This is a genomic window from Paenibacillus sp. ISL-20 (genome assembly GCF_018613005.1).
In the GTDB taxonomy this organism is placed as follows: domain Bacteria; phylum Bacillota; class Bacilli; order Paenibacillales; family Paenibacillaceae; genus Paenibacillus_AQ.
The window spans coordinates 1-57671 of the sequence record NZ_JAGGRD010000003.1 but is presented as its reverse complement, the minus strand read 5'-3'; the positions used below and the strand labels follow the sequence as shown (position 1 = coordinate 57671).

56 protein-coding genes and 1 pseudogene (1 of these 57 running past the window's edge) are annotated in these 57671 nt (G+C 47.2%); 36 read left to right on the top strand and 21 right to left on the bottom strand.

Features of this window, described 5'->3' with window-relative positions:
* The 6 genes from J7E85_RS03120 to J7E85_RS03095 all read left to right on the top strand — a co-directional run.
* Positions 1-123, top strand: the final stretch of a protein-coding gene (locus J7E85_RS03120) for an ABC transporter permease (RefSeq protein WP_215154900.1). The gene continues 837 nt to the left of window position 1, outside the view; the window shows 123 of its 960 coding nt (coding positions 838-960); the start codon falls outside the window, past its left edge; the stop codon is at positions 121-123.
* 14 nt (positions 124-137) lie between these two features.
* Positions 138-1019, top strand: a complete 882-nt coding sequence (locus J7E85_RS03115) for a carbohydrate ABC transporter permease (RefSeq protein WP_215154898.1) — start codon at positions 138-140, stop codon at positions 1017-1019.
* A 15-nt stretch (positions 1020-1034) separates the two neighbouring features.
* A complete protein-coding gene (locus tag J7E85_RS03110; protein ID WP_215154896.1) occupies positions 1035-2162 on the top strand; it encodes a glycoside hydrolase family 88 protein in 1128 nt (375 codons plus the stop codon).
* Between the two features lie 173 nt (positions 2163-2335).
* Complete coding sequence (locus tag J7E85_RS03105) at positions 2336-2977, top strand: copper resistance CopC family protein (protein ID WP_215154889.1); 642 nt, start codon at positions 2336-2338, stop codon at positions 2975-2977.
* A complete protein-coding gene (locus J7E85_RS03100; RefSeq protein ID WP_215154886.1) occupies positions 2978-4066 on the top strand; it encodes a copper resistance D family protein in 1089 nt (362 codons plus the stop codon).
* A 42-nt stretch (positions 4067-4108) separates the two neighbouring features.
* Entirely contained in the window at positions 4109-4381 is a 273-nt protein-coding gene (locus tag J7E85_RS03095) for a GNAT family N-acetyltransferase (protein WP_215155084.1), read from the top strand.
* Positions 4382-4490: 109 nt separating this feature from the next.
* Here the strand turns inward: J7E85_RS03095 and J7E85_RS03090 are convergent, their stop codons facing one another.
* Positions 4491-5363: an AraC family transcriptional regulator gene (locus J7E85_RS03090; protein WP_215154884.1), complete on the bottom strand. Its 873-nt coding sequence runs from the start codon at positions 5361-5363 to the stop codon at positions 4491-4493.
* 204 nt (positions 5364-5567) lie between these two features.
* On the opposite strand from J7E85_RS03090, the gene J7E85_RS03085 reads away from it, so the two are divergent.
* The 5 genes from J7E85_RS03085 (at position 5568) to J7E85_RS03065 (ending at position 11723) form a co-directional block, all read left to right on the top strand.
* Positions 5568-8252: a family 78 glycoside hydrolase catalytic domain gene (locus J7E85_RS03085; RefSeq protein ID WP_215154882.1), complete on the top strand. Its 2685-nt coding sequence runs from the start codon at positions 5568-5570 to the stop codon at positions 8250-8252.
* A gap of 134 nt (positions 8253-8386) precedes the next feature.
* A complete protein-coding gene (locus tag J7E85_RS03080; RefSeq protein WP_215154880.1) occupies positions 8387-8809 on the top strand; it encodes a cell wall hydrolase in 423 nt (140 codons plus the stop codon).
* A gap of 88 nt (positions 8810-8897) precedes the next feature.
* The gene (gene gerQ, locus J7E85_RS03075; RefSeq protein WP_483311295.1) at positions 8898-9296 is read left to right on the top strand and encodes a spore coat protein GerQ; all 399 of its coding nucleotides are present in this window, start codon (positions 8898-8900) and stop codon (positions 9294-9296) included.
* A 447-nt stretch (positions 9297-9743) separates the two neighbouring features.
* The gene (locus tag J7E85_RS03070; protein ID WP_215154877.1) at positions 9744-11063 is read left to right on the top strand and encodes a hemolysin family protein; all 1320 of its coding nucleotides are present in this window, start codon (positions 9744-9746) and stop codon (positions 11061-11063) included.
* Positions 11064-11222: 159 nt separating this feature from the next.
* Positions 11223-11723 (top strand): hypothetical protein, encoded by a 501-nt coding sequence (locus tag J7E85_RS03065; protein WP_251035420.1) that lies wholly within the window; start codon positions 11223-11225, stop codon positions 11721-11723.
* Positions 11724-12003: 280 nt separating this feature from the next.
* Here J7E85_RS03065 and J7E85_RS03060 read toward each other — a convergent pair whose 3' ends face one another.
* The 4 genes from J7E85_RS03060 to J7E85_RS03045 all read right to left on the bottom strand — a co-directional run bounded on the left by J7E85_RS03060 (position 12004) and on the right by J7E85_RS03045 (position 16437).
* A complete protein-coding gene (locus tag J7E85_RS03060) occupies positions 12004-12816 on the bottom strand; it encodes a DUF4367 domain-containing protein (RefSeq protein ID WP_215154875.1) in 813 nt (270 codons plus the stop codon).
* Positions 12794-13384, bottom strand: a complete 591-nt coding sequence (locus J7E85_RS03055) for an RNA polymerase sigma factor (protein WP_098743387.1) — start codon at positions 13382-13384, stop codon at positions 12794-12796. The genes J7E85_RS03060 and J7E85_RS03055 overlap by 23 nt, the downstream gene beginning before the upstream one ends.
* A gap of 383 nt (positions 13385-13767) precedes the next feature.
* A complete protein-coding gene (locus J7E85_RS03050; RefSeq protein WP_215154866.1) occupies positions 13768-14997 on the bottom strand; it encodes an aminopeptidase in 1230 nt (409 codons plus the stop codon).
* A gap of 207 nt (positions 14998-15204) precedes the next feature.
* Positions 15205-16437 (bottom strand): aminopeptidase, encoded by a 1233-nt coding sequence (locus J7E85_RS03045; protein ID WP_215154864.1) that lies wholly within the window; start codon positions 16435-16437, stop codon positions 15205-15207.
* 143 nt (positions 16438-16580) lie between these two features.
* On the opposite strand from J7E85_RS03045, the gene J7E85_RS03040 reads away from it, so the two are divergent.
* Entirely contained in the window at positions 16581-16856 is a 276-nt protein-coding gene (locus J7E85_RS03040) for a hypothetical protein (RefSeq protein WP_215154862.1), read from the top strand.
* Positions 16857-16971: 115 nt separating this feature from the next.
* Here J7E85_RS03040 and J7E85_RS03035 read toward each other — a convergent pair whose 3' ends face one another.
* Positions 16972-18324: a TrkH family potassium uptake protein gene (locus J7E85_RS03035; RefSeq protein WP_215154860.1), complete on the bottom strand. Its 1353-nt coding sequence runs from the start codon at positions 18322-18324 to the stop codon at positions 16972-16974.
* Between the two features lie 78 nt (positions 18325-18402).
* On the opposite strand from J7E85_RS03035, the gene J7E85_RS03030 reads away from it, so the two are divergent.
* The 4 genes from J7E85_RS03030 (at position 18403) to J7E85_RS03015 (ending at position 21785) form a co-directional block, all read left to right on the top strand.
* Positions 18403-19320: a DMT family transporter gene (locus J7E85_RS03030; RefSeq protein ID WP_215154858.1), complete on the top strand. Its 918-nt coding sequence runs from the start codon at positions 18403-18405 to the stop codon at positions 19318-19320.
* Positions 19321-19434: 114 nt separating this feature from the next.
* Entirely contained in the window at positions 19435-20571 is a 1137-nt protein-coding gene (locus J7E85_RS03025) for an alcohol dehydrogenase catalytic domain-containing protein (protein ID WP_215154856.1), read from the top strand.
* A 162-nt stretch (positions 20572-20733) separates the two neighbouring features.
* Positions 20734-21468, top strand: coding sequence for an AzlC family ABC transporter permease (locus tag J7E85_RS03020; RefSeq protein ID WP_215154854.1), 735 nt, complete (start codon positions 20734-20736; stop codon positions 21466-21468).
* A complete protein-coding gene (locus J7E85_RS03015) occupies positions 21459-21785 on the top strand; it encodes an AzlD domain-containing protein (protein ID WP_215154846.1) in 327 nt (108 codons plus the stop codon). The genes J7E85_RS03020 and J7E85_RS03015 overlap by 10 nt, the downstream gene beginning before the upstream one ends.
* A 129-nt stretch (positions 21786-21914) precedes the next feature.
* Here J7E85_RS03015 and J7E85_RS03010 read toward each other — a convergent pair whose 3' ends face one another.
* The gene (locus J7E85_RS03010; RefSeq protein WP_215154844.1) at positions 21915-22832 is read right to left on the bottom strand and encodes an NAD-dependent epimerase/dehydratase family protein; all 918 of its coding nucleotides are present in this window, start codon (positions 22830-22832) and stop codon (positions 21915-21917) included.
* 178 nt (positions 22833-23010) lie between these two features.
* On the opposite strand from J7E85_RS03010, the gene J7E85_RS03005 reads away from it, so the two are divergent.
* From J7E85_RS03005 to J7E85_RS02980, 6 genes are all read left to right on the top strand, one after another.
* Positions 23011-24936 carry an LTA synthase family protein gene (locus J7E85_RS03005; RefSeq protein WP_215154842.1) on the top strand — a complete coding sequence of 642 codons (1926 nt, stop codon included), beginning with the start codon at positions 23011-23013 and terminating at the stop codon, positions 24934-24936.
* 199 nt (positions 24937-25135) lie between these two features.
* Positions 25136-26134 carry a biotin synthase BioB gene (bioB, locus tag J7E85_RS03000; RefSeq protein ID WP_215154840.1) on the top strand — a complete coding sequence of 333 codons (999 nt, stop codon included), beginning with the start codon at positions 25136-25138 and terminating at the stop codon, positions 26132-26134.
* A 96-nt stretch (positions 26135-26230) separates the two neighbouring features.
* Positions 26231-26650 (top strand): rhodanese-like domain-containing protein, encoded by a 420-nt coding sequence (locus J7E85_RS02995; RefSeq protein ID WP_215154838.1) that lies wholly within the window; start codon positions 26231-26233, stop codon positions 26648-26650.
* A 150-nt stretch (positions 26651-26800) separates the two neighbouring features.
* Positions 26801-27139 carry an antibiotic biosynthesis monooxygenase gene (locus J7E85_RS02990; RefSeq protein WP_213644932.1) on the top strand — a complete coding sequence of 113 codons (339 nt, stop codon included), beginning with the start codon at positions 26801-26803 and terminating at the stop codon, positions 27137-27139.
* Positions 27140-27308: 169 nt separating this feature from the next.
* The gene (locus J7E85_RS02985; protein WP_215154836.1) at positions 27309-28559 is read left to right on the top strand and encodes a DHH family phosphoesterase; all 1251 of its coding nucleotides are present in this window, start codon (positions 27309-27311) and stop codon (positions 28557-28559) included.
* Positions 28560-28638: 79 nt separating this feature from the next.
* On the top strand, positions 28639-29808 hold the full coding sequence (locus J7E85_RS02980) for a cell wall-binding repeat-containing protein (protein WP_251035437.1): 1170 nt from the start codon (positions 28639-28641) through the stop codon (positions 29806-29808).
* A gap of 290 nt (positions 29809-30098) precedes the next feature.
* On the opposite strand, the gene qoxD is transcribed toward J7E85_RS02980, so the two are convergent.
* The 4 genes from qoxD to qoxA form a co-directional block, all read right to left on the bottom strand.
* A complete protein-coding gene (qoxD, locus tag J7E85_RS02975; protein ID WP_215154832.1) occupies positions 30099-30386 on the bottom strand; it encodes a cytochrome aa3 quinol oxidase subunit IV in 288 nt (95 codons plus the stop codon).
* Position 30387: 1 nt separating this feature from the next.
* Entirely contained in the window at positions 30388-30984 is a 597-nt protein-coding gene (qoxC, locus tag J7E85_RS02970) for a cytochrome aa3 quinol oxidase subunit III (protein WP_076321252.1), read from the bottom strand.
* Positions 30981-32924 (bottom strand): cytochrome aa3 quinol oxidase subunit I, encoded by a 1944-nt coding sequence (qoxB, locus tag J7E85_RS02965; protein ID WP_215154830.1) that lies wholly within the window; start codon positions 32922-32924, stop codon positions 30981-30983. Before qoxB ends, qoxC begins: the two co-directional genes overlap by 4 nt.
* A 63-nt stretch (positions 32925-32987) precedes the next feature.
* Complete coding sequence (gene qoxA, locus J7E85_RS02960) at positions 32988-33992, bottom strand: cytochrome aa3 quinol oxidase subunit II (RefSeq protein WP_215154828.1); 1005 nt, start codon at positions 33990-33992, stop codon at positions 32988-32990.
* An 821-nt stretch (positions 33993-34813) separates the two neighbouring features.
* Between qoxA and J7E85_RS02955 the strand changes: the two genes are divergently transcribed.
* Positions 34814-35476 (top strand): ABC transporter permease, encoded by a 663-nt coding sequence (locus J7E85_RS02955; RefSeq protein WP_215154826.1) that lies wholly within the window; start codon positions 34814-34816, stop codon positions 35474-35476.
* Positions 35477-35618: 142 nt separating this feature from the next.
* Here the strand turns inward: J7E85_RS02955 and J7E85_RS02950 are convergent, their stop codons facing one another.
* Complete coding sequence (locus J7E85_RS02950) at positions 35619-37070, bottom strand: aminotransferase-like domain-containing protein (protein WP_215154824.1); 1452 nt, start codon at positions 37068-37070, stop codon at positions 35619-35621.
* Positions 37071-37212: 142 nt separating this feature from the next.
* Between J7E85_RS02950 and J7E85_RS02945 the strand changes: the two genes are divergently transcribed.
* The 3 genes from J7E85_RS02945 to J7E85_RS02935 all read left to right on the top strand — a co-directional run bounded on the left by J7E85_RS02945 (position 37213) and on the right by J7E85_RS02935 (position 39678).
* The gene (locus tag J7E85_RS02945; RefSeq protein WP_215154822.1) at positions 37213-37830 is read left to right on the top strand and encodes a LysE/ArgO family amino acid transporter; all 618 of its coding nucleotides are present in this window, start codon (positions 37213-37215) and stop codon (positions 37828-37830) included.
* A 109-nt stretch (positions 37831-37939) separates the two neighbouring features.
* The gene (locus J7E85_RS02940) at positions 37940-38788 is read left to right on the top strand and encodes a GNAT family N-acetyltransferase (protein ID WP_215154820.1); all 849 of its coding nucleotides are present in this window, start codon (positions 37940-37942) and stop codon (positions 38786-38788) included.
* Positions 38789-38865: 77 nt separating this feature from the next.
* Complete coding sequence (locus J7E85_RS02935) at positions 38866-39678, top strand: sugar phosphate isomerase/epimerase family protein (protein WP_215154818.1); 813 nt, start codon at positions 38866-38868, stop codon at positions 39676-39678.
* 712 nt (positions 39679-40390) lie between these two features.
* On the opposite strand, the gene J7E85_RS02930 is transcribed toward J7E85_RS02935, so the two are convergent.
* Together J7E85_RS02930 and J7E85_RS02925 are read right to left on the bottom strand one after the other, a co-directional pair.
* Entirely contained in the window at positions 40391-42235 is a 1845-nt protein-coding gene (locus tag J7E85_RS02930; RefSeq protein WP_215154811.1) for an ABC transporter ATP-binding protein, read from the bottom strand.
* Positions 42228-43964 (bottom strand): ABC transporter ATP-binding protein, encoded by a 1737-nt coding sequence (locus tag J7E85_RS02925; protein WP_215154809.1) that lies wholly within the window; start codon positions 43962-43964, stop codon positions 42228-42230. The genes J7E85_RS02930 and J7E85_RS02925 overlap by 8 nt, the downstream gene beginning before the upstream one ends.
* Positions 43965-44150: 186 nt before the next feature.
* On the opposite strand from J7E85_RS02925, the gene J7E85_RS02920 reads away from it, so the two are divergent.
* Positions 44151-45053 carry a M15 family metallopeptidase gene (locus J7E85_RS02920; protein WP_215154802.1) on the top strand — a complete coding sequence of 301 codons (903 nt, stop codon included), beginning with the start codon at positions 44151-44153 and terminating at the stop codon, positions 45051-45053.
* Positions 45050-45592, top strand: a complete 543-nt coding sequence (locus J7E85_RS02915) for a VanZ family protein (RefSeq protein WP_215154801.1) — start codon at positions 45050-45052, stop codon at positions 45590-45592. The genes J7E85_RS02920 and J7E85_RS02915 overlap by 4 nt, the downstream gene beginning before the upstream one ends.
* A 406-nt stretch (positions 45593-45998) precedes the next feature.
* On the opposite strand, the gene J7E85_RS02910 is transcribed toward J7E85_RS02915, so the two are convergent.
* A complete protein-coding gene (locus J7E85_RS02910) occupies positions 45999-47219 on the bottom strand; it encodes an RNA polymerase sigma factor (RefSeq protein ID WP_215154793.1) in 1221 nt (406 codons plus the stop codon).
* A 223-nt stretch (positions 47220-47442) separates the two neighbouring features.
* Between J7E85_RS02910 and J7E85_RS02905 the strand changes: the two genes are divergently transcribed.
* Positions 47443-47844 carry a hypothetical protein gene (locus J7E85_RS02905; protein ID WP_215154791.1) on the top strand — a complete coding sequence of 134 codons (402 nt, stop codon included), beginning with the start codon at positions 47443-47445 and terminating at the stop codon, positions 47842-47844.
* Between the two features lie 103 nt (positions 47845-47947).
* Here the strand turns inward: J7E85_RS02905 and J7E85_RS02900 are convergent, their stop codons facing one another.
* Positions 47948-48859 (bottom strand): aminoglycoside phosphotransferase family protein, encoded by a 912-nt coding sequence (locus J7E85_RS02900; RefSeq protein WP_215155080.1) that lies wholly within the window; start codon positions 48857-48859, stop codon positions 47948-47950.
* Positions 48860-49097: 238 nt separating this feature from the next.
* On the opposite strand from J7E85_RS02900, the gene J7E85_RS02895 reads away from it, so the two are divergent.
* Positions 49098-49412, top strand: coding sequence for a DUF1904 family protein (locus J7E85_RS02895; protein WP_076321271.1), 315 nt, complete (start codon positions 49098-49100; stop codon positions 49410-49412).
* Between the two features lie 256 nt (positions 49413-49668).
* On the opposite strand, the gene J7E85_RS02890 is transcribed toward J7E85_RS02895, so the two are convergent.
* The 3 genes from J7E85_RS02890 to J7E85_RS02880 form a co-directional block, all read right to left on the bottom strand.
* Positions 49669-50007: a DMT family transporter gene (locus J7E85_RS02890; protein ID WP_251035417.1), complete on the bottom strand. Its 339-nt coding sequence runs from the start codon at positions 50005-50007 to the stop codon at positions 49669-49671.
* 11 nt (positions 50008-50018) lie between these two features.
* On the bottom strand, positions 50019-50330 hold the full coding sequence (locus J7E85_RS02885; protein WP_215154789.1) for a DMT family transporter: 312 nt from the start codon (positions 50328-50330) through the stop codon (positions 50019-50021).
* 73 nt (positions 50331-50403) lie between these two features.
* Entirely contained in the window at positions 50404-50940 is a 537-nt protein-coding gene (locus J7E85_RS02880) for a TetR/AcrR family transcriptional regulator (protein ID WP_215154787.1), read from the bottom strand.
* Between the two features lie 49 nt (positions 50941-50989).
* Between J7E85_RS02880 and J7E85_RS33800 the strand changes: the two are divergent.
* A pseudogene (locus J7E85_RS33800) lies at positions 50990-51172 on the top strand (Mu transposase C-terminal domain-containing protein); the annotation flags it as partial.
* A 78-nt stretch (positions 51173-51250) separates the two neighbouring features.
* The gene (locus tag J7E85_RS02875) at positions 51251-52198 is read left to right on the top strand and encodes an aminoglycoside phosphotransferase family protein (protein WP_215154785.1); all 948 of its coding nucleotides are present in this window, start codon (positions 51251-51253) and stop codon (positions 52196-52198) included.
* An 87-nt stretch (positions 52199-52285) separates the two neighbouring features.
* Here the strand turns inward: J7E85_RS02875 and mraY are convergent, their stop codons facing one another.
* Positions 52286-53236 carry a phospho-N-acetylmuramoyl-pentapeptide-transferase gene (gene mraY, locus J7E85_RS02870; RefSeq protein ID WP_215154783.1) on the bottom strand — a complete coding sequence of 317 codons (951 nt, stop codon included), beginning with the start codon at positions 53234-53236 and terminating at the stop codon, positions 52286-52288.
* Between the two features lie 144 nt (positions 53237-53380).
* Complete coding sequence (locus tag J7E85_RS02865; protein ID WP_215154781.1) at positions 53381-53965, bottom strand: TetR/AcrR family transcriptional regulator; 585 nt, start codon at positions 53963-53965, stop codon at positions 53381-53383.
* Positions 53966-54626: 661 nt separating this feature from the next.
* On the opposite strand from J7E85_RS02865, the gene xerA reads away from it, so the two are divergent.
* From xerA to J7E85_RS02845, 4 genes are all read left to right on the top strand, one after another.
* Positions 54627-55538 carry a site-specific tyrosine recombinase/integron integrase gene (gene xerA, locus J7E85_RS02860; RefSeq protein ID WP_251035416.1) on the top strand — a complete coding sequence of 304 codons (912 nt, stop codon included), beginning with the start codon at positions 54627-54629 and terminating at the stop codon, positions 55536-55538.
* A gap of 119 nt (positions 55539-55657) precedes the next feature.
* Positions 55658-56212, top strand: coding sequence for a hypothetical protein (locus J7E85_RS02855; protein WP_098743238.1), 555 nt, complete (start codon positions 55658-55660; stop codon positions 56210-56212).
* A 205-nt stretch (positions 56213-56417) separates the two neighbouring features.
* Positions 56418-56726 carry a hypothetical protein gene (locus tag J7E85_RS02850; RefSeq protein ID WP_215154779.1) on the top strand — a complete coding sequence of 103 codons (309 nt, stop codon included), beginning with the start codon at positions 56418-56420 and terminating at the stop codon, positions 56724-56726.
* Between the two features lie 241 nt (positions 56727-56967).
* On the top strand, positions 56968-57671 hold a 704-nt coding region (locus tag J7E85_RS02845; protein WP_215154777.1), incomplete at its 3' end, for a hypothetical protein.

Here is a 57671-nt window from a genome sequence, read left to right as displayed (position 1 = left end):
ATACTGGAAGCGAGTTACAGCTATAGTGCTGCTGTCGGCATGTTTAATTCCCTGATTAACTTTATGCTGCTCATTGGAGCCAATTATCTCAGCAAGCGGTTTACCGACACGAAGCTGTGGTAGAAAGGGGGCATCTCATGCGAACTTCAAAATCTGTCAGTGAAGTCCTGTTTGATTCTGCGAATGTCATTCTCTTGTGCTTGCTATCGATTGTCACGTTATACCCGTTTCTCTACGTATTGTTTGCTTCAATCAGTACACCGGCCGAATTCGTTCAGCACCGGGGTATCCTGCTGTGGCCCAAGGGCTTCTCGCTGGATTCTTATCGAATGGTATTTGAGAACCCCAATATTATCCGAAGTTACCTGAACACGATATTTTATGTGGTGGTCGGCACGACCTTGAACATTCTGATGACGGCTCTCGGAGCCTATGGCTTATCCAGGAAAAATGTGATGTGGAAGAGCACCATTATGATGCTGATCGTAATGACGATGTTTTTCGACGGTGGGCTCATCCCGAAATACCTGCTCGTGAAAAATATGGGTCTGATTGATACGTACTGGGCTTTGATTATTCCAAGCGCCATGACGACATGGAACTTGATTATTATGCGAACGGCATTTCAAGGCGTACCGGATGCGCTTGAGGAATCCGCACGGATCGACGGGGCCAGCGACTGGACCATTCTGTTCCGGATCATCATCCCGCTATCGCTGCCGGTCATTGCGGTGATGGTGCTCTTTTACGGGGTATGGCACTGGAATAAATGGTTTGATGCCCTCATCTATTTAAGGGATCGGGACTTGTATCCGCTGCAGCTGATCCTGCGCGAGATTCTGATCCAGAACGATACCAGCAGCATGATGACCTCGGTAGGCGGGGGAGACCGGATGCCCGTTGGCGAAACGATTAAGTATGCAACGATTATGGTGGCTACGCTGCCGATCTTGTTTTTGTATCCATTTTTGCAGAAATATTTCGTGAAAGGCGTCATGATCGGAGCCATAAAAGAATAAGGAGGTAGTGGACTCATGTGGGAGCAAGCTATTATGGATGCGGTAGAAAAAACAAAGAGGAATATTGGACAATTCCCGATGAAGTTTCCTCATATCACGGAAGAGAAGCGTTACGAGTGGGGAGAAAGTAATGACTGGATTGAAGGATTCTACACCGGAATGATCTGGCTGTGTTATGAATATACGAAGGACCCGCTGTTTAAGGAAACGGCAATAGCCCAATTGGAGGATTACAAGCTGCGTCTTGAGGAGAAGCGACATCTGGATCATCACGACATCGGATTTCTGTATCTGCCCTCTGCCTTGGCAGCGTGGATTGTGGATGAACATGAAGATGGTAAACAGCTCGCTTTGAAAGCTGCGGATCATCTGATGCTGCGCTGGCGGGAACAGGGACAGTATATTCAGGCCTGGGGCCGGAAGGGCGACGAGAAGAACGGCGGTCGCATTATCATCGATTGCATGATGAACATACCGCTGCTCTACTGGGCCTATGATCAGACGGGGGATGAGCGATACAAGCGCGTGGCCGTGGCGCACGCGGATAAGAGTCTACGCTACTTAATGCGGGGGGATGATTCGTCGTATCATACCTTTTACTTCAATCCAACAGATGGAACGCCCATCCGAGGAGGAACGCATCAAGGATATCATGACGGCTCAACATGGACGCGCGGCCAGGCATGGGCCATCTACGGATTTGCGCTCTCATACCGCTATACCCGTGAACCGAAATATTTGGATACGGCTTTACGTGCTGCCCGTTTCTTTATCGAATACCTGCCGGAGGATCATGTCGCGTATTGGGATTTTGACGTTCCGATTGAAGAGGGTACGCCTCGCGATAGCTCCGCTTCCGCCATTGCGGCGTGCGGCATGCTGGAGATATTGGAGCATCTGCACGGAGAAGATGACAATAAAGGGCTATTGACAGAAGCCGTTGAGAAGTCGATGATATCTCTCGTAAACCGATATTCTACCATTGGTGAGGCGAGTGAGGAAGGCTTGATTAAACATGGTTCCTATTACGTCAGAGGCGGTGCCGGGCCTGATGATTATATGATATGGGGCGATTACTATTACCTCGAAGCCTTGCTGCGACTGACCAAAGGGATACCTGGCTATTGGTATGAGAGAGGTTAGTATAATTGAATCTGTGAAACATATTGGGGATGCCGTGCGCTATGCGGCACTCCCTTTTTTGTGTAAAATATCAGAAGATCATTGTTCACAATATACTCATTAGCATTGTCAGAATGTCTTTGTTATGATGAGGAAGATTCAAATTTGAGATAAATGGTTTGGAGGAGATATGTGTGTTGAAACATGTGAAAGCTTCAGTCTTGCTGACCTTGGGTCTGCTGCTAATACTGGTGTTCCCGACTGCAACGTGGGCCCATTCCAAGCTGGAAACCAGTACGCCCGCGGCAGATGCCAAGCTGACGGAAAGCGTGCAGGAAGTAAGCCTGTCATTTAATGAAAATATCGATGAAAACTTGAGCACGCTCAAGATTAAGAATGCGCAAGGCGAATCGGTTGAAGTAGCGGAGGTCAAGATCAACCAGAATACTATGCTGGGCACACTGGCTGCACCGCTTCCATCCGGCTCCTATACGGTCGAATGGAAAATCGTGGGCGGCGATGGACATCCCGTGGATGGAACATACGCCTTCGAGGTAGATGCCCCGGAAGCGGAAGTTACCCCGGAGACACCAGCAGGTACTGAAGAAACGCCTGCGGATACAGGAAATACACAGGATGAAACAGCACCAGCAGATAACACCGCTGCGGACAACACGGATCAGACGGCTGACCAGAATCAGCAGGCAGACAACACTTCTGCTACCGATACCGAACAATCGGCAGGCAGTGGGTCAACCCTGTGGATCGTCGTCATCGTGATTGTAGCGGTTGTTGCAGGATACTTTGGAATTAGAGCATCACGGAAGAAAAAATAAATGTCTTACTATTGGTTAGGTGAGCCGTTTCTATATCTAGCCTACGCCATGCTGGCAGGCATCACGGTATTGTCCCTCGTACCGAAAGCATATAAGCCGGAAATTTCAGTTCCGGCCTGGCTTGGTCCAGTGGCAGCAGCAGCCATCATCGTATTCGGATTTGTGCCGCTGCTGCAAATCATCATGTTTTTCAAGGATGATATCGGGTTCTGGAAGTCCTTTAACAGCATCATGTTCAAGTTCAGTGAGGGCGAGCGTTACGCCTGGATTCTGGTTCTCTCGATCCTATTGGCGATTCTGACCATGATCGTCCGCCGGAAACCCGGTTCTGTATTACGCTGGCTTATGCCTATTGCCTTGCTGGGCATTGCGGTGGCCATGTCCTCGTTTAACCACGCGGCATCCCTGTTCGATGGCGTTGGACAGCTTGCATTCTTCGGTCATTTCACCGCGATGGCGATATGGACGGGGACGTTGCTGCTTACAGGATGGTTCAGCGCGGATCAGGAGCGCTGGAGCGCGTTTCTCAGATGGTTTCATCCATTAGCGGTCGCCTGCGTCATCGTTGTGATCGGATCGGGTCTGTTCCTGATGACGGCGGTGACGCCGGAGCCCATAAACAGCTGGACGCTGTCTTATGGTCAGGCTCTGTTGGTGAAGCATATTCTCATTCTGCCGCTGTTGGTATTCGCGTTTGTCAACGGTTATCTTGTAAAGCGCAAGCTGCGCCGGGATTCCGGTTATCGTCCAGCGGCATGGGCACGAAGTGAAGGAGTTCTGATCTGGTTGATCTATATCGTCACCGGATATATGAACCAGCAGCCGGCTCCGCATGAGGTGATCGATACATTGGCCTCCTATGGTCCTGCTGCAACCTTTGTTTGGTTTCATCCCGGGTTTACGATTGGTGAACTGGCTTTTACGTGGAGCTGGATAGGAATTCTTAGTCTGTGTCTCGGGCTTGCTCTTCTGTGGAATGTCGTGAACGTATTTCGCAGAAACCGGGCAGCTGCCTTCGGGCTGTTAAGCGGCTTAGGCGCAGTTGTGTTGATCTATTGCGGCCTGATGTTCTCGGTTACCACAGTTTAATATCGTTTGAGTTGACAAGGTCCTTGCTGTTTACGCAGCAGGATCTTTTTTATTGTTGAAAGTGCCCAGTCTTTTCAATCTTTCTGTTATCGGGAGCTGATCGGTGAGATTACGGAAATGTACATTCAGGAGCCGGCGAGAAGGCAGGGGCTGGCGGGCTTGCTGATCGCTTTCCTGGAAGAACAATTGATTGCGCGTGGGGTTAAGGCCGTAAAGGTGCTTACAGGTCATGATAATCATGGGGCCATTGGAGTTTATGAGAAATCAGGTTATAAGCGGGAGGATGAAGTGTTTCTGGAGAAAGAGCTGGAGTAAAATGTTGCACGACTATAAAATTATGGATTTAATCCATCTTAAGCATGTTAACCCTCCGCTTACATCAGGATCATCATGCTTTCTTTATTTACTGGAATATCTGAACACTTTATTGTGGATGCTGAACATCGCTCCGGTATTGACCAGGCGTGAGCCCTGTATTTCGCTTAAACACCGAGTGGAAGGCGTGCATGTCCTTATAACCGACCTTTTCTGCAATCGTACTGATTTTGTCCGGGGTGGTGCGCAGCAGCTCACGGCTCTTTCGAATGCGTACGGTCTGCAAATAGTGATGCCAGCTCTGGCCTGTATACCGGCGGAATAACCGCTGCAGGTGGCGTTCGCTGAATCCGCTGATCTGTGCAAGCTGCGTCAAAGTGAGCTCTTGCATGTACTGCCCCTCCACGTATTGAAGAACATCATGAAAGGAGTGGTGTTGAGGCTCTGATGTCATGGGTTGTGAATGTTCAATGGCCCGGTTGAACTCTATGATCAGCTGTAGCAGCAGCGTGTGCAGATAAATGGTAGAACCGCTGCCTGGCATGGCATTTTGCTCATAAAGGGAGCCAAAGAGCCTCTCAAAGCGATCATGACGGTCCATAATCGCGTGGTACCCAAGGGATCCATCTTCCATACGTTTCAAAAAGGCTGCCGTATCCGAACCTGATGCAAAAGCAATCAGTTTGGGCAGCAGCTGTACGGAGAATATGCAATTGTTCACAATGAGCGGTTTCCCGTTCGCAGCGGTGGGTCTAAATACGTGAGGCATTCCGAGTGGTATATAGAACATTTGACCTTTGCGTACGCGTTGTACCGAGTTCTCCAGGTGATGAAAGCCTTCACCCTCCGCAATATAAGCAATCTCCAGAAAATCATGGTTATGGTAAGAGCCTGTAAAATTCTCCACGTTGCGATTCACATACATCAAGGTGTCGTCCTGGAAAAAGGTATCTCCGTGATAGGTTTCCATCGGTCGTTTCATCGTACATGCTCCTTATCATTAATCGTAGGATTAGATGTCCGTTATGCCACATCGAATTGTCCGTTATCCCCATAATTCCACGTTCAGGTTCACTTATAATAATAGTTGAAATAGGCACGGTTAGGGAACCACATATCCCGATTTGCGGCCTATAAAACTTGTTTGTTGGGCTAACCCTTAATGAACGTGAACGGAGGAATGTCTATGTTCAGCGTAACGGATCTACGATGTGAGTATCAGCATAATCTGATAGGAATCGGCGAGAAGCACCCGCGTTTTTGTTGGAAGTTGGTCTCGGACGAAAGAGCAGTCAGTCAAACGGCCTATGAGATTGAGGTTTCGAATGATGATACCTTTGCCAAGCCCCTTTGGACCTCAGGGAAAGTGGCTTCATCGCAATCGGTGTTTGTGGAATTAAGCGAATGGAGTACGTTGTCTTGTAAGCGCTATACTTATCGAGTCCGCGCATGGAATCAAGCTGGTGAAGTATCGGAATGGTCGGATACGGCCTATTACGAGACGGGGAAACTGCAAGGGGAGAAATGGATAGGAGAATGGATTTCGGCACCTAGGTCTTTGCTGCCTACTGACTCTGCTCATCTACCGCTGCTTCGCCAGAGCTTCAGCATAAAATCGCCCATTGCGAAGGCAAGAATATACGCCTCGGCCTTAGGTCTTTATGAACTGGAACTGAACGGACAGCGGGTGGGAGATGGTTATTTCACGCCCGGCTGGACGAGTTACGATCATACGATTCAGACGCAGACCTATGACGTGACGGAGATGCTGAATTCAGGCCAAAACGCGATCGGCGCTTGGCTCGGAAATGGCTGGTACAAGGGACAATTGGCATGGGAGGATCGGAGCGCGATCTATGGAGAGCGTTTAGCGCTTCTGCTGGAGCTGCATATTACGTATGCAGACGGGAGCGAAGAAGTAATTGCAACCGATTCAAGCTGGCAGTCGGCCAAAGGCCCGATCCAGATGTCGGAACTCTACCATGGTGAAACCTACGATGCGCGGCTGGAGCTGGAAGGGTTCAGTTCAGGAGATTATAACGCAAGTGATTGGCACGGTGTCGAATTGATCGATCACGGTTACGAGAAACTGAAGCCTCAGATTAACGAGCCCGTGAGAGCCGTTCAAACGGTGGGGCCTGTTGAATGTCTGACCACACCAAAAGGTGAAATCGTCATCGACTTCGGTCAGAATTTGGTGGGCTGGGTCCGATTTACCGTGTCCGGTGAGAAGGGCACCATGGTGATGCTGCAGCATGCGGAGATACTGGATTCCGAGGGTAACTTTTATACGGAAAACCTCCGAACCGCTAAACAAACGATTCAGTACACGTTAAAAGGCGGCGGGAAAGAAACCTATGAGCCTCATTTTACGTTCCAAGGCTTCCGATATGTCCGTTTAGACGGTTTCACGGAGGATCAGCTGGACCGGGGGGCTTTCGAAGCGGTTGTGCTTCATTCGGATTTTGAAGAGACCGGGACATTCCAATGCTCGGAACCCATGGTGAATCAATTACAGAGCAACATTCGATGGGGACTCAAGGGGAATTTCCTGGATGTGCCCACGGATTGCCCCCAGCGTGATGAGCGGCTTGGCTGGACCGGTGATGCACAGATGTTTATTGGTACGGCGGCCTATCTTGCCAATGTGGCACCTTTCTTCACAAAATGGTTATCGGATCTGGCTGCAGAACAGCGCGATGACGGAGCCGTTCCATTCGTTGTCCCGCATGTGCTTGGCGATGAAGCATATGCTTCGGCCGCATGGGGAGATGCAGCAGTCATATGCCCGTGGACGATATATGTCAATTATGGCGATCGACGGATTTTGGAGCATCAATATGAGAGCATGAAGAGCTGGGTCTCCTACATTCAGGCTCAGGGAGAGAATGAGTATTTGTGGAATACCGGCTTTCATTTCGGCGATTGGCTGGGGCTGGATGCGAAATCAGGAGACTACGTGGGTGCTACGGAACGGGATTTGATAGCGTCGGCGTTCTATTGTTATTCGGTAGAGCTGCTTAGGAAAACGGCCGTCGTATTGGGACAAGAAAAGGATGCGGCCGCGTATGCCACGCTTAAGGAAAGGGTTGTCGCTGCATTTCGTAACGAATTCGTGACCCCGTCCGGAAGGCTCGCGGCAGCGACACAGACCGCACATGTGCTTGTGCTCATGTTTGGCTTGCTGGATGAAGAGGCAGAAAAACGGGCAGCGAAACGTCTTTATTCCCTGCTGGAGGAGAGTAGATTTCATCTAACGACCGGCTTTGTGGGCACACCCTATATTAACCATGTGTTAAGCCAGCATGGTATGCATGACGCGGCATATAAGCTGCTGCTGCAACGGGACTATCCATCTTGGCTGTATCCGGTTACGAAAGGCGCTACCACGATATGGGAGCATTGGGACGGTATTAAGGAAGACGGCAGCTTCTGGAGCCGGGACATGAATTCGTTTAATCATTATGCATACGGAGCCATTGGCGAGTGGCTGTATCGTACGGTTGCCGGTATACAAACCGTAGAGGAAGCGCCGGGTTATAAACATATTGTGATTGCGCCTGTGCCGGGCGAAGGATTGACGTGGGCTGAAGGCAAGATCGATACGCTGTACGGAACCGTCCGGTCAAGTTGGAGAATGGAAAGTGGAGGAGCGTTTCAACTGGAGGTATCCATCCCGCCAAATACAACGGCGGAAATCCGTCTGCCAGGCGCTTTTGATGCCTCAAGCGTTATCGAAGGAGAGGCGATAGCTCTAGACCAAACGAGCGGGATTCATTCTGTGCGTGATGGGGAAGCAGGAGTTATGATTCAAGTGGGCTCGGGAGAGTATGTATTCAGATATATTTATACCTATCACGCAGTGAAGTGATGAATAAGCAGAGAGCTAAAGTTCCTTACCGTGGTGAATTACGGCAAGGAACTTTTTTTCTCCTCACATAGTCACATTTATGGGCGAATGCACATACAAATACAAAGTGATCTTAAGGAAGCGAGGGGAACTCTGTGGCAGTCATCAAAACGAATTCGAGTGATGTGGATCTTCTGGCAAGATTGATCCGCGCAGAGGCAGAAGGTGAAGGCGAGCAGGGCATGCTCATGGTCGGGAATGTCGGCGTGAATCGGATACTGGGCAACTGCCTGGATTTTCGAAACATTCGCAACATGAACGATATGGTTTTTCAGAGCCCGGGTGGTTTTGAGGCAACACAGAAAGGCTATTTTTATCAACGGGCCAGGGATCGGGATCGTCAGCTTGCCCAAAGAGTGATCAATGGGGAGCGCATATGGCCGGCGAGCAATGCCCTTTGGTTTTTCCGCCCGGCAGGGGATTGCCCGGCTACCTGGTACAATCAGCAGAACACAGGCCGATTCAAAGCACACTGCTTCTTCACCCCGACATATGCCGATTGCCCGACTGTTTTTTGATTCATGTTATACAACCGCTTAGGCGGGAGTTATAAATTAAAGGAGGAAATTACTTATGTACAATCAAGGTGTGCCGCCTGTGAACTTCATGAATGGAGTCCGTTATCCGGGAGTGCCGAGCCGCGGGACGGCTGGTTATACGGCGAACATTCCACCGCAGGTGCCTAGCGGAAGCCCAATGACTCCAGGAGGCACCGTTGTTCCGGCCCCGCAATTCGAACAATCTTACGTTGAGAATATTCTTCGACTGAACCTGGGCAAACAGGGAACCTTCTACATGACATATGAAAACAATTCGCAATGGAATGCCAAGGTGTTCACAGGCGTGGTCGAAGCCGCTGGACGCGATCATATCATTATCAGCGAACGGTCGACAGGACGCCGTATCATCCTGCTGATGGTAAACCTGGATTATGTCGTGTTCGACGAGCCGCTTCATTATCAATATCCGGGTGTTATCGGCAACCCGCCTCCGACTGGAAGATAACTTCTAGCAGCCAGCATATGCATAATAACCTTCGTTTACTTAGGCGTAGACGGGGGTTATTTCATTATGTTTTAGATGGAAAATATTCAATTTTGTGCGTTTTTTTCCACAAAGGTGCGTAAAAACATCGAATTCTATTAACATTTTGAATGTTTATTCATAGAATATATCAATTCATCGAAAAACGAGTGCTAACGGCTGAGAATCAAATTAAAGCTTATAACAACGCTGATTAATGTCATAAGACAACGTTTGACTGTGTATCGTAGTACTATATAATTACTTATATAGCTTGATGAAGTCGGAATAAGATGAGGAGATGAGACCATTGGGAAGTTGATGCGTAGTCCGAATACGTTGTTATGCTTGATGGCACCACACATTTTTAATAACCGAAGGAGGTGTTCCTATTCGTCATAGCATGCTGTATGGCGGGTAGGAGATCGATTGAGTGACCCCTTACCGAGTTTGATAAGTTTAACCTTGGTATTGATTCTTGTCCTGTTAAATGGATTTTTTGTATCGGCTGAATTAGCTTTCGTTAAAGTGAAAAGCAGCCGCATTGACGCTCTGGTCGAAGAAGGACATAGACGTGCAAAATTTGCGCAGAACATACTGAAGAACCTGGACGGATATATATCCGCATGCCAGTTAGGTATTACCATCGTGTCCATTGGACTCGGATGGATCGGCGAAAGAACGATATCCGCCATGATTACGCCTTGGTTTAATGGCATTGGCTGGAGCAATACAGCTGTTCATGCCGTGTCCTTGGTATTAGCCTTCATCTTGATTGCACTCATGCACATTGTATTTGGTGCATTGGCGCCTAAGACGGTGGCTGTTCGTAAAGCGGAACAAATTACGCTGTTATCAGCAGGTCCACTGCGGGTATTTTACACCATCATGTTCCCGTTTATCTGGTTTGCCAATGGGCTCTCCAATAACGTTCTCCGCCTATTCCGGATGCAACCGGTGGTTGAGCGGAATGTGCATACCGAGGAAGAACTACGGGATATGATGAAAGAGAGCAGTGAGAGCGGCCTGATGGATAGCACGGATATGGTATTGGTAGACAACATTTTTGAATTTGCCGATACGACGGCAAGGGAGATTATGATCCCCAGAACAGAAATGATCTGCTTATACAACAATCTCTCATTGGAAGAAAATCTGAAGATCGCAAGCGAGGGGATGCGAACCCGTTATCCAATCTGTGACGAAGACAAGGATCATATCATTGGCTTTATTCACATTAAAGATCTGATGCGCGGATTCGTTCATGACCAGCTTTCCTTGATTCGCCCGATCATTGCTGTTCCTGAGTCGATCAAGATCAGTGATCTGCTGCGAAGAATGCAGCGGAGCAAGACGCAAATTGCCATTCTTATTGATGAATACGGCGGGACTTCAGGACTCGTAACCCTGGAGGACATTATGGAAGAAATCGTCGGTGAAATTCAAGATGAGTTTGACGAAGAGCGCCCGGGCATTGAAAAGGTGGGGGAGGATGAATACTCCATTGATGGATTGATGCTGATCGATGAAATTAATGACCAATTTGGTCTGAACGTGGATACAGAAGACTATGATACTATCGGTGGATGGCTGTCCTCACGTCTTGAGGTGCTGCTCCCACACAAAGGTCAATCTGTCATGTATGAGGATTATCGCTTTGTGATTGAGGAGACCGAGAATAAACGGATCTCGCGAATTCGTCTGATCAGGCAGCAGCAGCAGCTGATTCAGGAAGAAGCAGGCGCGTAAATTGGATATTAGAAGAAGTAGCGACATATTATGCCGCTACTTCTTTTTATTTGCAAAGAGGTTTCAATAATTATATCAAACTGTGAAAAATTAGATACTTTTATGTCGAAACCATGTGTTAAAATATGGATGTTCCTAATATATTGAAAGAAAGGTGATATGATGTCAAAAGTACGCAGTCCTAAACGTATAGCTTCAGCGCTTGCAGTCAGTGTTCTATTAAGTTTATCTCTAGCGGGAGGGGCATACGCGGATTCCGCTGCAGACATTGCACCCGGTGCTTTAACAACTCCGCCTCCGGTGGAAATGAATCTGAACTCTTCTATCAATATTTTAGCCAATAAATATTTGATGAATTATTTTTCTTCAATTGGGAAAGTAAGCAGTACTCAAGTAGGCATAAGCGGTACTACCAGTGCTTCTCAAGCTGTTGATTCTCTGGGAATCAATTATGTTCTTCAACGCTGGACGGGCTCTGCTTGGGTTGATGCGGGAGCTTCATACGATAACGGAACGAATAAGGCCTCGCTGAGCGGAAGCAAAACTTTCAATGTGCAGGCGGGTTATTATTATCGAGCTAAGACGATTCACTGGCTCAATGAGAGCGGTACATATGAAGAAGGGACTTATCACACGAGTTCGGTTTTGGTGGAGCTATAATTCGAATACGGATTTATGAAGGAGTGTCCCAAAAGATCATAGATCTTGCGGGGCATTTTCTTTTTTTTCGTTGAAAGACTCTCCGTGAAGAATCTTCTCACCCATCGATGGCTTAATAATCTGCTCATGTGGACAACCATAAAACAAAAAGGTCGAAGACCAGCCCTCAATTTGAGCCTGTCTTCGACCTTTTTACGGTACATAAATGATTGATCCAGGCTATTTTTCAAAGAAATAATATACTTTGGGACAGCCAGTTCTTTTTTAGATTATCTAAAAATCATTGTATGCTGTTTGCAATTTTTGTGAGTTCTTCTTCAGTAAAGAAGCCGCTAATGGACACAACTACTTGATCATTATCGTATAAGAAGCGAAGGTTATTTTCGGTTAAATAGGCTTTCGCTCCGGATTCAAGCACAATCGTCTTCTTGATATCCCCATTGAGATTGATCATTTTGCCAAGTTGCATCCCGATGAGATCAATATAGAAAAACTTATCATCCGAATTTTTATAATGGAGATGAAGCTCGTCAACATCTGGATTTTCCTCCGTTGTTAATGCGGTAGCCTCATGGAATTTGTAATCTTCCGGAAGATAATTGATTTTTGGTATTTTAAAAACGGCACGTTTTTGCGATTCTGTCAGAGATTCATCGGTATCTGTGAAAGGAACATATTCGGTGTCCACTAATTCAGCTGGCGGTACATACTCTTCTGGCTCTATTCCTTGTTCCGGTGGGGGAGCGGTTAATGCCTTGCCCTCATCAACAGGCTCTCGCATGCCGAATATTTGAGTAACCACACCATTTCCCCAATCCTTGATCTCCTGATAAACCGGTGTTACCGCTTGAGTTACAGAGGATGGAGAGAATATCAACGCACCAAAGGCCATCGATGCGGCGATGACTCCGGCTAACTGAAATCTGTGTCGACGCTGTTTCTTTTTGTTAGCCTGATTGATTTGTTGCTTGACCTGCTGCCAAGATTGTCGTTTGGACTCGTTGTCAGTAGGGAGTGAGGAACGTGATGCTGCACGATCAAAGGCTTCGTCAAAGGCTTCATCAAACCAATCATCGTATTTTTCGTTGCTCATCCAATTCACCCCACTCTCTATACAGCATTTTTTTTACGGATTCTCTGGCACGAAACAAGCGCTGCTTCACGATCTCTTCACGAGTATTCAGCAGCTCCGCGATTTCCCTGTACGTCAGACTATGCTTCCAACGGTACTCAATCAATAGCTTGTATTCAGGCTTCAATTGGTCGAGGTAATGCTCGATGGATTCCTCCAGCATATTCGACTCCACCTGATGTTCCACGTTTGTGGAAGAAACTGCCACGTCCTCTTCATTAATAAAAACACTCTCAACATCCACTTGGTTACGGTATTTTTTATTTTTTCTTAAATAATTCATGGTTGAGTTTTTGGCGACGACTCGGAGCCATCCCCGCATCTTGCTTTCCGTTTCAAAATTCGGCTTACTTGTGATCACTTTTATAAAGGACTCCTGAATGATATCCTCAACAGCAGCATGATCCCGTACGACATACAGTATCTGTCCATAAACGAGGTCATAAAATTCATAATAGATTTCTTCCTGAATAGGTTCGCTCAGATCAGCGAAATCTGCTGCAAGGAGGAGCTGTAATCGGTTGGACACGCGATAATCCCCTCTCTGGTGTAACCATCCTATTTCTCTCATCATTTTACAACATATCGGGTAAAAAAGCCCTATTAATTCTAATAACAGCCAGCTTTGAAGACTGTTTCCGGAAAATGGGTCTATTCTTATGAAGTCATGTGTTTGAAGCGCTTTAGCTTATGAGTTAAAATGGCAAGTCATAGACATGCGTCCATCTCTTCATCATATGCTCGGCAACCTATCGGTATTAATCGAAATGGGGTTGAAGTTGTAACAGGAAGGGCGTAGAAGGTCCATTATGATAAAAAAACAGAGCAGCCTCTGTTTAAAGGGCTGCTCTGTAGTATAGTTCCGATCTCATTACGATGTGCTTGTCGTGCACATAACGGAATTGCAGCGGTTTAAGCCCAATTCCCGTTGATGAATACGGGTTCTTCCGTGCCATCATGAGTGATTCCGGTAATATTAAGCTCTTTGGAGCCCATCATGAAGTCGACGTGGGTAATGCTGGTGTTCAGACCGCTTGCTTGAAGCTGTTCGGACGTCATGGTCTTGCCGCCTTCAAGGTTAAAGGCATACGCGCTGCCGATGGCCAGGTGACAGGAGGCATTTTCGTCAAACAGCGTGTTGTAATACAAGATGCCGCTTTCCGAGATCGGGGAGCGATAAGGCACAAGCGCAACCTCGCCAAGATAATGCGAGCCTTCATCCATGGAGATCAGGCGGGTTAAGGTATCTTCGCCTTGTTCCGCGGAGAAATTGACGATGCGGCCATTCTCAAACGTAATCGAGAAATTGTCGATGATGTTACCGCCGTAGCTCAAAGGCTTCGTGCTGCGTACGGTGCCGTTCACGCCGGTTTTGAGAGGAGCGGTGAATACTTCCTCCGTCGGAATATTGGCAACGAACCGCTCACCTTTCTCGTTGTGGCTGCCCGCTTGGGCCCAAATATGCCCCTCCGGAAGCTCGATCGTAAGATCCGTTCCCGGTGAAGTGAAGCGGAGCTTATGATACTTCTTGGCATTGAGCTCATCCGATTTGTGCTGGAGGGTAGTGATATGCTCTTCCCATGCACCAATGGGATCTTCGAGATCCGCACGAACCGCGTGGAAAATCGCGTCCCACATTTTGTCTACCTGCTGCTCGGCCGGAACGTCAGGGAACACCTTGGCAGCCCAATCAGGGGAAGCGTAGGCAATGCCGGTCCAGCTCATTTTATCGGCTTGCTGATATTGCCGGTATTTCGCCATGGCTGCGCCGTATGTACGCTGGTAATTGGAAATACGTTCCGGATCAACGCCTTTAAGCAGGTCCGGGTTCGAGGAGAGAATCGTCAAGAAGGCAGCTCCTTGCTCGGCAAGCTCGGTTACTTCCTCCGCATAATATGTCGGCGGCACAAGAAAAGCTTCGTCTGGTGCCAGATCATACCGTATCCGGTTCACAATCTCATCACTGTAATTCACCTTAACCTGTTTGGCGCCTGTTTCATAAGCTTTCTTCACGATAAGACGTACTAGCGGCGCAGCATCGATCATTGCGTTAACGACCAGTGTTTGTCCCGGCTGCACATTGGCACCCACCTTGACTGCAAGCTCTGCATAGCGTTCCAATTTTTGTTCAAAGTTGGACATGACAGCCCCTCCATTTCTTTAATGCTACCTTTAAGAGGTTGTTCAAAAAGTTGTCTTTTGAACACGCATTTTAAGTAATTTCATGCGTTTTCTTAATTATCCCACAATTTTTCCGTTTGTAAATCAACCTCAGGTCAATTAAAGGCTGGAAAATTTCAAAGAAAGCAGCTACTTCATAAGAAATAGCTGCTTATGCTGTATCGTTACTTAAAATGCCCAGTTTCCTTTCAGGAATACCGGTTCTTCCTTGCCATCTGCCGTCACTCCGTAAATATCCATTTCGCCGGAGCCGATCATGAAGTCAACATGGGTTACGCTCGTATTGAGACCGTTCTGAATCAATTGCTCCTGATTCATATCTTTTCCGCCTTCTAAGCAGAAAGCATATGCACTTCCGAGGGCAAGGTGGTTAGAAGCATTCTCGTCAAACAACGTGTTGTAATACAGGATGTTTGACTCCGAGATCGGGGATTGATGCGGCACCAGCGCCACTTCTCCAAGATAACGGGCACCTTCATCCATGCTCAGGAGACGCTCAAGGGTCTCATAACCTTGCTCTGCCGTGAAGCTGACCACTTTACCTTTTTCAAAAGTAAGGGAGAAATTGTTCACGATGTTACCGGCATAACTCAATGGCTTCGTACTATGCACGGTTCCGTTGACGCCTGTTTTGAGAGGAGCGGTAAATACTTCTTCTGTTGGCATGTTGGCCACAAAGGAATGTCCTCGCTCGTTAATACTGTCGCCTTGTGCCCAAATATGTCCTTCCGGCAGCTCGATGGTAAGATCGGTTCCCGGTGCGATATAGTGGAGTTTCTTGTATTTCTTAGCGTTCAGCACGGAGGATTTTGCTTCAAGCACTTTGAGGTGCTTGTTCCAGGCTTCCACCGGGTTATCCTGGTCCACGCGTACGGTGTGGAAAATGGCATCCCATAATTTGCCAAACTGCTCGGACTCCGGCGCATTCGGGAATACCTTGGCAGCCCAAGATGCCGAAGGAACTGCGATCAGGCACCAGCTAAACTTGTCGGACTGCTGATAGGCACGGTATTGCTTCAATGCCTCGCCGCGCGCTTTGTAGAAGTTTCCGATACGCTCGGAATCAATGCCGCTGAGCAAATCGGGATTTTCGGCAAGCACATGCAGAATGGCTGCGCCGTTCTCCACCAATTCCGTCATTTCACCGGCATACCATTTTGGGGCTTCGGTAAAGACATCATCCGCAGCCTTTTCGAATTGAAGTCTTGTTATCATTTCGTCGGTCCACAGGATCTTGACCAGGCGGGCACCCGCTTCGTATGCCTTTTTGGCAATCAAGCGAGTGAACTCAGCGGAATCAACAGGAGCATGAACCACTAAAGTTTGTCCTTCCTGTATGTTAACTCCAACCTTTACAGCCAACTCGGCATATTTGTCCAAGTATGTATTGAAATCGGACATTTGGTACCCTCCAATGCAATTTAATTTACCAACCCATATTATACTAGATCAAGCCGCATAAGAAAAACAATAATCAGCTGGCAAGAAAAGTGATATACTGAGTCTTGTGAGTGCTTTACAATGTAATGAAGGAGCGTGGAAATGTGTCAGAAGTCCGAATCGAGCGTGCGGATATGAAGCGGGATGATAGCGATCAGTTCGTAGGATATACCGTATTTTCTATAGATGGACATGCATCAGCCTACGAGATCACATTCCTGAGCAAGAATGGCCGGGACTGGGACTACAGCCTGAACTTCGCTGGCGAGCCGGGAATCGAGGAGCAGTTTCTTCAGATTGACGAGCGGATTGAAGCCGACAACGAGTTGTTTGATGATTTGCTGGATGCAGCCATCAATGCTAGTGAGTTCGGCGAATAAAAGACGAATCAGAAATGGATTCCAATGAAAACAAACCGTACACCTCCCATGGAAGGGAAGGGTACGGTTTGTTTAAGGTTATAGAATTTATAAGCTTTCAGCGGGTATGAACAACTTACCCTATCGTAATTCGGCCTTCCGGATGGCGGTACAGCTCTTTATTATTCTTACGGCTAAGCGCGTAAGCAAGGGTTAGCGGACCTAACCGGCCAAGGAACATGAGCAGGGCAATGGTGACCTTGCCAACCCCGGACAACTCGGTTGTAAGTCCCATGGATAACCCGGCTGTACCGAACGCGGATACGGCTTCGAACAGAATTCTTAAGAATTCGCCAGATTCCGTAACAGACAGAAACATGGAAGCCCCTACCAATAGCAGCAACGATAGAATCGTTAGCGTAATGGAACGGTACACCAGGGCTTGGGAGATTCGATTGCGATAGAGAACCACATCGCGTTTTCCCTGAATCATCGTGACAACGGCACCAATGAGCACGGCGAAGGTGGTCACCTTAATGCCGCCTCCAGTTGATCCGGGCGCTGCCCCGATGAACATCAGGAGAATCATGAAGAACTGGGATGATTGCTCCAGATTCGCAATGTCCAGGGTGCTGACGCCACCTGAACGCGGAGTGATCGATTGGAATAGGGAAGCCATGATTTTTACCGGGTATGAGAGCGGCCCTAATGTTTGGGGATTGCCGCGCTCCAGAATAAAGATCATGACAGCCCCGATTACGATTAACAGTGACGTCACAGTTAATACGACCTTGGAGTGAAGCGACAATTTCCTGCACTTCGGATATTCAATAAGATCAAAGATGACGATGAACCCGATTCCCCCAAGGAAGATCAAGCACATAATGATTATATTGACATATGGATCCGCTACATAGGTTGCAAACCCTGAGAAGGGGCCGTGAATTTGGCCGAAGAGGTCAAAGCCTGCATTGTTGAATATGGAAATGCTCTGGAATATGCCGAAGTAAGCCGCATCGGAAAGCGGCATAATCGCGGAGAACCTGAGCGTCAGCAGCAAGGCGCCTGCCCCTTCTATGATCAGCGCGTATACGAGTACTCTTCGGATGAGATCCACAATGCCTTGAATTTGGTATTGTCCCATCGCTGCCTGAAGGATCATGCGCTCGCGAAGCGAGATTCTGCGATTGAACATCAATGCAATCCAGGTGGCTGAGGTCATAAAGCCCAATCCGCCAAGCTGAACGAGCATGAGCATAACAATTTGTCCAAACATGGACCAATGAGTCCCTGTATCCACAACGGTTAAACCCGTTACACTGATGGCGGAAACCGCTGTGAAGAGCGCATCTACAATCGAGGTAGAACTCCCGTCCGCCGTAGCGATGGGAAGTTTAAGCAGGAATGTCCCGATCAGTGTAATCGAGGCAAAGCCGAGCGCCAGAAATTTGGGAGGGGTCATTTGGTTGCGAAGGTCTTTCTTTTTCATGCCAATTATCCTTTTCCGAATGTTATAATTTTAAAATCATTCTCTAATATAACACGAAAGGTGAATCATTTAACCATCATGAATTCGAACCGAGCACCGATTCCCGTATTTATTCCTCTATTTATCGGCATCATAGCTATTTCTTTTTCCTCGATTTTCGTAAAATGGTCCAGCAGCCCCGTATCCATTCAAGCGATGTACAGACTGGTGATCACGTTTCTGATCATGCTGCCCTTCGCGGGAAAATATGTGGCGGATATCAAATCGCTGAAGCGAACAGATCTGCTGCTGCTCCTTCTATCCGGAGCGATGCTGGCTCTGCATTTTTTGTTATGGATGGGCTCCTTGAAGTGGACGAGCGTAGCCAGCTCCACGATTATCCTTGCCCTTCAGCCGGTATTCGTGATGATGGGTGCTTACTTCTGGTTTAAGGAGAAAACATCGCTGGCGGCAATCGGAGGCATGGCCATCGCCTTCCTCGGTGTCTTTCTTCTCATTGGAAGCAGTGGGCTTAGTGGGAGCAAGGGTCATTTGACAGGTGATATCATGTCTTTGCTGGGGACGGCTGCGGTTGCCGTCCATATGCTGCTGGGTCAATTGCTGCTGCGCCGTCTGCCGTCATTCCTATACAGCTGGCTTGTCTTTGCGGTAGCAGCGTCCGTATTGGCGGTGTATAACGTGGGCATGAACATTCCGATGACGGGGTATTCCGGACGAGAGTGGGGGATATTTGCCTTACTGGCGGTCGTGCCAACGGTATTCGGTCATCTGCTATTTAACTGGTTGATGAAGTATGCCACAGCCTCAACCGTATCAATGAGCGTTCTCGGAGAGCCGGTTGGAGCGAGTGTACTGGCTTTTCTCCTGTTGAATGAGTCGATGAGTTCCCTGCAGGCGGCAGGGGGAGCGCTTGTGCTGTTAGGGCTGGTATTATTCTTGAAAGTCGGGAAACGGAAAAAACAGCCTGTTGACATTCAACCCGAAGTGCTGGGGTGAACTTCGCTTTATTTTTGCCCTGGCGGAGTAGTTATGATTGAATTTGCGTACACTGATCCTAAAAAAGTCAAATCATTACAAAAATGGATATTGACTCGAAAAGGGGTTTCGTGCGTGAAAGCAGTCACTTATCAAGGCAGACATCGGATCCAAGTGAAGGAGATGAAGGACGCCGTTCTTCAGCACAGCGAGGATGTCCTGATCCGAGTCACCACCACGGCCATCTGCGGATCTGATTTGCATTTATATAACGGTGGATTAAAACAGCTGACCGATGATTACATTATCGGCCATGAGCCTTTAGGAATCGTTGTGGATGCAGGTCCGGAGGTAAGCAGGGTCAAAGTGGGTGACCGTGTAATTATTCCTTTTATCATATCTTGCGGAAAATGCCTCTTCTGCCAGAATCACATGGAGAGCCAATGCGATTATGCGAATGAAGCCAAGAATACCGGCGGTTTTTTTGGATATAGTGATGCGTTCGGCGGTTATCAAGGTGCCCAAGCAGAGCTTTTGCGCGTCCCTTACGGAAATTCCATGCCCTTTGTTATTCCTGAGGATGCCGAGATGGAAGATGAGAAGCTGCTCATGCTCTCCGATGCGCTCCCCACAGCTATCTGGAGCGTGGAGAACGGTGGGGTTAAACCGGGCGATGTCGTGATTGTTCTGGGCTGCGGTCCGATTGGATTGCTGACGCAGAAGTTTGCCTGGCTAAAAGGCGCGAAGCGGGTAATTGCGATTGATCATGTGGATTACAGGCTGGCGCATGCGAAACGGACCAATCTTGTGGAAACCTACAATTTTGAGAAAATCCCCGAAATCGAGCATTATATCCGAGAGATCACCAAGGGCGGCGCAGATGTTGTCATTGATTGTGTAGGTCTGGACGCCAAACGGACCCCTGCTGAAATGCTGGGCAGCATGCTGAGGCTCCAGGGAGGCTCATTGGGTGCTGTCCGCATGGCTGTGAGTATGGTTCGTAAATACGGGACCATCCAGCTAACCGGCGTGTATGGGCTTGTTTATAATGCATTTCCGCTTGGAGAGCTGTTCGAACGCAATATTACGTTAAAAATGGGGCTGGCACCGGTCATTCATTACATGCCGCACCTATATCAAATGTTGAAAGAGGGGACTATAGATCCTTCGGATATCATCACACACCGGCTCCCGATGGAGAAGGCTGCCCATGGCTACGATATCTTCAATGAACGAAAGGATGGCTGTATCAAAGTCATCCTGAAGCCTTAAGCAGCTAAATAAACCGAATGAAGAAGCGTTCTTGGCGAATGAGGAGCATTCCCGGGACGCTTTTTTTGATGGAAAAACGGTGTATTAGCGTTGACAAGGCAGCAGGAAGAATTCATAGTAATTAAAAATAGAATTGTAGAGTAAGAGAGGAATCGAACACAGATGAGCACCAAGTCAGAACGGCTTCCCGCAGGTATAGAGGGAAACCAGGGAAACACCTACCTTCAAGGCTTCAAAGATTGTATTCCAACCCTCCTGGGCTACCTGAGCATCGGTTTTGCGGCAGGTGTTGTCGAGCGCACCGCAGGTTTCAGCCTGCTCGAAATTACACTCATCTCACTGCTGCTTTATGCGGGCTCCGGGCAATTTATTGCTGCAGGGATGATAGCGGCTGCTAGCCCGATCCTATCGATCATTGTTACGATATTTTTTGTTAATGCCAGACATCTGCTGTTAAGCGCCGCGATTGCCCCGTACTTTAAAGGGCTTTCCTCGGGAAAAAGCTTCTTTATCGGCTCCCTGTTAACTGACGAGACATTTGGTGTTGCGGCAGCCAAGGCCACCGAACAGAAGAGACTCGGCTATCAATGGATGGTCGGCCTGAATATCACGGCGTATCTGTTCTGGTGTGCAGCCAACGTAGCGGGGGGGCTAGTTGGGGAGTGGATTCCGGATCCGGAGAAGTTTGGTCTGGATTTTGCATTGCCCGGAATGTTTATTGGATTGCTGGCTTTGCAATGGATCAGCCGTAAGAAGTATAAGCTGGACTTCATGGTGGTTATGATTGCGGCCGTTTCGGTGGTAGCTGTCAGTACGATTCTGCCCGGAAGTGCGGCGGTGATTGTCGCAATTATGGTTGCGGCTACTGCAGGGATGGTGATCGAACGATGGAAATAAGATGGGATATCGCCATACTGATTATCGGTTGTGCTGTCGTAACCCTCATTCCAAGGGTTTTGCCGCTTATGATCCTGAGCAAGCTCCGCATTCCGGAGATGATGATCCGGTGGCTCAATCATGTGCCGATTGCCGTCATGGGTGCGCTGCTGGCCCAGGAGCTGCTCCTATCGGATGGACATGTAGATCCAGGTGGGCATACACTCGAATTGATTGCGGCCGTGCCCGCTTTCCTCACCGCTTTTCTCACGAAAAGCCTGTTTGCCACCGTCATCGTCGGGATCCTGACTTTGGTGGTGCTCCGCTTGTTTTTCTGACAAAACGAAGCGCTATGTTTGGGATGTTTTTCGTGTCCCTAACCGGAACGCTTAAAAACAGCCATATTCCTTGGAATGACGAGGAATATGGATGTTTTTATGTTCATTTGCTACCGTTCATTTGGGAAACTAGGATGTGCGAAGCCAGTGGCGGTAGATTTCTTCCATTCCTTCTTCCAGGCTAATTAACGGACTCCACCGCAGCAGCTCCCGGGTCCTCTCATTATTCAGGCAGCTATGCCGAATATCGCCGTTCTTCGTAGGCAGATAGTTGACATCAATGCGGTCAGGATGCAGCCGGCTGATGAGATCGACGAGTGAATTGACGGAATGGCCGGTGCCGGTGCTAACATGAAGAACGCTCTCATCCCCGTGTTGGATGGAGGCGAGGTTCGCTTCAACCACATCCTTAACATAGATGAAATCCCGGGTTTGTTCGCCATCGCCGTATATATGAAACGGAGCGCCTTGACGCAGGCGATCACAAAATACCGCCACAACACCGCCCTCCCCCTTCGCAGTCTGACCCGGTCCGTAGACATTCCCATAACGAAGAATGGTGTACTGCAGGCCGAAGAAGCGGTGGTATAAACGGATATATTGCTCGCCTGCCACTTTGGAAAGTGCATAGAAGGAGATCGGATTAACCGGATCATCCTCCGTCAGCTGAGATTTCTCCAGGTCCCCATATACACCTGACGTCGAAGCAAACACAATCTTACGGACCCCAGCCTTGCGACATGCTTCAAGTATATTGATGGTCCCCATAACATTCGCATCCGCATCAAGTCGAGGCTCCTTGATCGACTGCTGCACGTCGGCCTGTGCGGCCAAGTGGAACACGACGTCCGGCTTCAGCACGGAGATATATGCAGTTGTCTGCTGACTGTTTACATCGGCTACATGTAAAATCGCCTCGCTGTGCAGGCGACCTGGATCTCCGGTTGTCAGGTTATCGATCACATGGACTTCATAACCTTGATTAACGAGTCCGTTCACCAGGTGGGAGCCGATAAAGCCTGCTCCGCCAGTTACAACCATCTTCATGTCGTAAACCCTCCAGCCTTTTGATTGGAATGCTTTATCCTACGTGATACGGGAGGTTCGTGCATTGGACAATTGACAGGGGGGGCGAAGGAATGGGCAGATTAGATTGATGTTTACATTCCTGTTATAATGGAAGCTGCAATTTAACATTATATTTACACAAAAGAGGGAATGGAAAATGGAACGCTACCTTGAACAAAGGTTGAAATTAAGCATACTCGTTTTTTTGACGCTCTTATTGAAGTTGATCCTTCTAAGAGTGTTTCTGTTTAATGGGGTCGTATGGGGTAAGGTGCTTACCGACGCGCTATCCCTGTTGGTCCTGATTAGCCTACTGGAGCTGATCCTGCCGGTAAGAGGGAAAAAGATGGTCTATGTGATCCTAGATGTCGTATTATCTTTTATCATGTTTGCGTCCGCGGTTTATAACGTTCATTTTGGGTCCATACCGACGTATACCGCGCTTGCGGGTATCGGTCAAGTAAACCAGGTAAGAGCCAGCATTACGGCTTTGTTAGAGCCGGAGCACTTTCTCTTCTTCCTGGACCTGCTAGTCCTATTGGTCATATGGGCGGTTCGAAAAATTCGTTCGCGCTCGCGAAGAGGATTGCACTTTGGTGGAGTCCGTTCCAGTTATTCCGCATCCTATTCGCGCAGACCTGGAATGAAGTGGCGCATCTCCATGACGGTTGTGCTGGTCATTGCGGGTGTTCTGTCCGGACTTATCATCCGTAAAGAATGGGGAATCGAGAATGAAATCGTGCGAGCGGAGCAAATGGGCTTTATGAATTATCAGGTATCGGCCGTGATCCGGAATTCGCAGGAGAATCGTGCCCTGGCCGAAGGGAGTCTGCAGGACACCATTCTGCGGTCCCAGCAGCTGCTGGCGACCTATCCTTACGTTAAGGAAGCAAAGGACAAGCCGGACTACTTCGGCGCTGCCAAAGGCAAAAATCTGATCATCGTTCAGATGGAATCGCTGCAGAACTTTCCGGTGGGTCAATCCCTGAATGGTCAGGAGCTGACACCCGTGATGAACCAGCTTGCGGATGGCGGCCTGTATTTCCCGCATATCTTCCAACAGATCGGGCAAGGCAACACTTCCGATGCCGAGTTTGCGGTCAATACATCGATTTATCCGACCGGAACGGTGGCGATGTCCACCGGGTTCGGAAATAAAGAGCTGCCGGGTCTGCCGCGGCTCTTGAACAAGCACGGGTATATTACTACGACATTCCACGTGAATGATGTGAAGTTCTGGGATCGAAGTAAACTATACCCGGCACTTGATTTTCAGCATTATTACGACAAGCCGTATTTCACCAATGATAACTTCAATGAATTTGGACCTTCCGATGAAGAGCTGTTCCGTGTCGGCGTGGACAAGCTGCTGGAGAATCAACAGCAGAACAAGCCTACCTATGCCCATTACATCACGGTATCCAACCATTCTCCATACCATGTGAAGGATGAATTCGCGAAGATCACCCTGCCGGCTGAGCTGGAAGGGACCCATCTGGGGAATTACCTGAAGTCGGTGAATTATTCTGATTATGCACTCGGAACACTGGTTGACCGTCTGAAGCAGAACGGGTTGTGGGAGGATACCGTACTGGTTGTGTACGGGGATCACTTCGGCATCAATCCGGCAGAAGCCGACGCCAATATGATCTCGTCAACGCTAGGGATTCCTTACCATGAGCGGGTCAGCCGATTTAACATCCCGCTTGTCGTTCATGTACCCGGTATGAAAGAAGGAAAGGTCATCGAGCAGGTGGGGGGTCAGGTCGATATTCTGCCAACCGTTGCTAACCTTTTAGGCGTATCGCTGGACGATGAAGGTTTTAACGCATTTGGGCATGACCTGCTGAATGTGGATCGCAATGTAATCGGGATGAGATATTATTTACCGACAGGGTCTTTCTTTAATAATGACATTCTGTTCGTGCCTGGAGACGGATTTGAGGACGGCACGGCGGTTTCCTTGAAGACGCTCGAGCCCGTAACAGACATCACGCCGTATCGCAGCGATTATGACTATATTCTGCAGTTGATGAAGCTGTCCGATGAATATGTGAAAATGCTGCCCAAGCGTGCGCCATAAAGCCAACAGTAGTTAACGAGGAAGAGGATTGTTTCATCAAGCCTGACGCAGGCATGGATGAAGCAGTCCTTTTTTTTCTTGCAAAAGCTGCGCTGGAGGATTGTCACTGTTTCGTCATCTATGCTATTATTACTCTTATTGTTAACCTAATTTTTATTTAAATAGGTTAACATTTAAAACGGAGAGGGAGAATGAAGATATGACGACTCAGATCCATTATGATTGGGCGACGCTGGCTGACCATGTTGTGCAAGGGCATGATATTACGCCGATTGAGGCCTTGGCAATTCTAAACAGCGAGGATCAGGAACTGCTGACGGTTATGCAGGCTGCATATCGCATCCGCCGCGAGTACTACGGGAATAAGGTCAAGCTGAACATGATTGTAAACGCTAAATCCGGTTTGTGTCCTGAAGATTGCGGATACTGTTCCCAGTCCATCGTTTCGGAAGCGCCTATCGATAAATATGCATGGCTTACCAAAGACAAAATTCTCGAAGGCGCGCGTGAGTCGATTCGCCGAAAGGCGGGCACCTACTGCATCGTGGCTTCCGGTCGCCGTCCTACCAATCGAGAGATTGATCATGTAGTCGCAGCGGTGAAGGAGATTACACAGACTACTCAGCTGAAGGTGTGCTGTTGCCTGGGTTTTTTGAATGAGGACCATGCGCGTAAGCTCGCCGATGCCGGTGTACATCGATATAACCATAATTTGAATACTTCCAAAGATAACTATGAACAGATTACGACCACGCATACATACGATGACCGGTTAGATACCGTGAAGCAGGCAAGCTCTTCCGGAATGTCCCCTTGTTCCGGAGCTATCTTCGGGATGGGCGAGAGCCTGGAAGAACGGGTGGAGATTGCGTTTGCTCTGAAATCGCTTGGAGCGGATTCGATTCCTTGCAATTTTTTGAATGCGATTGAGGGCACTCCTCTTGAAGGGCGCAAGGAATTGACCCCGACGATGTGTTTGAAGATTCTTGCCATGATGCGGTTTGTTAACCCCACGAAGGAGATTCGAATTGCAGGGGGACGCGAAGTCAATCTGCGTTCCTTGCAGCCGCTGGGATTATACGCAGCCAACTCGATTTTCATCGGCGATTATTTAACGACAGAAGGCCAGGCGCATACCGTAGACTGGGGATTGATTGAAGACCTGGGCTTTGAAATTGAAGAATGCGCTTTGTCATGATGTATTGACATTTAAACATGAAGCACATACTATATACCCGTAGGGGTAGGGACTGGGGTTGAATGTCCCATGCTCTTTCCACCAAGCATCAAGCTGATGCACATGACAATGATGGGGGAATGCTGCGTGCTGATTGCATCTGCCGCTCTGATTATATTTATATTCAGTATATATTACCGGAGGTATGTACCTATAACTGGCCTGCGGTTCATGAAGTGCAGTGAACTTCGACAGGCTCAGAAGGAATGTCCGAATCTGAAAGTGCTCGATGTACGCGATGTAACCGAATATATGGCCTGTCCGCAGAAAGAGACAATTAACATCTCTCTCGGAAGATTGCCGTATGTGTGGGAGCAGGAGCTCAGACCCGATGACTCCGTGGTCATTGTAACACCGAAGCGTTCGGATGGAATCCTGGCTGCGCGCAAGCTGAAGAAGGCTGGCTTTACTTCGCTTTTTTATTTACAGGAGGATTGCACGGCTTGTAATTCCATGCAACATGTTTCACTGAATTAATAATGATCTGATCAGCAGGCTGATGCTGGTCAGATTTTTTTTGTTTTTCCGGTGAAAGGATAAAATTTGACAATGATAATCGTTATCATTTAGAATGGAAGAATATCGTTCATTTTACGGTTATTTTCGCTAAGGGAGTGTTCGTTCAATATGTTGATCGAGACGAAAACGATTATTGTTAAAGCAGGCACATCCAATCTGGTTGTTGAGCGTTTTAGCAAGCCGGGACCCATTGAAGAAATTGAAGGTTTCATCGATCTGAATGTCCTTGTTAAGAATGCAAAGCGTACCGACGAAACGGAAGAAGTCATCGTCATGATTCGCTGGGAATCCAAGGAAGCTTGGAAACGCTGGGAAACCAGTCCCGCACATATTCAAGGACATCGTGATAAACGCGGCAAGCCGCAGCCTGAGCATGTGATTAGCTCCAGCCACGGCATGTATGAGGTTATGGCATCCAAAGGACCGAGGCCTGTTCAACAGGCATAATATCTTTATTATCCCATAAAGAAGCGACTGCTAAAGCCGCTTCTTTTTTTGTCCCATTGTAACGTCGGATGGGCTATCAGGGGTTAAAGCGATAGATTTTAGGGAACCGTAAAGGGATGAAAGACAGGATCAGCTAATCATTCCACCTACTGTTTGGAGGAAGTCACCTATGTATCATCTATATAGCCATAATGATCTGGATGGTGTCGGTTGCGGTATCATCGCCAAATGCGCTTTCGGTGAAGGAATTGATGTCCGTTACAACTCCATTCACGGTCTGAATCAGCAAGTCGCAAGATATTTGAACCGGACTTCCGTGCAGGAGAATCCATATGATGTGTTGTTTATTACGGATTTGTCCGTCGCTCCGGATATGGAGAAGGAACTGAACGTGTTTGTCGAAGAGGGAGGGCAGGTGCAGCTTATCGATCACCACAAAACGGCTCTTCACTTTAATGAATATAGCTGGGGGCAAGTGGACGTCACGCATCGGGACGGCCGCCCAGCATCGGCAACCTCACTATTCTATGAATATTTAATTGAGCATGGACATCTGGGCAGAAGCAAAGCGCTGGACGAATTCGTAGAGCTGGTCCGCCTCTATGATACGTGGGAATGGGAAGAGAACCAGAAGATTGAGGCTAAACGCCTGAATGATTTGTTCTATATGTTGTCCCTTGACGAATTTGAGGGCAAGATGACGCAGCGTCTGCGGGAGCAAGGGAGCTTCTTCTTTGATGAGTTTGAAGAGAAAGTATTGGATATGGAAGAAAATAAAATCGATCGTTACATCCGCCGCAAGCAGCGGGAACTCATTCAGACCTTCGTGGGGGAGCATTGCGTAGGCATCGTGTATGCCGAATCCTATCATTCTGAGCTTGCCAGCGAGTTGGGAACGACATATCCTCACCTGGATTACATTGCCATCTTGAACATGGGGGGGAGGAAAATGAGCCTTCGCACAATTCATGATCACGTGGATGTGTCCGAAGTGGCGATGCGGTACGGGGGAGGCGGTCATCCCAAAGCAGCGGGGTGCACGATTTCCGAGGAAGTGTATCAATTATTTGCTGCTGACCCGTTCGAGCTGGAACCGATCCGATTCGACGCTTCACGGAATCAGTTCAACATGAAGGGGACGGAGTCCGGCGTTCTTTACGAAAGCTGGAGCGAGGATCTGCTGTTTGTTTATGCCCACGTCGGGGAATGGATTGTAGAGTGGAACGGGGAACCCCTTCCATTCAAGTTCAAATCGTTCGAGGAGGCGGAGCGACACATGAAGCGACAGTATGGCGCCTGGCTCTCCAGGGATGACGTGTTTGTGAAGATGCTGAAGGAACAATGGAGGCGAAACCGTTCCAATGACCGGCCGGGACTGCCGCCGGATATGGATGAGGAGAAGTTAATGGAAGATCTGTAGAATTAACAGCATCAAGGGTGGAGGAGATCTATCCTAAAGACGCTTTATTGTGAAACAGGAGGAATATACGGTGAAAAAAATGATCGCCGGCTGGGCTCTTGCCCTGTTAACGGCAGGCATCCTCGCATGGAGTCAGACTCAAAGTCATTCCGAGCCCTCCATTCCCTCGGCTGTTCACAGCAAGGAGCTGCTGAAGGATGTTCCTGTACCTTGGTCCGCTACGAAGAACACCATTCGATTGAATACATCCGATCCAGTAAGTGCGGCCGTACTGACCTCCAAGACGCTGTGGCAGTCCACGAATGAGCATAGTCGTCCGCAGACGGTGATTCTGGTGGATTTGGCTCAATGGTCCATTGCGGCTGTTAGCGTCGATCTGACCCAGCTTAGCGAAGGGCCTCTGCTGTTTGTGGAGGAAGGGGGGATTCCCAAGGAGACGCTGGAAGAGCTGCGACGGCTGAAGCCAAGGGGAGCGGAGCATAACAAGGGTATTGAGATTATTACTGTCGGTCCCATCTCGGATAGGGGAATGAAGGAGCTTCACGGGCTTGAATATAAGACCGATCACATTGCTGCCGGGGAACCTGCAGAAGCAGCAGCCGCTATTGATAAATACGCTGCTAAGGTATCCGGATCTGTACCCACCTCGGTTATTGTCGGGTCGATGGATCGTCCGGACTATACGCTTCCTGCGGTGAGCTGGATTGCCCATATGCCGGAAACGATGCTGTATGTTCACGAGAAGAATGTGCCTGAAGAGACGGCACAGGCGCTTCATAAGCGGAAAGGGAAAGCGAATATCTATATCATCGGTCCCGAAAAGGTGGTATCCCGGGCAGTCGAGGACGAGTTGCGGCAATATGGGAAGGTGACGCGAATATCCGAGGATGACCCGTTCGAGAATGCCATACATTTTGCACAGTTCAATGATCCCGTAACAGGCTTTGGTTGGGGCGTTCAATCGCCGGGTTACAGCCTCTCGTTCTCGACCCCAGATTCGCCCGTATTGTCCATTGCAGCCGCTCCATTGTCCCATATGGGTAAGCATGCACCTTTATTGTTTACGGACCGCGACGGAGTGCCACGCTCCATTACGAAGTATGTAGACTCGATACGGCGTCAGAGAGGCACGTCCCATAAGGAAGCTCCTTATAATCATGCCTGGATTATTGGAGACGAACAGACCCTGACTACGAAGCTCCAGAGTGAGATTGATGAAATTCTGGACATGGATGCAGGGCGTGATTAATGTCGTCCTCCAAGTCCATTGGTAGGTGAAGATGGCCATGGTGTATTGAATGTAAAGAAACCGTTCCTTTCGTAAATGGCGGGTAGCACTTCCATTTTACCAAGAAACGGTTTCTTTTCGTTTGTCTGCAGGAAGGGAGGAACGATTCGTACACATAGCGTCGCATAAAAGAAAAAGAGGGCATCCCGCCAGATCTAGGATCTTTTGGGACACCCTCTTTGATATTCGATGATAGGTTCAGGATGCGAACGTTCATCGCCATATTTTAAGTTCAGTGATATTCGCAGGGATTAAGCATACCAACCCCATACGAAGATGAACAGCGTTCCGAAGATTGTGACAAGGCCAACGAACAGAGCGTAGGCAATGTTGATGTAAACGGATTTTTTGTCATCACTTTCCCCGACGTGCATGAACAGCATGAGCTGAACGGCTGCCTGCAGGATAGCGGTAACCAGCAGAACGGCCAATTTCGAAGCTGCCGGCATATCCAGCAGAACGACGAGTGCAACCGCTGAAAGGACGAGAGACGATATATAACCCGCTACATGCTTAATTGGAAACAGCTGTTTTAACATGTCACATCAGTCCTTTCAAGTATACAAAGCTGAAGATGAAGATCCACACAACGTCCAGGAAGTGCCAGTAGAGCGAGAAGATGAAGGACTTGTTGGCTGTGGAATGATCCAGTCCATGCTTTTTAATTTGAAGCAGAATGCCAGTTCCCCACAGGAGACCGAATGTAACGTGAGCTCCGTGGGTACCAAGCAATGTGAACAAGCTGGAGGAGAAGGCGCTGGTTGAGAGCGTTACTCCTTCATGCACATAGGTGAAGAATTCGAAGATCTCGATTCCAAGGAATCCTGCACCGAGCAGCAGGGTGATGACCATAAAGATCATCATCTGCTTTTTCAGTCCCAGACGCATCGCATGAACAGCCAAACCAATGGTGAAGCTACTCGTTAAGAGCAGGAACGTTTCAAGTAATACAGGTGTAATTTCAAAGATTTCTGCTCCGCTCGGACCACTGGCAAAGCGGTTCACGAGAACGAAGTAGACGGTAAACAAGGTTGCAAAGAGCGCAATTTCAGCTCCAAGGAACAGCCAGAATCCAAATATACGATTACGGTTTTCCTCTGTTCCATATTCCAGCGGCTGAGTGGCATCTATTTTCATACCGTATCACCCCGCAGTTTCTGTTCGGTTTGAACAATCTCTTCAACCGGGATGTAGTATCCGTGATCACGGTCAAAGGACATGGTTGCCAAAATAATCAATACCGCAATACCGGCAACGATGGATGGAATCCACCAGCTGAATACCAGGAAGAAGCCAAGGAAGAAGAAGGCGATACCCAGTATAAATGGTTTTCCGGTGTTGCTTGGCATGTGAATCTTCGTGATTTTCTCACCCGAAAGCGGCTCGTTGTTTTTCTTCGAGAACCAGAAGGCGTCGCGGCCTTTGACTTTCGGCGTTACCGCAAAGTTGTATACAGGAACCGGACTTGGTGTCGACCATTCGAGTGCGCGTGCATCCCATGGATCTCCTGTTTTGTCGCGCGGCTCGTAACGTGTACTCCAGTAGATGTTGTATACCAGAATGATAAATCCGATCGCCAGGCCTACCGCACCGACCATCGACAGCATATTCAGCGGACCAAAGCCGGTTTCGGCCGAATAAGTGTACGTACGGCGGGTCATCCCCATAAGTCCCAGGAAGAACATCGGGAAGAACGTAACGTTAAATGAGATGGCAATGAACCAGAATGCGATTTTGCCAAGCTTTTCGTTCAGACGGAAGCCGAACACTTTAGGGAACCAGTAATGGAAACCGGCAATGACGGCGAATACGGCGCCTGGAATGAGCACATAGTGGAAGTGGGCAACCAGGAACATCGTATTGTGATACTGATAGTCGGCACTGGCCATCGCCAGCATGACGCCGGTAACACCGCCGATCGTGAAGATCGGAATAAAGGCAAGCGAGTAGAGCATCGGCGTCGTAAAACTGATTCGACCCTTTCGAAGCGTGAAGAGCCAGTTGAATATTTTGATTCCGGTCGGTACGGCAATCGCCATCGTCGTGATGGAGAAGAAGCCGTTAACCATAGCCCCTTGACCCATCGTATAGAAATGGTGGGCCCATACCAGGAAGGACAACCCGGAGATAATCACCATACTCAATACCATGGAGCTGTAACCGTACAAGTTTTTTCTGGAGAAAGTCGAGATGATCTCACTGAAAATACCGAAAGCTGGCAGAATGACAATGTATACCTCAGGGTGTCCCCATACCCAGAACAGGTTGGCCCATAGCATATCCATGCCGCCGTTGGCCATCGTGAAGAATTGCGAACCAAAGACGCGGTCGAACATCATAAGCAAGAGCGCAATCGTAAGTACAGGGAAAGCAAAGATAATAATGACGCAAGTGATCAATACAGACCACGTAAACATCGGCATGCGCATCAGGGTCATGCCCGGAGCACGCATCTTCAGAATCGTCACGATAAAGTTCAGACCTGTCAGCAAGGTACCAATCCCTGAAATCTGAAGCGCCAGCGAGTAGTAGTTATTGCCGACCGTCGGACTGAACTCGATACTGGCCAGCGGGAAATAGGCGGACCAGCCGGCATCCGGCGAGCCTCCGATTACGAAGGAAATGTTGAACAGCATCGCGCCGGCAAAGAACAGCCAGAAGCTGATTGCGTTCAGTTTAGGGAAAGCTACGTCACGGGCACCGATCTGAAGCGGAATGATGACGTTCATCAGACCGAAGATAAACGGCATCGCCATAAAGAGGATCATGATGACCCCGTGAGTCGTGAATACTTCATTATAATGCTGACCGTTCAGAAACTTCATGTCCGGCGCAGCGGTTTGCGCACGCATCATGATCGCGTCCACGCCTCCGCGGAACAGCATGATCAATGCACAGATGATGTACATGACCCCAATTCTTTTGTGATCCACGGTTGTGAGCCATTCCCGCCAGAGATAACCCCACTTCTTGTAAAAGGTTAAACCGAAGAGGATTGCAAGCGAGACGAGAACAATACTCACCATGGCACCGTAAATTAACGGATCACCGGTAACGAAAAATTCGTCCCATTTCATAAAGGCCTAGCTCCTTTCTGGATGTATGAAGTAGATCGGGTGAAGAACGTTTTCCTCACCGATTTAATGTCCTTCATGTTGATGATTTGGACTTTCTTCAGCCGGGGAGTCCGGCAGCGGTTCGTTTGGATCCACGTTCGTTTCGCTGTCAAATTCCGTTTCTTCCGTTGTTGCAGGATCCGGGTGGACCTCTTTATGGTTCTGATGCTCCTCATTGCCGTTGACATCACCGCCATGGTGATGGTCTTCGGATGGCGGCGGGCTGAATTCCAAATGTGTGTTGGAGAAGGTCATTCGTCCGACATGCGCGGTATCCAGAAGCTTCTTGAACTCATCTTCCTTCAGTTCAGGCGCGGTATCCTTTACATCCTGAACCCACTCATCGTACTCGGCAGAGGTCATGGCAAGGGCTTCGAACTCCATATGGGCAAAACCTTCGCCGTTGAAGTTCGCGTTACGGCCCATCATCGAACCTGGTACGTCGGCAACCATGTTCAGCTTGGTAATCATGTCGCTCATCGCATACTTCTGCCCGTGAAGCTGAGGGATCCAGAAGCTTGTGATCGGACCGAAAGAGTAGAGACGGAATTCGATCGGACGGTTGGTTGGAATGTTGACGTAATTGACGGTCTCAATACCTTCTTCCGGATAGCTGAAGTGCCATTTCCAGTTCGAAGAGGAAGCGTAAATGACCAAAGGCTTTTGGTTTTCGTATCCTTCAGGAACGTTCTCGACGGCGACCGTCGTTTTGACGGTTACCACAGAGAGCACGGCAACGATCAAAATCGGAATGGCAGTCCACAGAATTTCCAGCCATTTGTTGCCCTCTTCATGAGGCGGTTCGTAACCTTCGTTGGATTTCTTGGCTCGATATTTTGTGAGCATGTAGATATAGAGCGCGTAAACAACCGCTAGTATTCCGACCATCATGAGAATGGAGAATATGATTGTATCGGATAGGGTTCTCGCAGCCGGTCCTTTCGGATCTAATACCGTGATCGAGCTGCAGCCCGATAAGAGCAAGGTAAAGCATAAAAACAATGCAAATAACGGCCCTCTTTTGTTCATGATGTACCCCTTTCCTTGAAACGTTCGTTCGATTCAATGTTACTAACACATCTATAGTAGAAAGTTCCGGTCGGCTTTGCAAAACACATAAATTTGTATAATTAACAGATAAACCCACATTCGTGTCAATGTATGTAATTTTATGTGTTCAATTTGTTACAAAAGGGGAGGGTTGTGAGCGAAATCATTGTAGTGGCGCGGTTTTGAGGCAGTTCATAGTTTGTTCAAACTTTCACGAGAGTTACCAGTTTCGTCACAATTCCGGGCCTGTTTTTCGCCACAATTCTCCTCTGATCTTGCTGAATAAATCCCAGTATTGATAAGGGTTTAGACTTGTATGTATATTATTTCACAATTAGATTGAAGCGATATTTTATTTCCAATTTACTTATTTCACCAAAAGTATCGAATAGGCTTGTGATATAATATAACTAAAATTTGGAACGTTATTTTATACTGGGAACCTTGAGTTTGCTTGAGTGGAAAGAGAGGGGACGATGTGCGGTCGTTCTGGATATGGTTTATATTTCTTGGTTTAAGCTGGATTTTTGCCTTCCTCCCTGTGATCCAACATGGCAATCCTGACCAATTTCCTTGGAGATTGGGGAGCAGCGCCATTTTCTTCACGGCCTTTTTTCTATCGCCGTTATACCGCGCCAAGCCTGCAATGCTATTTGTCACACTGCTCGTTGCGTCTTTATTCTCCATGATCTCCTTATGGCCAACCAGCACAAGTGCATCAAACCCATACATTCTACTGGTTTATTCCATTCTGGCAGGAAAAGCCGTGTATCGGCTTCCGCGAGCACGTACATGTTTATATGGAGAAACCGCCCTTGCGTCTCCAATCCGAGTCGCAGGATGGGGGAGAACTCGTTCGTCATGATATGGGACTTCAGCTGCTGTTCGGATTTTCGTTATTCCTAGTGATGTTTACCGTTGGGTTCAAGGTGAATACGATTACGAAAGATAAAGCATCCGGCGTTTGGAACCGGCTCATTCTGTCTCCTGTCCGAAAAACGGAAATGTATATGGGTCACCTATTATACAGCTCTTTGATCGGCGTCTTGCAGATCATCCTGGTGCTGCTCATCTTTCGTTATGGTTTCGGCTTCAACTTAGGCGACCAATATGACTTGCTGCTGCTAGTCATTGTAATCTATACACTGACCATCGTCGCTTTATCGATGCTCTTGGTCGGCATATTGCAGTCACCTGAGCAATTTGGGACGTTGTTTCCGTCCATCATTCCAATTATGCCGCTCATCAGTGGGGTATATATGCCGCCAGGTACAATCACGAATCCGATTCTGCTTGGCATTGCGGAGGTCATTCCGCTGACCCATGCCATGAAAGCATTGACGGGAATAGCCGTGTACGGTTACGGCATCGCGGATCTCTGGCTCCCAATTTCCAAATTGCTGCTCATCGGGGTGTTGTGCATGGGCATAGGAATTAATCTGATGGAACGTCGTCATGTGTAAAAGAGGATCGTCGGCAAGAAGAATGTCGTTTTGTAGAAATCGGAAAATCGCCGTACCTCCGAAATAAGATAGCAAAAGTGGCACACTGACAATAGGAATGGGCCTTCCCTGTGGATCAAAGTCCGGGGGAGGGCCCTTTTTCTTATGATACCGCATGGAGGCGGATAAGCTCCGCAAGCCGGATAAGCCCGCTTTCCAGCTGATTGTACGAGGCGTAAGCATAGGATAGGCGCAGATGCTGCTGGTCGTTACGATCATATATATTTCCGGGATTAAGCAAAATGCTCTCCCTCAGCGCTTGTTCAAAAAAAGGGCGAATGGAGAGGGGGTTCTTGATGCAAAGCCAAATATAGAATCCGCCTTGAGGGATATTCCAGCGTGCGATATCGTGGAAATATTGCTCCAGTAACGACAGGGTAAAGTCTCGGCGTCTCATCAGCTCTGCACGGATCTGATCGAGATGATCATCATATAACCCGCTGGAGAGCCATTCGGCGACGGCATGCTGGGAAAGTGAGCTGGAGCCGTAATCGGTTTGCATTTTGATGTCGGACAGCCGGTCGATGACCGGCTCAGGCCCGACGATCCATCCGATGCGCAGCCCGGGACCCAGGGTCTTGGACATGCTGCCCATATAGAGCACTAGGCCTTGTTTATCCGAAGCTTTCAGAGGGAGGGGTGAGGGGGTGTCTAACCATAAATCCCCATACACGTCATCCTCGATTAAGGGCAGCCTTTCCTGAGCGCAAATCCGAAGCAGCTCTGCTCGTCTGTCGGAAGACATTAGCGTTCCGGTAGGGTTATGAAAGGCAGGGATGGTATACAGCAGAGCAGCCCTGTGTTGGCGCTTAAGTCTCCCGATGGCTTCCGTTCGGATCCCGTTCTCATCCATAGGGATGCCGTGCAAATGCATGCCGGCGGATTGAAACACATGGATCGAGTTCAGGTAAGAAGGATTCTCTACTAAAATGGAGGAACCGTGATGCAGCAGTCCAAGCGAGATCAGCTGTAAGCCTTGCAGCCCGCCGGAGACGATGAGTATGGAAGCAGGGGAGGCCATAATCCCTTTCTTTTTCAGATGATCGCTGATGATTTCCCTTAAGTATAGGCTCCCTTTCGGTTCCGAGTAGCCCAAGGTGAAGCGGCTGGACATCCTGCCGCTAAACGTCTCCCGCATTTGGTCAATCGGAAGGAGATCAGGAGAGAGCTCGCCTGTTCCGAGACGGATCATGCTAGCATCGGCTTCCGCACGATTGATTTGCTGGATCATATGGATATTGGGCTGATAGGAGCCGGATTTTACATATTGATTCCAATCAGGCGGAGGTGTGGCAGCAAGTAAACTCCATGTATTGTTAATAATTACGGTCCCTTGTCCCACGCGGGATTCGATTAAACCGTCTGCGGCGAGCTCCCCGAGTGCATACACAATGGTGCTGCGGTTCACTTGAAATTTGGCAGCCAGATCTCGCTGCGTGGGAATTCGGGTTCCGACCGGCCATTCCCCGTTCATGATTCTGCTCTTGATAACATCATAAATTTGCTGATGAAGCGGCACATTGGAGTGCTTATTCAATTTCCATTCTTCAGCCATAGGTATAGGTAAACCCGCTTTCATGTAGGAATATGCCTCAGTATAACTCATTGGTTGGGTCAAGTGCCAACCAATTGGTTGGAGACGCAGCCGATACCCTCCTTTACAATGGTGGAAATATTCGCTGGAGGTTTGGTTTCATATGATAGGCGTCATCGTTCATGGATTCATTCTAGCTTTGGGTCTTATTCTTCCTTTGGGCGTGCAGAACGTGTTTGTATTTAATCAGGGAGCGGTACAACCCCGCTTCATCAAGGCACTGCCCGTCATGATTACCGCATCGCTATGTGATACGCTGCTGATCTCATTAGCGGTTCTGGGGGTATCCGTTGTTGTTCTGGAATATGAATGGATCCGAACTGTGCTGTTTTCATTGGGGATCTGTTTCCTGGTCTATATGGGAAGGGTAACCTGGGAGAGTAAACCTTCGGGTCAAGCGCAAGAAGAGACTCGTTCGTTTACGCCGAAAAAGCAAATTGTATTTGCCATGTCCGTATCCTTGTTAAATCCGCATGCTGTTCTGGACACGATCGGGGTCATTGGCACAAGCTCGCTCCAATATACAGGGATCGACAAAGTGGTCTTTGCCGTTGTATGTATCGCAGTTTCGTGGTTGTGGTTCTTGGGTCTTGGAATAGCGGGCAGGACAGCGGGAAGGATGGATCCATCAGGGAAATGGTTGTCCACGTTGAACCGAATATCAGCGTTGATTATGTGGGGAATAGCGGGGTATCTGGGGGTTAGCCTGATTCTATCCTAGCCGAAACGGTATGTGTGATTTTTTTATTATAGAAGATAAATCCCTTTGCCCACTCCTCTTCCAACCTATATAATGGGCCTAATTCAAAAGGGTATAAGGAGGGGGACTTATGGAATATAGATTAATAAAGGCGGATCCCAAGGTGTTCTCGAAATATTTTGCTACCTATTATAAGAATAATTGGTTTAGACCGAGCTGGGGTGATTCAACCAAGGTTCTAGCGGATTCGGACGACGGTTACTGGGTTGTCTTAGGTGACGATAAAGTGGCGGGAGTTTATTTGTCTGACCATTCCATCGGACTTGTGTTTGGTATCCCCCCATATTCTATTACCACAAAGATGATTGATTACGTGAAGAGCTATACCTTAAAATCCTGGAATTTGACAGAGTCTCTGCATGCTCATAATGTTCTGGTTGAGCAGGAGATCGCTTTTCGTGAAAATGGTTTCGTTCAGGTTGAATCCAGGCAATGCATGATGCGGCCTACCGAACAGCTGGAAACATCGATGGATCTCCATTATATGGATAGAAGACCCACAAAAGAAGATATGTCTAAGATTGTAGAGGTGTTTAGGGAAGCGTATGCAAATGGCCCGGATGAGCGGGAAGTCCAGGTTTATGCGGATGATGCGGCCCGATATTTTGACATAGTGGACCCCAAGCTGTTGGAAGCCTCTTCAGTAGTATATGACCGAACAACGGAAGAAATCGTCGGTGTATGTTTGATCTCTTTATGGGAGGGCCTGCCATTGGTCTTTAGCATCGCAGTATTGTCTCAACATCGAGGAGTGGGGTTGGCGAGCGCGATGCTGGATAGGGCATTAACGGCCTTGGAGCCTGATTACCCTGTGCTGCGCCTCTTTGTAACGACGGGGAATCAAGCGGAGCAACTGTATAGGAAGAAAGGTTTTCTCTCCGGCGGGGAATATCATCATCTTAAATACACCATAGAGTAAGATATGCTGCGCAGGGTGTTTGGTAGTGTGATAAACGGAAGATCGTGCTTTGATCTATTCTCTAAGGGGGCATTCAGGTGAATATTTCGATTGGCGGCTATTCTTTTTATAATACGTTTCTGGATGGAAAAATGGATGTGTTCGGTTATTTGGAGACGGTGAAGTACCGGTACCGAATGGATGCGGTTGATTTGTGGAACGGTTTTTTCATCGATCGGAGCGATAGCGTATATAAGCTTGCTGATAAGAGTTACATCCGGAAAATCAGAGAGGCACTGGATGAGAAAGAGATGAGGGTGGTTAACTTTGCTGTGGATGGAGCGCACCTATGGGATCCAGACCCGGATATCCGGCAGAAGCTGTACGAGAACGCGCTGGTTCATCTGGATGCCGCTGAAATCCTGGGCGCCGAAACCGTGCGAATCGACACCGGCGGCAGTTATAAGGAATCGGAGCCGATGACTAACGAACAGTTCGAGTATACCGTTAAACGTTATCGGGAATATGCGGATCGTGCAGCGGATGGCGGTTATACCATTGGTCCGGAAAATCATATGGGCGCATCGCTGCTTCCGCGAGAAATGAAACGGCTTGCCGAGGAAGTCCAACATCCGGCTTTTGGTTTTCTGCTTCATCTTGGCAGATGGAAGGCAGATGAGGCTGAAGGTGATGAGATGGTTGCCCCATGGACGGTACATACTCATTTTGATGCAAAAACAGCAGTCCATCCCGATGCGGAGGAGAAGGTACGGAGCCTGCTCGCAGGCGGATACAAGGGTTACTGGGGCGTCGAATACAATGCGCCGCACAACCAATATGTGGAGATGGAATGGATTATCGGTACCGTCAAACGGATCGTGAGTAATGCCAGTCGAGTTGAGTTGGAATGATGAAATCGTGCGAGATGGTTGCTTTGTATTGCAATGGAAGTGCATTTGAAGAGCGTTTAAAGAGCATTGGAAGGGCGTTTGTATTGCGTTTGAAAGACATTTGAAAGGCATTTGAAAGGCATTTTTATTGCATTGTATGGCATGGCATTGTATTGCATTTGCATTGCATTGTATTTGTATTGCGTAGTATTGCATTGTATTGTATTTGCATTTCTAACGGACTAAGCATCCGTTATTTAGTTAAAAAAGATGTGTTTAACTAGTTTAGCGGACATGAGATACGTTATTCGCCGTAAAAGTGTGATTATCGCCCTATGTTAACTGAAATAACGGATCTGGTGTCCGTTCGATTCGCGAAATAAGCAATTCTGAACGAAATAACGGGCCTGGCGTCCGTTCGATTCGCGAAATGAGCTATTTTGATCGAAATGAAGGTGCTATTGTCCGTTCGATTCGCGAATTAAGCTATTTTGATCGAAATAAAGGCGTTCATGTCCGGTCGTGCCAAATGGGAAAGAAAATCCGTACTCGTCTTAGACTGATACCGATTCAGATATTGCTCTGCAGTTATAAGGGGTGGCTTGGTGCGGTACGCTGCGCTCAGTTCGCAAGATCATTTATCCTTATAGCAGAAAAACAAGAGAGCGGGTTCCATGGAACCCGCTCTCTTGTTTGTTGTCAGCGGCCTGTAAGAAAAATGTCGAAGGCCATCTTAACTGGTTAACTTAAACTGGCTGTTGTATAACTCGTAATAAAAGCCCCGTTTGGCCAGCAGTTCTTCGTGTGTGCCACGCTCCGCGATACCGCCTTGATTCATGACGAGAATCTGGTCAGCCTCGCGGATCGTGCTTAGACGATGAGCGATGACAAAGCTCGTTCGGCCCTGCATCAGGGTGCGCATGGCGGTTTGAATATGCATCTCCGTCCGCGTATCGATGCTGCTGGTAGCCTCGTCTAGAATCAGTATGACCGGATCGGCAAGCACCGCACGCGCGATCGTCAATAGCTGCCGCTGGCCCTGGCTCAGGTTGCCTCCGCCCGAGAGAAGCTGCGTATCATAGCCTTCGGGCAGCTTCATGATGAAGTCATGCGCATTGGCAAGCTTGGCGGCAGTTTCGATCTCTTCGTCCGAGGCATCAAGCCGGCCGTAGCGGATGTTCTCCCGAATCGATGCCGAGAATACATAGGCATCCTGCAGCACGATTCCCAGCTTGCTCCGCAGATTGTCCTTATCCAACTGACGGATGTCGACCCCATCAATGGTGATCACGCCAGAATCGATCTCATAGAAACGGGTGAGCAGATTGATGATGGTGGTTTTGCCGGCACCTGTCGGACCGACGAGCGCAATGGTCTCGCCCGGCCGAGCGGTGAGTGATACATCCTTCAGAATCGGGACGCCCTCCTTATAACTGAAGCAGACACGGTCAAATTGTACCTCCCCATACATGTCATCCGCTGCATTCTCGTCTTGATTGTCTTGGTACTCGGACTCGGTATCGATAATCTCAAAGACCCGTTCAGCACCAGCCACAGCAGATTGCACCAGGTTGAATTGATTCGCCAGATCGTTCAGCGGCCGTTGAAACTGCTTCGAGTAGTTCAGAAATGCAACGACAACCCCAACGGTAGTAAAACCCTTGAATGCCATGTACCCGCCAACCGCCGCTATTAAAGCAAAGCTGACGTTATTCAGCACGTTCATAACCGGACCGACGGTACCCGAATAAATCTGAGCTTGAATGCTGGCATCGGTCAGCTTCTTGTTCATGACATCGAACTGCGCAGCGGCATGTCGCTCCCGGCGATATACCTGTACGACCTTCTGACCCGAGACGGTTTCCTCGATAAAGCCATTAAGCTCACCCAGCGTGCTCTGCTGCTTGGAGAAATGCTTCCTTGTCCGGCTTGCTACTGTCTTTGTAAACAGCATGACAAGCGGAATGGTCACCATACTGAGCAGCGTCAGCCATACGTTCAGGTACAGCATGATGGCGAGTGATCCAACCAGGGACAATACGCTTGAGATTAGCTGGGTTACGCTCTGATTCAATGTCCCGGAGACGTTCTCGATATCGTTGGTCGTGCGGCTCATCAATTCGCCGTGCGTCTTGCTGTCGAAGAATCGCAGCGGAAGGATTTGAAGTCTTGCAAAAATATCCCTCCGCATGGCCTGAATAGACAGCTGGGAGACCTTAACCATGACATGCTGTTGCAGCCATGCCGTGAGCGCGGTACCCGCGTAAACGGCAAGAAGCACCGCACACAACCCCATGAGTCCCTCGAAATCTCCTGGAATGATGTAATGATCCACCGCATTTCCCAGCAGGTAAGGAGCCACCAGGGACAGAATCGTCGCGATGAGCGTGAATAAGAAAACAGCGATCATACCGCCCTTAAATGGACGGATGTAACCCCAGATCCGGCGTATCGTTGCCATCGTATTTTTGGGCTTCGCCTTGGTCATCGTCATTCCACGCATGGGGCTGCCGCCGCGCATGCTCAGATCCGGAGCGTCTGCATGGCCATGCTTCGCTCCCTGTTCCGGTTTAGCCATGGGAAGACACCTCCTTGCCGAATTGCGATTTGTAAATATCCTGGTATAACTCACAGGAAGCAAGCAGCTCGCTGTGCGTACCCTCCGCTACCAATTTCCCATCATCCAGTACCAGTATAAGATCGGCATCGATCACGGAAGAGATCCGCTGGGCAATCATGAGGCAGGTGCGAGCGTTCATCAGCCGGGCTAACTCTTTCTGAAGCCTGGACTCCGTCCCCATATCGATGGCGCTTGTGCTGTCATCAAGAATAAGAATGGCGGGGCGAAGCAGTAATGCCCGTGCAATGGAGATCCGCTGCTTCTGGCCGCCGGAGAGGTTCACGCCTCTTTGTCCAAGCACGGTATCGTACCCTTCCGGCATGGACGAAATGAATTCATGCGCCTGCGCAGCCTTAGCTGCTGCCATCACTTCTTCATCGGAAGCATCCGCTTTCCCGTAGCGGATATTGTCCCGGATCGTGCCTGTGAAGAGGATGGATTCTTGAAGGACGATGCCAATGTGTTCGCGTAACGCCGATAAGTCGATTTGTCGCACATCGGTCCCATCGATGAACATCCGCCCGGATGTTACATCATACAGGCGGGGGAGCAGGGATACCAGTGAGGTTTTCCCCGAACCGGTTGCTCCCATAATCGCGACGGTCTGCCCTGGTTGAACCTTGAAACTGACATTATGTAAAACGGGCTTCTGTATTTCCGGTTTGTAGGAAAAAGTCACCTGGTCAAATACGATTTCTCCCTGCTTGTATGCATTCATCGTCGGGTGAGCAACGTTTACAATCTCGGATTCCATATGCATGACTTCCTGGACACGATCAGCGGAAACCTTGGCTGTAGAGATTCGAACCAGCATCATCGCCACGGAGGAAACGGAGAACAGCACCTGTGTCACATAGTTGATAAAGGCTACCAGGCTTCCCACCTCGAATGAGCCATCAATCGCGTTCTTCCCGCCGAGCCATAGGACAATCACGATACTGATGTTCAGTATCATGGTCAGGATAGGCATATTCAGCGCAACGATCCGTTGTGTTTGAACCGAAACTTGCGTGAAGTCGGTATTCGCTTGATGGAATCGATCCTTCTCATACCCGGCTCGCACAAATGCTTTGGACACCCGGATGCCGGCGAAATTCTCCTTCAGGACCGTATTCACTTTGTCGAGTTTCTTCTGAACGGTGGCGAATAAGGGGAGGGTGGTCCGGATCAGGAAGAACATCACAACGAACAACAATGGAACGGCAATGGCCAGAATGATGGCGAGCTTGGGGCTAATGATCACCGCCATAACCATGCTTCCAATCGCGAGAAACGGAGACCGTACGAAGACGCGCAGCAGCATCTGGACCATGGTCTGTAGCTGAATGATGTCGCCCGTCAGCCGGGTGATAAGTGAACCGGTTGAGATGTCGTCCAGATTTCGGAACGAGAGGGTTTGAACCTTGCGGAACAAATCCCGGCGCAGGTCGGCACCGAAACGCTGCGAGGCAATGGAAGAATAGATCGTACATCCGAGACCTCCAAGCAGCCCGATGGCAGCCGCACCCAGCATGATAAGACCTGTACGGAGAATGTGTGAAGTATCGTTCTGCATGACACCTTGATCAATAATGCTGGCCATGAGAATGGGCTGAAGCAAATCCATGGCGACCTCCAGCAGCATGAGCAGCGGCGCAAGCAGGGCCGCAGCCCAATGGGGACGTAAATAACGAAATAATTTGAGCAAGAATAATGGCACCTTCTTTATTCTTCTTAGTCTAAATACCAAGTTAAGCCATAGGCTTCAACCTTGTCAAAGGGAAAAGGGATAAGCGCAACTTGCATCTCTTAAGAAAAACTTTAACTTTTCCCTACTTTTCCTTAAACTCTATTTATTAATCTGGATAAACCAAGCTAGAGGGAGTTGTTGAAGTTGAAAAAGGGTTTGATCATGCTCGTTATATTTCTGTTGGTCGGATGCGAGTCCATTCTGACGGAGACGCCTAACGTGAATAATAGGGTAGAAAGTAGAGATGGACAGGAAGCAAAAGCGGGTTCTGATACGCAATCGCATCCTCCATCAGCTGCGCAGACGATCCGTGTAACAGATGAACAAGTGACACGTGGAGATTTGGTCCTGGTCAACAAGGATCATCCGCTTGATCCGGGAGCGGTGCCGAAGGATATCGTAACATTGTTTGAGAATAAAGACTTAATGCATGGTTATGTGGTTCTGGACAACACGATCCGGTTATCGCGCAGTGTGGCAGAGAAATTCGGTGACATGGTTGAAGCCGCCGGAGAAGACGGAGTCAATCGCTTCATGATCAGCAGCGGGTATCGGGATGAGGGCGAGCAAGAACAGCTTTATCGTGAAAAAGGTTCCGATTACGCCTTGCCTCCAGGCTACAGCGAACATAATCTCGGGCTCTCGATGGATATCGGATCGACGCAGCAGTCGATTGATCGATCGCCCGAAGGGAAGTGGCTGAAGGAGCATGCATGGGCGCACGGATTCATTCTGCGATATCCTGAGGACAAAACAGAGATTACAGGCATTCAGTATGAACCGTGGCATTTTCGTTATGTTGGGCAGCCGCACAGCATGATCATGAAGGAACTGAATCTTACATTGGAGGAATATCTGGATTACCTGAAGGAACAATCCAGCTATACAACAACTGTAGAGGGGAAGGAATACGAAATAAAGTATGTACCCGTTACATCCAAAGACATGGAGATTGAGATACCGGCAGGAAGCGAGTATGAGATATCCGGAAACAATATCGACGGAATCATTGTGACGGTACGGCTAAATAAGGATGATGCAAAATGAAATTATCGTATAAATGGATGCTTGTATTACTATATGCGCTGTATCTCTATGTCTTACTCAAGGTGATTTTATTCAAGTTCGGTTCCGTAGATCTATCAGTTCTGTGGCAGCAGCTGCATCGAGCCACCGAGATCCCGGATTATGTACAAAATCGATTGCAATTTGCCAATTTCACGCCCTTTGAATCCATTCGTATGAATATCAAGCACCTTTCGAGTCCGCATGACGTGGTCAATCTCTTTGGCAATATCGCCATATTCATGCCCAATGGCCTATTCGTCGGTCTTATGCTTAGGAACAAGTTCCTCGGATTCATTGGCTCCTTCACGACATCCCTGGGGTTGAGCCTGGGGCTGGAATGCTCCCAGCTCTTTTTTTCAATGGGAAGTTTTGATGTGGATGATTTAATCCTGAATACGACCGGTGGTGTGCTTGGGTACGGCATGTTTCTCGTGCTTAAACTCACCTTAGCAGGAACAACTCTTCCTACTGATGAGAGAAGAGGAAGAACGGATAAGCCTTTAACTGGGAACGAATAAGTAAGCAATCACGCGACCCGGCCGGAACTCGATCCGTTCTGTAAAATGCCCGGTTTTAAGACATCCGCTGTCCGGATACGGACCCTGAAGTGACACGTGATTGGGAGTAGTAGGAAAAGGTCGTGGTTTAGAGAGCTGGGAGCCATGGTATCATACGGTCGGTGACGTTTCCGAAGCTCGCCAAGGAGTGGTGGAACAAAAGAATAAGTATGTTTTGACGGTTGGCCGCCGTGAGGCTGCTAATAACCCCCCCTTAGACAGATGTGGCATGGAAGATCTAATATGTACCTGGATAACCCGCAGACAAAGGTGATTTCCCTTGTCGTGCTGGGCCGGTATGGATAACGAGAATGGCAAACGTATGGAGATAGTGGAAAACCCGGTCCAGGACCGGGTTTCTTTTGACCTAAACAAGCTGATCTTGGAGGGCTGTCGCCCACTCTTCATGAAGCTTTTCTTCGGAAATCCGGAAAATTTCTTGATAACCATTGGGCATACGAATCAATTGATTTAATGGACCTAACCCATATTTTTTAATGATGAACTCAACGATCAGATAGGAGAACTGAAATCCCGTTTTGCCGAAATCCCAGGAATCATCATTGAGATCCTCGAAGCTTGGAATTGCATGATTGCTGATGGCTGCCGAAGTCGTGCTTCGAATGAAATCTTCGGACATTTGCTGCGTTTCGTACCCACCGATGCCCTGACGGATCCATTTGGGGGCAAGGGGGTTGATGTCGCTGATCAACCACATGGTATACAAGTGCAGCGTGGACCGAAGGATCGATTGATACGTATGCTCAGGACCCGGGTTTAAGGGTGAGACGATTTTTAACGTGTTGTTATCAAACGTGCCCATGAACCAATCAGGTGCATCCGATTCTCCAGCGGCTTGATGGAATGTTGGCAGATCGGGATAGATTTCAATGACGATTTTGCGTGAAGGCTGATGATTATATTTCGCTGCAATCTGTTCTACATTGTTCTTAAGTTCTTGAAACAGGTCCTGATGCACGTTGCTCTGATGATGACTTGCATCACTTTTGCTTTCAAAGGATATCAAATCTAGAATTGACATAATGGTGATGTCACCCCATTCTTTTAATTCTTTCTTTAGTTTCTCTAAGGATCGGTACAATCGATTTTTCACCGCACTCTCGCGCATGCCCACGATCCTGGATATTTCCGACAGCGTACAATCCACGAAGAATCGCAAGGATATAATCTGCTGATCAAGCTCACTCAGCTGCTTAAGTGCCGCGCTAATATCGATTCGAATATCAACATATCTGGCAAAATCAAGGGAGATGGACTGTGATTCATAACTTGTAAAGTCATAAGGCATCTCATGTTTACGTGATATACTTCGATATTCATTTTTAACCGTGTTCTGGGCGATCTTGAAGATCCAGGTGAACAGACTGGAGTTCCCGTTAAACTTATCGAGGTTCTCCATGGCCCTTAAGAACACTTGTTGTGTTAAGTCATCTGCAGCCATCGGATTCACTTTCAGTGCGAGATAATGGCGAATCCTCAGGCGGTATTCATCATACATATCTTCAAATGTGCGTTTGGTTCCCTGGTTATCCGGATAAACAGGGAGATTGTCTTGAGCTCTTGACACGGATAAGAACCTCCTCTTGACCTTACAATTCATTAGACACCGGAGAGAGTCAAAAAGCCACATTTGGCGGAAATAATTTTTGCTCATTTTTTTATGTTGACTGGGCCGGTAAATCTAGGTTATTGACGCATTTATATTAATCATCCTAATAAAGGCACAAGAATGAAAGACGGCTCTGCATATGATGTCATCATCATGAACAGGGAAGCGAGGTGATCCTAATATGTCATCGAAACGCGCAAGGAAGTCCAGAATTGCTTCGAAATCGAGCCCTCCGCAGCATTGGGTAGGTCAACCGGTCGTGGTCGTTCTGAAGGACGGCAGCTACTATATCGGAGAACTGAATCAGATCCAAGGCCGAGAAGTAACGCTGTCAGGACTTCGTGCTAACAAAAATATGCCGGCCTCGATTGCTCGGAGCGGGGATAAAGCGCAAATCTCCGGATTTTTAAGCAACTTGTTTGGAGGTCCTCCAAGCGCTCCGGCAGTCGAAGGGGCTGAGCGAGGAGAAGGAGTCGCGGCGGTTGGCGGATTGGGCTTCTTGGGACAATTCGTGCCTCACATTACACTGGGCATGAATGTGATAAAAGCCATTATGCCATTAATGGGAATGTTAAAAATATAACGTTACAAAAGCGTCAGGCAAATCACGAGACTAAGAAAAAGAAGCTTGAAGGTTTCAAGCTTCTTTTTGCATGAAATATGATTCAGCCATAACCATCGAACCATTACGTGGCGATGGCACGCTGAATTATCGATTTGGCTTCCAATGCAATGGTTTCATCTTTTTCGTCGATGGCTTGGATGAATATTAACATGGGGATATATACGGCGATCATTCGTGCCAGAATCTTGGTTTCTTCGTCCACTTCGCCATAGATATCATAGAAAGCCTCTCTGGAGGCCGGTGGCAGGAAGCTGTAAACGATACTCAGGTCACAGGCAGGATGGCCAATGTTTATGTCACCCCAATCAATAATGCCCGAAAGCTTGCCGGCATCATCGACCAACATGTTTTTAAAATGGAGATCCCCGTGGATTAGAACATGTTGGTGCCTGGCCCGATCCAACTGGATGCCCTGCAAATAGTCCGCGATCTCGCTCAACTCCGCTTGCGTAATATAGAGGGTAAGACGGGAGAGGAAATTCAACATTTTGTCTTTCCGGCCGGCCAGATCGGTCAGATTACGCTGGTCAGACAATACACCCGCTTGCTGTGCTATTTCTACGGGAAATGCATGCAGGTTCTTCAGGAAGCGGGCGAGCGTTGCCGCCGACTGCATCCGTGCTTCATCTGATATTCCAATCGGAAATTTCCCTGGAAGATAGGTATACCCCAGAAAAGGTGCAGGATAGTCTTCACTCTCTTTTCCGAAGAAAAGGGGTTTCGCATAAGGTATCGTTATGTAGTGTTCCAGCTTGGGCAGGATTTTTGCTTCGGTATTTAGTAAAGTTATGGCAATATCTCTTCGGGGGAAGCGAAACACATACTCATCGCCAACGCGATAAACGGTGTTGTCCCATCCGTTGCCAATCTCCTGGACCTTGAGGGTGGACAATTGGGGAAATTGACGGTTAAGTAATAATCGGACTAACGGCTCGGTTACTTCCCATTCGGCATCCCATAGATTTCGGCCCATGATGACCTTCACCTCCATAATGAATTTCTCGTATGATGAATCGGATGTTATCAAGTCTAACGGAAATGCTCCGTAAAGGGCAATTGAAAGGATAACTATAATTGAAATTCACCTGCGAATATGTGTATCTGAATCATAGTGATTCCTTTCACAATAACAATATTGTATAGTAGAAGAGAGATAAAAGTCACTTGGGGACATCTATAAGACAATAATTTGACGAAATGAAGGGATACGAGTGCCATATTTACGCTTTAAAGGATTTACCGAAGTTTTTCTTGAAGAAATCACACCACAGGTCGTTGCCGAATTCGCCGGTATTGTTCAAATACCGCAGGAAATTGTAAAGATTGAACTGCTTCCTTATCAGATCATAACCAATACGCCGTTATCCGTGGAAATCCTCATGTTCCAGAGAACTCAGGAGATTCATGATGCTGTCGCAGCCCGCATTCACGACATCTTGTCGGAACACGGGTACCGGAACGTACATATTTTCTTCGTGATTCTTAAGCGGAATCTTTATTATAAAGAAGGCAGACCATTAGAATAAAATAAGACGTTGCAGGCGAGACAAGGATGCAGATGATGCATTCTTGTTTTTTTATAAGGATGAAATTGGCTCGGTTGTTCATGGACCCGATAGCTCTCAGTCATCTTCTAAAAAGACGACTCCATCCGCTTCATAAACGTACGTGCTGTGATTTTAGAAGATAATTTGCGTTGGTTTTAAGTGTGATTTTGCTCTATCAAATATGTTCATTGCATGTGGTAGTATGACCTATTCTCTTAGTTTTACAAACTCATTATCAATTACCTACTGATTTCGACCCATTTATCATAACAATGCCTATTACAACTAAAAGCAGGGATACGATTTTGATGACGGATATGCTTTCTTCAAAAAATGCGATACCAATAATAGCTGTCATCCCTGTTCCAGTACCGCCCCATACGGCATAGGCAATCGATAAAGGAACGACCTTCATGGCAAAAGATAAGAATAAAAAAGCAATAAAATAAAAAGCTAATGCACCTAGTGTCGGCCATATCACAGTAAATCCATTGGACAACTTTAAAAATGTTCCCCCCGTTATTCCACATCCAATAGCCATTATTAAATAGAGAGTGTGCTTCTGTAACATCATTCCCATCCCCTTTAACTAAAATTTAGCAGGATTATTCCGAAAAGCAGGATACATAATCCTGCTATAGATCTCAAAGTTATTTTTTCTTTCAAAAACAGAATAGCGATACAAACAGTTAAAGCTGTACCTATGCCCGACCAAGTGGCAAAAACAACCCCCATAGAAAGAGTTTTTAAAGATAATGCTAAAAAATAAAATGTTACACTATAGCCAACCAAAGTAAATAAAGACGGCCAGAACTTTCTAAATCCCTGCGATAATTTCAACTGAGTGGAGGAAAAAACCTCCAACAATATGGCGACAAACAAATATAAATAGGCCAAGAACAATACTCCTTTCATTGATTATATAGAACGATCATTATATTTTATGCAAAAAAATAAAAGAGCATATCTTTTATTTTTTGATTGATCTCAACAACTCTCTAGCTACTTTAATCGCTTTTTCGGGACCAATTATTTCAGCCATAGAAGTAGACCCTTCAGCAATTGTATGGATATGAAGACATAATTCCGGTGAACGATTATTTTGGGTTAATACCTCTCTTAAATAGGCCGTAAAAGCTTGTTTATGCTCTATTATAAGTTTTTCAATCGCTTCGCTTCTTCCTCGATATTCTTCCAATGCACGTAAAAAGATACAACCAATGTCTCCTTTTTCGATCAGCCACATATAATGACCCTCCATCACATCTTCAATATCCCAATTATCCGGATCTCTATGCTGAGGCCTTACAAGGTTCCAATAGTAAAGTTCTCTCTTTTTTAATACTTCCAAAACTAATTCTTCTTTAGAAGAAAAATGATTATATAAGGTCATGATAGCTACATCAGCTTCAGTTATGATTTTCTTCAATCCAATGGAATGAAATCCATATTGGTAAAACAACGTTTCTGCAGTATTGAGTATAGCTTCTCTTTTGGATGATCCCATCATACATACTCCTTTTTTATAGTGATCGTTCTATACATTATAACATTTAAAAAAAGGAAAACCAGAAAGACCCTGGCTAACCATTATTTTAGATGATTACAGCCGTGCAATTGCTGGATATTTCTTAACTTTTCAAAATCCCTCTGCAATACATACATCATTGGTCTTAAACCAAGCAATATGGAGAAAAAATAACCCCGATTGGCAAATATGTGGTATACCTGAAACATTTGATTTATCCGGTTATTTCCGTTCCTTTATGATATGGTAAAAGAGTTACCAAGATTTATATAAGTATGAAGGAGGGCCCATGGACCGTTTAAAAGGCATTTTGAAGGATCACTATGGCTTGGAGAATACTGACGTCGTACCACAGCAGGGTGGCTGGGCTGCACTCGCATTTAGAGTCAGGAGCCATAACGAGCATTATTTCCTGAAGGCTTATGAGAAAAGCCGGGCATCCACTCCCAAGTGGACGGCGCTCATTGATGATTACGTGCCGATATTGCTGTGGCTTGAAGAGCATAGCCGTTTGAAGGGCAAGATTCCAGCCCCCATTCTCACGACGGACGGCAGCTATCAATGCGAGGATGACGAAGGGATCTATCTGCTGTATGAATATATCGTTGGGGACACGATTGCCGATCAAGAACTGACAGAGGATCAGGTACGGCAGCTAGCGGAGATGATCGCAGAGCTCCATCGCTATGGGGAAGAGGTTCCGCTTGTGACAAGTGCCATGACGGAAAACTACACGGTGCCGTTTCTTGGGCAGCTAAAGAGCACGCTGGACGGGGAGTTGCCGTATGACCTCGGGGAAGTGCTGCTTCATTATATCGATAGATTGAAGGAAATCATGCTTAAAGTTGAAGAGTTGTCCGAAGCGCTGAAGAATCGTGATCTGCGAATGGCATTATGCCATACCGACGTACATGGATGGAATCTGATGTCTACGGGGCAGCACCTGAAACTGATCGATTGGGAAGGGCTGAAGTTGGCACCGGTTGAGGCGGATATGATGTCTTTTGTGGATGAGCCCTATTTTGAACTATTTATGAGGGTTTATAAAGAAACGCACAGTCATTATGAAATAAACGCTGAGGCGTTGCAGTTTTATCAAGGCAGACGCAAATTGGAGGATGTCTGGGAGTTCATGGAGCAACTACTCTATGATGTCCAGCATGACAAAGAACGTGCGTTAACGCTCCAGAGTCTGAGAAAAGAGCTGGAAGAGATCGCTTCTTCCCATCGGGACTGATCCTTATACATGAAAAAAGCCAGCCAGTGGAGTGAAGCACGCTTCAATCCTACCAGGAGGCTTTTTTTGCTTGTCTATTTCGGTGTTTCACATCACATACTTTGCAAGTACCCAACAGAGAAGAGCCATAAACCAGGAGACAAAACCGAAGATCATCACGATTTTGTTCTCACTCCAGCCGTACTTGAGACTGAAGTGGAAGTGGATCGGGGTCATTCGGAACAGACGCAGCTTGGTCCGTTTGTAGTACCATACCTGCAGGATAACCGAGAGCTGCTCGGCCAAATAGATCATGAACAGCAACGGAATCAGGATTTCGACCTTCTCGATCACCGCTAAGAATGAAAGGGAACCGCCAATGGCAAGGGATCCCGTATCCCCCATAAAAGCCCGGGCCGGATAAATGTTGTAGAGCAGCAAGCCGAGCAGACAGCCGATCATGACTAGCGAGAACATCTGAACCTCCGGTTTGTCGGAGATTAAAAAGAAGAAAAAATAGGTAGGTATGGCTACATTGATTAATAGTCCGTCCAACCCATCGGTAAAGTTAATGGCATTAGCCGAACCCACAATGAATAGCAGCATGATGATGACGTACACACTAACCGGCAAATGCAGTTGGAACCCGTTGAAGAGCCGGATATCACTTGTCAGCGAAAAGGAATGGAACAGCACATACAGTAATGAGCCGGTAAACAGGAACTGAAATACAAGTTTCATGCGACCGGAGATTCCCGACGGGTCCTGCCACGCAGCTTTTTTGAAGTCATCCATAAACCCGATCGAGCTGAACAAGAGGAAGGTCGCGCATAAAAAAACGGTTAGCGGCGTAGGTTGAAATTGCAGTGAAATGGCAACGCCAATCAGCAATATAAGACCTGCCATTAACGGCGTCCCGCGTTTGGCCTGATGATCGGGAGGCAGCTCGGTCCGGATTGGCTGCGTGAGCTTTAACGTACGCAATCCCCAGATAAGCAGCGGTGTGAACAGTGTCACCAGCAAGAACGATAGTCCGGATACACCCAGAATTCCATTCATCTCATACACATCTCTTTCTATCGGTTTCGTGTTAGTACATTGTATTTCGATGAAATGGACAAATATTCCTTCCGATTTACGAAGTTAGCAAAAAGAGTAACGTACCCTATTCTCAATTACGAAACGCTACTCTTTTTTAGTGTTCTATAACTGATAGGGTCCGTTAATGGACAAGCGTAATGCCATAGCCGTCATTTCCCGTGGAGTGTAGGGATATCCATTCAACATCCACCACAAGATGGTCTCGTGAAACGCGCCCGTCATAAAGTTGATCACCACGTCGGACGGGACGCTGATCTCAGCTCCTGTCTCAATGGAAGCTTCAAGCCCAACCTTTACAAAATGGTATAGCGTGGCTTTGAAATAACGCGTGAATGGCGTGTCAGGATGGATTAAAATGAAGGCTTCGTAAAACTGGCGATTCTCCAGCACATGGTTGAATAAAGCTACCATATTGGAGGGCAGTTCCACATAATCAACCTCTTGAAGGGGTATTTTTTTCTCGATCACGATGCAGCGTTCCAAATCTTCCATCATCTCCTTGGACATGACCTCCATTAACTCGGCTACACTACTAAAATGCTTGTAAAAGGTAGGCCGTGTCACTTGTGCCTCGGCACATAGATCCGTAATGGATATGGGATCGATTCGGGAAGCCATCATGTGAAGGAGAGCGGTTTTTATTTTTTGCAGGGTTCTGATTTCTCTCGGATCTAACTCCGGTTTCATGACAGTAGCTCCACTCCTTCGCAGTTCCACAATATGTATCTCTCTATTATACAAAATACCATCATGTACTGAATCTGGGTAGGAGCTGTAGTAAGATCCACGAGTACTCTATTCTTCATGTAAGAATCGACGCCAAACGCAGATGGTCATATATCTTAAGATGTGAGTTACTCGAAGACGGCGTGAAACATCAAGACCGATTCGCTACGCTACTCGTCATCATGTTACACGCAAAGGCAGCACCAAGATTTCGCTTGCACGGCATCTTCGTGCTTGAAGTAAGGTGAGAAATGAAGTAGCCATTGCTACCTTGATTATGGTTTAATCTATTTAATGGCTACAAGAATTTTAAACCCCTAAACGTAATATTATTGAATTGAAAGCGGTTAGATCAATAAGGATGGACAGCACCGAAAGTATCGGGAGCTTACAACGTCGATAACGGCGATTGTGAGCTCTTTTTGCTTTCCAATAATTAGGTTGCTGCTATAATGAGAGGGTGGGAAAGTGAGTGTATGGGTGTCTCGGAATGATGAAGATTCGAGAAATTCCAGGAAGGAAATGGGTCCGTGATAAAAAGGTCTGGATGATTCCATTTACACCCGAATCCATTCAACAGTTGCATACACTTTTTGAATGAACGAAGATTCATGTTGATAGCATGCTGATGAAAGAGTGCAGCTTGTTTAACAATGAAGTTAACATGCAGGATCACATTCCAATCTATTCATGGGATGAGTCGATAAAAAGGTCTTTCGTTCATGCACTGCAGCTTCGAGGTTATAGTAAAAACACGATAAAAGCTTATTGTAGTCAAGTCCATCGATTTCATGCTTTTGTACAGCAGCAAAATCAGAGGATGGGTCACGAGAAATTGATTCAGAGTTATTCCTTACACTTACTTCATAGAAAATGTTCCCATTCCTATGTTAATCAAGCGCTCAGCGTGATCAAATTCTATGCTCAAAAAGTATTATTGCATGAAGAAACAGTCTCTTATGTTCGCCCTAAGAAAGAAAAGAAGTTGCCGAATGTGTTATCGATGAACGAAGTGATGTTGATCTTAAAAGCACTCCATAATTTAAAACATCGTGCGATCCTATACCTTACCTCTTCCTCAGGATTACGGGTAGGGGAAGTGGTCCGGTTGAAAACTCAAGACATTGATTTCGAGCGAAAAACACTTCGGGTTTCTCAAGGCAAAGGTCGAAAGGATCGTCGTACGCTATTATCCGATACAGCTATGGATATTGTTCAACCGTATTTACAACAAGAAAAGCCTGAGAAGTGGATCTTCCCAGGTCAACACCCAGAGCGCCATATGACTGAACGAACGGTTCAAAAAGTGTTCGAACAAGCACGTGCTGCTTCTGGAATCCAGAAAAAGGTTAGTATTCACGCCTTGCGCCATTCATTCGCTACACATCTATTGGAAGGTGGAATTGACATTCGCTTCATTCAAGAGTTGCTCGGTCATCAAAGTGTACGCACCACCGAAAGGTACACACATGTGAGTGTGAAGGACATAAGAAGGATTAAAAGTCCGTTAGATCAATTGGAAGAGGAGTCGTAAACATTTTTAGTGAAGGAGTGTTCACGAAGTTCGTGAACACCTCAAGAGATGATATTTTTGCGATGTTCGTGAAAAAGACGTTATGTGAAACCGATGTAAAGAAATAGGTAGGTGTATCAATGAATTTAGATTATGAAGATCGATTTCTTTCAGTTCTTAGAAATCAGATGGAAATTAAGGCCCTAGAGATGTGGCTGTATGAGCATGTTGAAAAGCTGGAGGAATCTTTAGGTAGAGATATGTGTTTCAAATTACTTGATCTTAACTATAAATCAAAATTTGTAATAGATGAGCTTGAACCTATATTAGTTAAGATATTGGGTTTTGACTCAGTTGAAGATTTTATTATCAGAGATCTTTTGATTCGACTTATGCAAACAAATGATGACGATGAGTTTATAAATATATGTAGGAGTATTTATCATGAGTATTGTAATGGATATAACTTTTTCAGATTAATGGCTCTTAAATACATAGTTTATGATTATGATTTTCAATTACATGACCCTGTTGCAAAAGCTGATTTTTTACTGAATAATCGAGCGGAATTTATTGAAGAAGGAAAGAGACTTTTAAGGTTTTTTGACTCCGGAGCGTTAAAAATATTTGACATTAAACAGTACATTGACTTAAGAACTAAAAATGAAAAAATAGAAGAAGATTATTGGAAGTAGTTCTAGGAGACATCGGCATCATATAACAATATGTTCACGCATCGGGGGCAAGCCCCGCTCGGTCCGGGAGGAACAGTCGGGGAAGTGAATGCCGGGACACATCCGACATACGTCGGACGTCGTGAACACGAGAACGTTAGGCGACATTGCTGAAAAACACGGTTAAGAACCGATAAAGAGCACATTTATCGTGGGGGTATTCAGGATGGGAGAGAACGAACAACCCAAATTAGTTAGTTGGAAATATGATGATGAGGTTCGCGATGATCCCGCGGAATGGAATTGGATTGAGATTACTATGGTTTTTAATGATGGTTCAAAGCGTTGGAGTATTTTATATACACCTGAAAGATTGAAGAATAACTTATCTAGGGAGAATATCGACCCACCAGGGCTTTTCATTAAACACATGATAATTGTTAGAAGTTATTCGGAGAACGACATTCAAAGAGTATTAGAAGAACTTGAAACAAATAACGAACTATTAGAAGCATCAAGGGCATACGAGGGTTAATCAAGAGGTCAGCAACATCGCCTAACACCATATTCACGCATCGGGTCGACTTTGTCGCCCCTCGGTCCGGCAGCAGTCCGAAGTGAGTTCGATGAGGCATTTCAGTATACATAGAAGCAATCCAGCCGGACACATCCGCACCACCTAACCGCATCGCGGCCGCCCTTCGGGCTTAAGGTGGTGGGACGTCGTGAATACAAGAACGTTATGCGCAATTTCATTTAACTGAAAGGATTATATTATGAATACAACACAAGAAGCTTTACTAATCAAAGAAGGATATCTAATTCATTCTTCTATCGGATATGGACTTACTTCTCTTAGAAGAGCGAGTATCCAGAACAAAGGAGAATACTATCAAGGTTTCTTTCAATTGGGAACAGGTTTAGAAAGAACTATGAAATTAATAATAATGCAAAATTACAAAGGTATTCATAATAAATATCCAGATACTAAGGTTATGAAATCTTATAGTCACAACTTGATAAATCTTTTTCATTCTGTTGTGAAAATTTGTAATCGTAAGGACTTGCTTAACGATTTGGAAGAGATGTCCTTGAAAATATTGAAATTCTTAGGGGACTTTTCGATGGGCGATCGTTACTACAACCTTGATTATTTAACTGGAAGACGTTCAACTATAGATCCACTAATACAGTGGGCTGAAATTCAAAATGAGTTGTTGATTCGTGAAAGGAAGAATGGGAATAAAAATAATAAAAAAAATGATAAATTATTTAATATTCTTGATGAGAAAAGCTTCACAATAATTTACGATGAACAGAATAATTTGATTGATAAAGCAAGTGAGTTTTTTGAAGGAATCGAAAAAGCACAAAAGGCTCAAGGATATGCTGTTTATTATATACTTCAAATAATTAAAGTGTTATCAACAATTTTAGAAGATATTGAGTATAAATATAATCTATATAGAGCGCAATTAAA

Coding starts and splice junctions, on each gene's coding strand:
- J7E85_RS03020 (WP_215154854.1), top strand. CDS start 20,734: ATGAGCACCAAGTCAGAACGGCTTCCCGCAGGTATAGAGGGAAACCAG.
- xerA (WP_251035416.1), top strand. CDS start 54,627: ATGCTGATGAAAGAGTGCAGCTTGTTTAACAATGAAGTTAACATGCAG.
- J7E85_RS02890 (WP_251035417.1), bottom strand. CDS start 50,007: ATGATGTTACAGAAGCACACTCTCTATTTAATAATGGCTATTGGATGT.
- J7E85_RS03110 (WP_215154896.1), top strand. CDS start 1,035: ATGTGGGAGCAAGCTATTATGGATGCGGTAGAAAAAACAAAGAGGAAT.
- J7E85_RS02875 (WP_215154785.1), top strand. CDS start 51,251: ATGGACCGTTTAAAAGGCATTTTGAAGGATCACTATGGCTTGGAGAAT.
- J7E85_RS02995 (WP_215154838.1), top strand. CDS start 26,231: ATGCACATGACAATGATGGGGGAATGCTGCGTGCTGATTGCATCTGCC.
- J7E85_RS02930 (WP_215154811.1), bottom strand. CDS start 42,235: ATGGCTAAACCGGAACAGGGAGCGAAGCATGGCCATGCAGACGCTCCG.
- J7E85_RS02940 (WP_215154820.1), top strand. CDS start 37,940: ATGGAATATAGATTAATAAAGGCGGATCCCAAGGTGTTCTCGAAATAT.
- J7E85_RS03115 (WP_215154898.1), top strand. CDS start 138: ATGCGAACTTCAAAATCTGTCAGTGAAGTCCTGTTTGATTCTGCGAAT.
- J7E85_RS02850 (WP_215154779.1), top strand. CDS start 56,418: ATGGGAGAGAACGAACAACCCAAATTAGTTAGTTGGAAATATGATGAT.
- qoxC (WP_076321252.1), bottom strand. CDS start 30,984: ATGAAAATAGATGCCACTCAGCCGCTGGAATATGGAACAGAGGAAAAC.
- J7E85_RS03060 (WP_215154875.1), bottom strand. CDS start 12,816: ATGAGCAACGAAAAATACGATGATTGGTTTGATGAAGCCTTTGACGAA.
- J7E85_RS03085 (WP_215154882.1), top strand. CDS start 5,568: ATGTTCAGCGTAACGGATCTACGATGTGAGTATCAGCATAATCTGATA.
- gerQ (WP_483311295.1), top strand. CDS start 8,898: ATGAATGGAGTCCGTTATCCGGGAGTGCCGAGCCGCGGGACGGCTGGT.
- J7E85_RS02985 (WP_215154836.1), top strand. CDS start 27,309: ATGTATCATCTATATAGCCATAATGATCTGGATGGTGTCGGTTGCGGT.
- J7E85_RS03045 (WP_215154864.1), bottom strand. CDS start 16,437: ATGTCCGATTTCAATACATACTTGGACAAATATGCCGAGTTGGCTGTA.
- J7E85_RS02900 (WP_215155080.1), bottom strand. CDS start 48,859: ATGGGCCGAAATCTATGGGATGCCGAATGGGAAGTAACCGAGCCGTTA.
- J7E85_RS02905 (WP_215154791.1), top strand. CDS start 47,443: ATGTCATCGAAACGCGCAAGGAAGTCCAGAATTGCTTCGAAATCGAGC.
- J7E85_RS03065 (WP_251035420.1), top strand. CDS start 11,223: ATGATGTCAAAAGTACGCAGTCCTAAACGTATAGCTTCAGCGCTTGCA.
- J7E85_RS02915 (WP_215154801.1), top strand. CDS start 45,050: ATGAAATTATCGTATAAATGGATGCTTGTATTACTATATGCGCTGTAT.
- bioB (WP_215154840.1), top strand. CDS start 25,136: ATGACGACTCAGATCCATTATGATTGGGCGACGCTGGCTGACCATGTT.
- J7E85_RS02980 (WP_251035437.1), top strand. CDS start 28,639: ATGATCGCCGGCTGGGCTCTTGCCCTGTTAACGGCAGGCATCCTCGCA.
- J7E85_RS03035 (WP_215154860.1), bottom strand. CDS start 18,324: ATGAAAAAGAAAGACCTTCGCAACCAAATGACCCCTCCCAAATTTCTG.
- J7E85_RS03010 (WP_215154844.1), bottom strand. CDS start 22,832: ATGAAGATGGTTGTAACTGGCGGAGCAGGCTTTATCGGCTCCCACCTG.
- J7E85_RS02945 (WP_215154822.1), top strand. CDS start 37,213: ATGATAGGCGTCATCGTTCATGGATTCATTCTAGCTTTGGGTCTTATT.
- J7E85_RS03005 (WP_215154842.1), top strand. CDS start 23,011: ATGGAACGCTACCTTGAACAAAGGTTGAAATTAAGCATACTCGTTTTT.
- qoxB (WP_215154830.1), bottom strand. CDS start 32,924: ATGAAATGGGACGAATTTTTCGTTACCGGTGATCCGTTAATTTACGGT.
- J7E85_RS02955 (WP_215154826.1), top strand. CDS start 34,814: ATGGAGAAACCGCCCTTGCGTCTCCAATCCGAGTCGCAGGATGGGGGA.
- J7E85_RS03050 (WP_215154866.1), bottom strand. CDS start 14,997: ATGTCCAACTTTGAACAAAAATTGGAACGCTATGCAGAGCTTGCAGTC.
- J7E85_RS03090 (WP_215154884.1), bottom strand. CDS start 5,363: ATGAAACGACCGATGGAAACCTATCACGGAGATACCTTTTTCCAGGAC.
- qoxD (WP_215154832.1), bottom strand. CDS start 30,386: ATGTTAAAACAGCTGTTTCCAATTAAGCATGTAGCGGGTTATATATCG.
- qoxA (WP_215154828.1), bottom strand. CDS start 33,992: ATGAACAAAAGAGGGCCGTTATTTGCATTGTTTTTATGCTTTACCTTG.
- J7E85_RS02950 (WP_215154824.1), bottom strand. CDS start 37,070: ATGGCTGAAGAATGGAAATTGAATAAGCACTCCAATGTGCCGCTTCAT.
- J7E85_RS03100 (WP_215154886.1), top strand. CDS start 2,978: ATGTCTTACTATTGGTTAGGTGAGCCGTTTCTATATCTAGCCTACGCC.
- J7E85_RS02990 (WP_213644932.1), top strand. CDS start 26,801: ATGTTGATCGAGACGAAAACGATTATTGTTAAAGCAGGCACATCCAAT.
- J7E85_RS02865 (WP_215154781.1), bottom strand. CDS start 53,965: ATGAAACCGGAGTTAGATCCGAGAGAAATCAGAACCCTGCAAAAAATA.
- J7E85_RS03015 (WP_215154846.1), top strand. CDS start 21,459: ATGGAAATAAGATGGGATATCGCCATACTGATTATCGGTTGTGCTGTC.
- J7E85_RS02880 (WP_215154787.1), bottom strand. CDS start 50,940: ATGGGATCATCCAAAAGAGAAGCTATACTCAATACTGCAGAAACGTTG.
- J7E85_RS02855 (WP_098743238.1), top strand. CDS start 55,658: ATGAATTTAGATTATGAAGATCGATTTCTTTCAGTTCTTAGAAATCAG.
- mraY (WP_215154783.1), bottom strand. CDS start 53,236: ATGAATGGAATTCTGGGTGTATCCGGACTATCGTTCTTGCTGGTGACA.
- J7E85_RS03030 (WP_215154858.1), top strand. CDS start 18,403: ATGAATTCGAACCGAGCACCGATTCCCGTATTTATTCCTCTATTTATC.